The organism is Legionella jamestowniensis, assembly GCF_001467745.1.
Classification (GTDB): domain Bacteria; phylum Pseudomonadota; class Gammaproteobacteria; order Legionellales; family Legionellaceae; genus Tatlockia; species Tatlockia jamestowniensis.
In genome coordinates this window covers 1-57,671 of sequence record NZ_LNYG01000004.1, presented here as the reverse complement: position 1 = coordinate 57,671, position 57,671 = coordinate 1, and the positions used below count along the sequence as shown (strand labels likewise).

The window sequence follows — 57,671 nt, the reverse complement described above, 5'->3', positions numbered from 1 at the left end:
CCTGAGCATATTGCTCCTGTGTGGTATTTAACGCCCTTTTACGCCATGCTAAGAGCAATTCCCGATAAATTATTGGGTGTAGTAACTATGGGAGCATCCATATTGATCTTATTTTTTATTCCTTGGCTGGATAGAAGCCCTGTACGCTCGATGCGTTATAAAGGAATATATTCCAAGATTGCTTTAGCAGCTTTTATTATTAGTTTTATCATGTTGGGTTATTTAGGTACAGTTATTGTGACACCCGTAAAACAAGTTTTAACGCGTTTCTTTACTGCCGTTTATTTTGCTTATTTCTTATTCATGCCGATTTACACGCGATATGAGCATTGCAAACAAGTACCTGAGAGGATACCTGTATGAGTAGAAAGCCTCTATTAACTGGGTTGCTAGGATTGCTTATTGCTACGCTGGTGCATGCCTCGACCTCAATTGAAATGCTTCCTGTCAATATCGATGTTCATGATTCGGCGAAGTTACAACGTGGCGCAAAAATATTTATGAATTATTGCTCCGGTTGTCATGCTCTGCGCTATATGCGCTACAATCGTATGGCAGAAGATCTAGGATTGACAACATTCACTGGGGAAATAGATAAGGATCTGTTATTTAATAATTTAATCTTTACTTCTGCTAAAATTCATGACCCGATAAAAATTAGCATGGCACCTGCCGATGCAAGACAATGGTTTGGTATTGTTCCGCCAGATTTATCGCTAACCGCAAGAGAACGTAGTCCTGAATGGATTTATACATATTTAAAAAGTTTTTATGAAGACAAGAAAAAACCATTTGGGACCAATAATTTGCTAGTTCCCGATGTTGCAATGCCAAATATTTTAGAGCCTTTGATAGGGCGAGTTATTGCGGTTCGTGAAAACCAGGGTGCAGAGTCTTCCGGCCCGCATCTGGTTCTTGTTCAGCCAGGAGAAATGAATCCACGCCAATTTGATAGCATGTTAGAAGATTTGATAACTTTCCTGACTTATGTTGCTGAGCCGGTCAAATTGGTTCGCTACCGACTAGGGGTTTTTGTTATTTTGTTTTTATGTGTTTTTTTGTTGATTGCCTATCTGCTTAAACGAACTTATTGGAAAAAAATTCATTAGGTTAAGCAAAATGGATGCAAAGAGATTTCTGTGTTCTGGATGACGGTATTTTGCAGACAAGGATGGTTTGCGCAAGAGGGCAGTGTTAAATTAACTCAAAATGGTATAATCTTGCCTTGGAAAATTATCTGATTTTATCATCATAAGCTAAATTTTGTGGTAAAATAATGCCCTTTGACATACAAAAGTATGAATTAAACGTTTGATTGAGGAGTTTGCTGATGGCTATTGTGGCAAAGCGCACCATTATGTCTTTATATTCTGACAATGATGATATTTATAGTCATCAGGTCCGCATAGTTTTGGCTGAAAAAGGGGTAAATGTGGAGATTCTGCAAGCCAAACAAGGTGAAGCCCCTAATGACTTGCTCACAGTAAACCCCTATGGAACAGTTCCTACACTTTTGGATAGAGAGTTGGTTCTCTATGAAGCACGCATTATTATGGAATATTTGGATGAGCGTTTTCCTCATCCCCCGCTTTTGCCCGTATATCCAGTCGCGCGTGCAGAAGCACGCAAAATGATGCATCGCATCGAACAGGATTGGTATTGTTTGTTGCAAAATATCAGGGCTGGACATGACATCGAACAATCCCGTGCATACTTACTTGAAAGCCTGGTAAGTCTCGAGCCGATTTTTGCAGATAAGCCTTATTTTCTAAGTGACGAGTTTTCCTTATTGGATTGTGCGCTGGCCCCTTTATTATGGCGTTTACCGCAATTAGGTATAGAAATTCCAGAAAAATCCAAAGGACTGCAAGTTTACATGCAACGTCTTTTCAAACGTGATTCTTTTCAATCAAGTTTGACAGAAGCTGAGAGGCAATTAAGAGCGGCCTAATGATGAAAATGACTTCCAATAAGCCTTATTTACTACGTGCTATCTATGATTGGATTGTAGACAATGACTTGACACCTTATATTCTAGTCAACTCCAATTTTCCTGGCGTTCAAGTTCCACAAGAGTACGTTAATAATGGCCGCATTGTATTAAATATTTCCCCTAAAGCATGCCGTGGATTACATCTTGAAAATGATAGAATTATCTTTACTGCACGTTTTTCAGGGCAGAGCATGCAGATTTTTATTGTCCCTGCTGCAGTTCTTGCAATTTATGCCAAAGAGAATGGTCAGGGAATGGAGTTCCCTGAAGAAGCTCATGAACCTCCACCGACTACCATAGGTTCAGAGACCAAAGGACGCAAACCTGCCCTAACACTTGTAAAAAAAGAATAAAGTTAAGCATCAAGAACTGCTTTAAGCCACATTAGCGGATTAATGCAGGACTTGAAGGTGCATGGTGGCGTTAACTCTATCAAGGGTTATTGTTAAATGGAGCATAGAAAGGCATGGCTACTACAAAGATTTCTCTGTATCAAGTCAAGCACATTCGTTCGTGTGAACAATCAGCCACAACAGATTTAGGCTTATCTGAAGATGAATTGATGGCACGTGCAGGCTCCAGCGCCTTTTCTGCCTTAGCCAGACTTTATCCCGACATTCGCAATATTGCGGTATTTTGCGGGAGTGGAAATAATGCCGGTGATGGATATATTTTAGCGCGCTTAGCTCATGAGCAAGGTTATTCCGTAGTCATTCATCAATATAAAACGATAGAAGACTTACCACCCGCAGCTCGCCATGCAGCATTAACTGCTATTGCTGCTGGAGTTCCCTGTCAATCACTGGAAGACGTTATTGACAGCGAAGTGGAATTAATCGTGGATGCTTTATTGGGCATTGGGGTACAAGGTCATGTAAAAGATCCGTTAGTCGCAGCAATTACTCAAATTAATGATAGCGGTCTTCCGGTGTTAGCGATTGATATTCCCTCGGGTCTGGATGCTGATACTGGCGCTGTGCTCGGAACTTGCGTACGTGCAACGGCAACAATTACTTTTATTGCCCGCAAGTTAGGATTATTCACTCTCGACGGGCCTGATTATTGCGGTAAAATTATTTGTGATAGTCTCGGACTTGATCGCCTCTTATCAACCATTCAATCTGCAGTGCACGTCTTAGACGAAAGCTTGCGTAATGCGCTTTTGGCACCACGATTAAAAAATTCTCATAAAGGCCATTATGGCCATGTCCTTATAATTGGTGGTGGTCAGGGTATGCCTGGCTCTGTGTTTCTCACGGCAAGCGCTGCATTACGTGTTGGAGCAGGGGTTGTCACTATAGCAACACGCCCGGAGCATGCGGGCCATGTCTTACCTGGTTTACCTGAAGCAATGATTTATGGTATAGAAGAAGCAAACGAGCTTACTTCTTTAATAAGTCGAGCAACAATCTGTGTTATTGGCCCAGGATTAGGCGAGGATGAGTGGGCTCATGTCTTATTTACCAAAGCGCTTACTTCTCAATTACCCATGGTGATTGATGCTTCTGCTTTACGTATTTTGGCGTCTAATCATCAACATGATGACAATTGGGTTTTAACCCCACATCCCGGTGAAGCCAGCAGTTTGCTGAACTGTTCTACCGCTGAGATTCAGAAAAACCGGTTAGAGGCTGTAAATGAGATTCAAAGACAATATGGTGGTAATGTCATTCTTAAGGGTGTAGGCACTTTAATTGCTACCGATGAATCAGAAACCTATTTATGTGCTGCAGGAAATCCGGGTATGGCTAGTGCCGGAATGGGCGATGCTTTAAATGGTCTTATTGCAGGGTTGTTTGCTCAAGGATTATCACTTACTGAGGCTGCGAAATTAGGTGTGTGGCTTCATGCTACAGCGGCGGATGCTGCAACCCTTGCAAAGGGCGAGCGCGGTCTTTTAGCCAGTGATTTAATGCCCTATATACGTCAGCAAGTCAACGTTGTATCAACCTCGGTGAATGGGTGAATGAATGATAGAAACCGACATGGTTCTCCCTGATGAACACAGTAGCGAAATTCTGGCGGCAAAGTTGGCACCGACAATAACGCCGCCTTTAATTTTAAGTTTCAGTGGGGAAATTGGTGCAGGGAAAACAACCTTTATTCGAGCGCTGTTGCGGACTTTGGGGATAACCGGTGCAATTAAAAGCCCAACCTTTTCGTTGGTTGAAAGTTATCAATGTAAGCATTTTCAGCTACATCACTTTGATCTCTATCGCATTCATGATGAGTCTGAGCTAGAGTATATTGGGTTTAGAGATTATTTTCGTGAAGATTCGATATGTTGTATTGAATGGCCAGAACATGCCGGACACTTCTTGAATAAGGTAGATATGAGTTTTAGCTTTGCTGTCAAAGGTCATGGGCGTTTGCTGTCAATAAAGGCTGCAAGCCCTGTGGGAGATAAACTGCTGTCTCAATTTGCGGGTAAGGAATGATTAGACGCCTCTTCGCATTATTTTTATTAGTGACAAGTTGCTCAATGGTGATGGCTGCAGCAAAGTTACTTTCTGTCGAAGTCAAACCACAAGGAAACAATCGGACTGTACTTTTTACACTGGATAAAGCAGTTGCTCATAAAGTGTTTACGCTTACTAATCCCAATCGTGTGGTGATTGATTTTGACGATACGGATCTGGCGGTTAACTTGAATCAAATTAATTTGGGACATCAATTGATTCGATATATTCGCAGTGGTCGGCCAAATCCACGCACACTGCGTTTGGTTTTCGAAGTGAATCAGGTGGTAATGACTCAAACAAAACCATTACAACACTCCACGGATCAGCATGGGTTTTCTCTTAATTTAAGGACAAATGGTCAAATTTCTGCGGCAAATGGATCAAAACCTACTGAATATAATCCAGTCCCCCATTATTATGAGCCACCTTCCTCTATGTCTCAAAAGGTACAGAAAAAAATCACAAAAACGTCTGTACCCGTAAAGCACGTTCCTAAAAAAACATTGCGTGATGTGGTCGTGGTTTTAGATCCAGGCCATGGTGGTAAGGATCCTGGTGCGAGTGGACCAAGAAGGACAGCTGAAAAAAATGTGACGTTGGCTATAGCAAAGAGACTAAAACAAATTATCGATAGACAACCGGGCATGAGGGCTGTGCTAACCCGTAATGGTGATTATTATATTGAATTGCGCGAACGATTAAGAATTGCCAGAAAATATAATGCTGATGTTTTTATTTCAATTCATGCAGATGCTTTTATCAATCAACAATCCAGCGGCGCCTCTGTATTTGCCTTGTCCCAATCAGGTGCTACTAGTGAAGCTGCCAGATGGCTTGCAGAGAAGGAAAACTATTCTGAGTTAGGGGGAGTTAATTTATCAGAATTGGATGATCAAAGTGGTTTGGTGAGAACAGTACTCATCGATTTGTCCCAAACGGCAACGATTGGTGCTAGTCTTCATATGGGAGAACGCGTATTACGCAATTTAGACAGAATTACCCGCCTGCATAATCGCAAAGTTGAGCAGGCACGATTTATGGTTTTAAAATCACCAGATATTCCCTCCATTTTAATTGAAACCGGTTTTATTTCTAATCCGCAAGAGGAACGTAACTTAACAAGCCCGGCCTATCAACAACGATTAACTCAAGCTATTTTTGATGGACTAAAGCGCTATTTTTGGGATTACCCGCCTCATGGGACACGAATAGAGGCTTTGGCTGGAAATAGTAATATTCATTTGGTTCGAAGTGGGGAATCATTACCACAGATTGCCTCAAAATATCATATTTCGGTAGCTGCATTGCAAAGCGCTAATCATCTGTCAGAAACAAAAATAAAAGCCGGTCAACGACTTGTTATTCCTACCGTATGAGAATTCAGCAACTGCCAATAGCATTGGCCAATCAAATCGCTGCAGGAGAAGTAATTGAGCGTCCAGCTTCAATCGTTAAAGAATTATTGGAAAATTCGCTGGATGCCAAGGCAACTCTTATTAATATAGAGATTGCTTATGGAGGATTAAACCAGGTTAAAATTAGCGATAATGGTATTGGTATTGTTGCTGATGATTTACCGTTAGCCATTGCCCCGCATGCGACAAGTAAAATTAGTCAACTTAGTGACTTGTATGCAATTCTAAGTATGGGCTTTCGTGGAGAGGCTTTAGCCAGTATCGCATCTGTTTCACGCTTAACAATAAGCTCTAAACCTAAAGATCAGACTCATGCAATGAAATTGATTAATGATGGTCAGGAAATTCGCCTGGAGGCCTGTGCAAGAAGTCAGGGAACGACAGTTGAGGTGCGAGATATTTTTTTTAATACCCCTGTACGAAAAAAATTTTTAAAAAATGAGCGCATGGAGTTTCAGGCAATAGAAATGGTCGTTAAGCGTTTTGCATTAAGTGCACCAACAATAACAATCAATTTGTCCCATAATGACAAAAAAATATTGAGTTTGCCTGCCGCACACTGTGAGAAAAGCAGGTTGGCGCGAATTCGTAAAATATTAGGGAAACTGTTTGTTGAACAATCCTATTATATCGATGTTGAGCACGCAGGCATGCACCTCTCTGGTTGGATAGGAAGCGAAAATTATCAGCGAAGCCAAAATGACAAGCAATGGATTTATATCAATATGCGCATGGTAAAGGATAAATTGCTTAGCCATGCCATTAAGCAAGCTTATGAACAGTTATTGCATCCCGGGCGTTATCCATCTTGTCTTTTGTACTTATCTGTTCCTGCTGACCAGGTGGATGTTAATGTACATCCAACAAAACATGAAGTTCGCTTTCAACAACCACGACTTGTTCACGATTTTATAAGCGCACAAATTCAAGGTGTATTGAGGCGTCCAAAAACACTTGAGCAATATCAACTCAATGAAAACACGGAATCCTGGCAAGTTAGTGAGCCTTCTTCTTATCGTGCTCAAGCAATAAGGGTTGATGAATCAAAAAAAATGACTAATGAAAGCAAATGGATTGATTTAAATCAGCATTTTGCCTTAGTTTTTGTGCAAGAAGAGCCTTATTTAATTGATATAGTCTCTTTACATCGTCATTGGTTGCGAGCATTCCTAAGTAAAGAAAATTTTCCTTTAGCAAACCGGCCGTTATTAGTGCCAGTAAGTCATACTGTTGAAAAAATAAACTTACAGTACTTTACCGACATTAAAAAACATTTGGAACAGGTAGGCATGGAAATAAGCCTTCTAGGGGAGAATGTATTATGTATTAGAAGCTTACCTATAACTCTTCCCCATTTGGATTTTAAACAATTGCTAAATGCTATATTTAAAGAATACCCTTTTACAAAATCGGAATTAATGGAACTGTTGATAAAACATCAAATTTTTGCCCTAAGTAATGCCTCACAGGCAGAAAAGGACACACTAATTGCCCACATGCAGAGCTTACACCATGAGAATAGTAATGAACATAGCGCGTGGCAAAGACAATTGTCGGTAAAACTTTGCAGGGATTTATTAAATGGCTAAGACAATTGTTTGCTTAATGGGGCCGACTGCTTCAGGTAAAACTGCGCTTGCTTTTGAGCTGGTGAAAGCGTTTCCGTTTGAAATCATTAGTGTGGATTCCGCCATGATTTATCGCGAAATGAATGTTGGCACTGCCAAACCTAGTATGGAAGAGCTTAAGCATGCACCGCATCATTTAATCGACATTTTAGATCCCATTGAAAATTATTCAGCAGCGCAATTTTGTGAGGATGCTGTGGAGTTGATTGAGGCTATTTTTCAACGCGGTAAATACCCTTTGTTAGTGGGGGGAACGATGATGTATTTTAATGCACTGCAGCAGGGCCTATCCGTTTTGCCCCAGGCGGATGAAACAATACGGCTGGATTTATTGCGACAGGCAGAACATCATGGCTGGTCTTATTTACACCGGCAACTAGAGCAGGTTGACCCCCTATCGGCTGAGCGAATTCATCCTAATGATACGCAGCGTATTCAAAGAGCACTAGAAGTTTATCAGTTAACCGGTAAACCCCTCTCATTTTTTTGGTCTGAGCAGAAAGGAGCAGGAAAATACCATTTTGTGAATCTGATCTTATTTCCTGAACAAAGAACTTGGTTACACGAGCGGATTGCTCTAAGATTTGAGCAAATGTTAAATCAAGACTTTGTTGGTGAAGTCGCACAGCTTTTACAAAAATGGCAATTACCACCTACGAGCCCTTCCATGCGTTGTGTAGGTTATCGCCAAGTCATTAATTATTTGGCAGGGGATTATGATTATGAAACTTTACGGCATAAAGGTATTGTTGCTACAAGACAATTGGCTAAAAGACAGTTAACATGGTTACGCTCATGGCCTAAGGGTGTATTTTTTAATTGCCAGAATCCTGCCACAACACGACGTGAAATCATGGCACTTGTTAAGGAAATCATGGATAATAGGATTCATAATTTTAAGACCGTGTAAAAGTTTTTTTGAGGAATACGATGTCTAAAACTAAAAAAAAACCAGCAAGTACTAAAAAGCAGTATATTGTGCATCCACATGATTTGCCTTTGAGTTGCCCAACGGATGAAATGGAATTATGGAATGCCCATCCCAAAGTTTATTTACCCATTGAAAAAACCGGCTCGGAAGTTTGTCCCTATTGTAGTTCTCATTTCGTTTTAAAAGATGATTAATTCCATTTGTATTGTACGTTTGTCGGCATTAGGCGATGTACTAATGCTGGTTCCTTTAATCCGCACTTTACAAACCTACTTACCTAATGCCACTATAACTTGGGTAATTTCTCGCCCGGCTTATGATTTAGTTGAGGGTATGGATGGTGTTGAATTTATTGTTATTGATAAACCTGATGGCCTTAAGGATTATTGGCAATTCAAAAAACAGTTAAAAGGTCGTTCATTTGATGTACTTTTAGCCGCGCAGTCAAGTTTTCGTGCCAATCTTTTATACCCGCTAATTCGTGCCCCGCGAAAAATTGGCTATGATGTTTATCGAGCTAAAGATGGCCATAAATGGTTTATCAATGAAAGAATAAATGCAACTAACGGACATACTTTAGAGGGGTTTCTACAGTTTGCCACTGCTTTAGGGATAGAAAACCATGAGGTGCGTTGGGATTTACCCATTACTCAGGACGATTATGCATGGGCTCGTGAGCATTTACCGTCGAACGGTCCTGTTTTGTTAGTTAATCCTGCCGCCAGTAAATTGGAAAGAAGCTGGGTGGTCGAGCGATACGTGGCTGTTATAAAAGAAGCGCAGCGTCGTTGGCAAGCACAAATAGTTTTGACAGGAGGGCCTGGAAATTTCGATAGAGAGTTAGCCGACGCAATCCTAAAACAAGTTCAATGTATTGACTTGGTGGGTAAAACTAAGCCAAAACAATTATTAGCACTTATACAGCAAGCAGATGTTTTACTGTGTCCGGATACAGGGCCGTCTCATATGGCGGCGGCTGTAGGAACGCCCGTCGTTGCATTGCATGCAGTAACCAATTCCCAAGTGTCAGGCCCTTATACGTTTAGGCATTTGGTAGTAGACTGTTATCCGCAAGCAGTAAAAACTATCCTCAAAAAAGGTAATACCGAGAAAATTTGGGGAGAAAAGGTCCATGGGACTGAGGCAATGAAATTGATCCAGGTTGATACGGTATTGGCGAAATTAGAGCTGGCAATAGCAAAGTAAAATCACAGTTTTATTGTGCAGTACCCTGATAAATTTCTATGAAAAATGACATGATAAAATATTAGGATAATGCGTTAGCTATTGTTTTCCCAGCTATTTCGGCCGGGTCATCCCCATCAGAACAAATTTTTCTCAATAGAATAGTCATATGTGTTTGGCCGGGCATAATAATTTTGTTGACGGAATTACCGGCTTGGATAAGTTTTTTGGCATACGCTTCACTTTGACTTCTGCCTCCGTCATATTCACCACAGAGAATCGTTGTGGGCGGTAATCCAGATAAATCAGATTCCCAATAAGGGGAACACCTAGGATCTGTTCGTTGTGATTCTTTACAATAACAATCAAAACTAAATTGCGCAGCAACAGGATCAAGCATCTTATCTTGTAAAGCATAGTCATCGAACTCATGAACAGAGTTGGTATAGTCAAAGCCCCCACTTATTAGTAATTGATGAAAAATTCTAATGTTAGGATTTGATCTTGACAGATTAGTTAATACTGCTGCCAAATTAGCACCGGAGCTCCATCCTGCTAATATTAGCTTGGACAGATCTGCACGAAATTGTTCCGGATGCTTAATCACCTCATTGAAGGCATCTATGGCATCCTCTAGGGGTTTTGGATAAGGGTTTTCAGGTGCCAAACGGTAGTCAACCATTAGGGCGTGACAATTGGAGTATTTAGCGATTCTACTGATGATGGTATGGTTTTCCTCAAACAATTGATGAATAAAGCCAGTACCAGGAAAGTATATAATTAAAGGTTTCTTTTTATCGGATTCTGCATAAAATCGATAGCGAATTGATAAGCCATCACGGTTTTGGATTGTACCGTCGTGAAAAGCGATGTTGGCAGGATGACCTACAAATTGACTCAAGCTCTTGGCAGCTTGCCTTATTTGCTCAAGAGTTAATGCTTGCGGGACTTCCTGTGGCAACAGGTCAAAAAATTCCAAATCAGATTTATTCAATGGCATCATCAGCTCCTGAATCTGTATGGGTCGAAGCCCCTTTCTATGAACAATTCCGAATCATAATTTGTTATCATCGCGCAAAAGCTATCCTGTTAATTGCTGTATTTACGATAACCTTCTAAAGTTTTACCTACACATGGTAATTTTTCAAATTATTAACAATTCAAAAGTTGCCTTTATTTGCCAAGTAGATTATTTTTAAAGCATAGATAGTATGTCTTGTCCGGCTAACAGGATTTCTTTAGGGGCCAGATTAAAGATGTGGTGAGCAAGCTTATTGAGTTAAGAAGCCTAAAGCATCTTAAGAGGCGTCCATTTTGTAAAACAGAACCGAGGCAAGAATACTATCTACTCATCCTAAACCGTTCACCCCTCTTAAAAATAAATCTTGGACAGATTGCCTAAATGACCTTGCTGTGTCAGTGATAAGTAACTCAATATTATTAACCAGCGCCTTGCTGTGGAATAATTCATTGCGATTCTAAATGGAAAGAATAAAAATAAATGCAAGATTAAGAAAAGTAATCAACTTGGAATATTAATGGAGAATGAGAGTGACGGAGAGAGAGCAGTATTTTCGAGAACGCTTTTATCGTTGGCGGCAGGATAAGGCAAAAAATGAAGAAGCTGTATTGCTGACGATACTGCATATTGATGCCTATATGAGGGCAGCGTTTCATTTAAAAGGCATTAAAAGTGATTTCTATGATCATACGTCTCTCAAATATAACGAGTTGAATCGTTATGGGAAAAGGGAATTTGGTGTTTTACTCTATTGTAAATTCATCATTCAGGATTACTTTGAACATGCGAATGAAGAAGAGCAAGAATTGTTAAGCGTCATTGTAAAGAAGATTGATGGGCTTTATGAACAAGGCCGTGTTGATACCCAAGCAAAATTAAATGCACTTACCGAGAGTTGTCATTTTTGGCTCGATAACTATACTCAAAACCGAGAAGATGTTTCTCAAATTCAATCATTATGTTGTGTTTTGTACCTGCTCTTAAAAGTACTGGAGATTTTTCTTAAAAGTTTGGGTGGCTGGAGTAAACAGTTAGCTAAACCATTTATTAATCTTGATCTATTAGTCAATGAAATAGAGAGCTTGCTTGTAAAAACAGAGGAAAGATTTAACCAACTTAATACAATTCTCAATCAGGACAAACCCTGTGCCCCTCAAAATTTGGCAGAACTTTTTGATAAAAAATATTTGGAACTCGTGGCAAGCAATCCGGCTAATCATTATGATGTGCTGTTAGCAAAAATATCTCTGCTTGAGACCATGGTTATTGAGGCTAAAACAATGGGCTTACTTCTCAAGAGAAACTATGAATTTAAAAAAAATCTTCAAAATGCCCAATCATTTTTAAGTTTAATAGAAGACAATGGGAAGTATATTATAGGAAGAAAATATTTTCTGGATTTAATTAAAGAAAATGATAAATCCTTTCAAGACCTAATGAACTGTCTAAATTCAGAGCAAAGAACTGCATTTTTGGATAAAGTAGAACAATTGAAAAATCCTACTCATATCCAAAAATTTTATGCGTCATTACAATACAGTGCCAGTTGGGCCACAGCCTTGCCTGCCTCTGCATTTCGTCTTACCGTTCCTCAGGATTGGCAGAATTATGTGGTCGGTGTTATTCCGGACACCTTGGACAGTCAATGCAAGAATGACTTGAAATGTTTAATTGAGATAATTGCAAAAGATTTAAAGGAAAAGTTGGTTGCAACGGAAAATGAAATGCAACTATTGACTGAAAAATTTGCTGCAGATCAGCGGTATGAACAATTTATTAAAGACATTCCGATTGAAGTAATCGAGCAAATCGTAGCGTCTAGCCAAACAATGATGGAAAGTTTGGCAATGTACAAAAATCTACTTTTATATGCGAATAGCAGGCAGAAAACTTTACAAGAAATTCATGGACTCCATGAACAAATCGATGATTTTTTACAATTGCATGATAATTTTTGGGTAAAGCTTTCTAATTTTTTGGCAACGTTTTTTTCTTTTTTTAGGACTGAAACTGCATGTTTAGTGGCCAAAGTGCGTGACATACAAAATAAATTAAATACTTTAAAATGCGAATACAGTAGCGATTTTGATAAAGCATGTGAGGCTTATCTACAGAAGCACGAAAGATTGCATCCGCAGTTGCATAATTTACTAGTAGAAGAGGCGAAAGGTCTTGACAGTTTAATCCCTAGGCAAAATAAAACAGTCATTGCCAAAACATCGGTACGTGAATCATTTTCTCACATAAGGCAATGCTTTTTTTATGTAAAAGAAAATCCTGTACAATTAGCAGAAATGCCAGTGTCGCATTTAATAATAGTCAATTAACACAACATAAGGGATCTTTTTGGAACCTTTGTTTTTTTCAGCAGGATTGGTTGCCCTGGCTGAATTTGGGGATAAAACGCAATTGCTTGCATTTATATTGGCAACACGATTTAAGCGCCCCTTGCCCATTATATTCGCAATTCTGGTTGCCACCTTGGCTAACCACGCATTTGCCGGTGTTATAGGATTATGGATAACCGCCACGTTAAATCCGAAAGTACTTCATTGGTTATTGGGTATTTTCTTTATTTTGATGGCCATTTGGGTGTTAATTCCAGATAAGGGAGATGCCAATGAAACAAAAATAACCCCAAACCTGGGTGTTTTTACCACAACGCTGATAAGCTTCTTCTTGGCGGAAATGGGAGACAAAACCCAAATAGCAACCGTTGCATTAACTGCTCATTATCATGCCCCTCTAAGGGTGATTCTTGGAACTACCTTGGGAATGTTGTTGGCGGATGTCCCTGCAGTATTTCTTGGAGAAAAACTTGCAGAAAAGCTTCCTATCAATATCATTCGTATCAGTGCGGCGATCTTATTTCTGGTGATGGCACTTTTAATAGTCATGCAATTGGATAAATTTATTTTTTAGCTAACAGTAATTTCACGGGCATGATAGCCTTTTAAAATAGACAACGCTTCTTTGATTTGTTTTTCAGAAGTCACTGTAATCCAAAGCACAAACCCTCCTTTTCTTTCTTGTCGCCTTATTTGTTTGTTCTGACGCTGACTGATAAATTTGGCTAACAATGCCCCAGCGATAGCACCAATAATTGCACCTAAAACGCCATAGAATAAATTGTCTGAAGGGGAACGCACATCGCCTATCAAAAAAACACCAATAGTGACAAAAATAAATACAGGAATGGCAAAGGAAAATCCAATTACCCATCCAAAATCATCCCTTAAAAAATGTTCTGTTTTTGGGGGGGTGATACTTTCTTGAATTTCATCAGGTTTCACATAAGGTTTACCATATTTTTCGGCAATTTTTTCGGGTGAACCTTGCACACTGATATCATGACGAGCCACTGTTTTTTCAGTGAGTTTGGCAATAACTCTTTCTAAAACGATTTCGCTGCTGATAATTGCACTTATCTTTTTGTTAGGTAGACTGGCCATGGCAACTCTCCTTTTCACCTTAAGCTGGTTGAAAAAATTTTCATGATATTAGCCTAGCTTTTCTTCTATCATCTATCAGTTTTATTGAAAGACTTTATACTTACAGTATAGTAAATGGAGATTTAAGCTAGGGAGCTCCTCATGAGTAACTATACAATAGGTCACATGACAGAAGCTGAAGTTAATGATGCCGTAGAATGGGCAGCCAAAGAGGGGTGGAATCCAGGGCTTCATGATGCGATTTGTTTTTATCAAACGGACCCACAAGGTTTTTTTGTTGGAAAACTGGACGGTAAAATTATTGCCATAGGTTCAGCCGTCATTTATGACGAACAGTTTGCGTTTTGTGGTTTTTATATTGTTGATAAAGGATTTCGCGGAAAAGGGTACGGCTTGGCATTAACCAAAGCTCGTTTAGCTTATATTGGAAATCGCAACGCTGGGTTGGACGGTGTGATTAACATGGTAGATAAGTATGCAAATCTAGGTTATAAAATTGCACATAACAATAGTCGTTATACAGGGAGTTCTTATCCTGCTCTCGAAAAAAATAATCCTGCGATTGTTCCATTAGCAACCGTTGATTTTACTTGCTTACTTGAGTATGACCGATTGCATTTCCCAGCATTACGTCCCACTTTTTTAAAATGCTGGATAAACCAACCAGAAGGAGCAAGCCTTGGCTATATGCATTCTGGAAGACTTTTAGGTTATGGTGTTATTAGGGCATGTCGAAGCGGCTTTAAAATCGGACCTTTATTTGCCGATTCACCAGAAATTGCGGAAGAATTGTTTTTAAATTTAGTCTCTCATGCAAAGGGCCACGTCTTTTATTTAGATATCCCGGAAAATAATCCACATGCGCAGGAATTGGTAAAACGCTATCAATTAAACAAAGTGTTTGAAACAGCAAGAATGTATTTAAAAGGAGAGCCGCGTTTGCCAATGGAGCAAATTTACGGTATTACTACTTTTGAGCTGGGATAAATCATGCAACGGCAAATGGTTGGCTATGGAGCTAATCCTCCGCAGATTTTATGGCCTAATCAGGCGAAAATCGCAATTAATTTTGTTCTCAATTATGAGGAGGGTGCCGAACTTTCTCCTGTCAACGGTGACAAATTCTCAGAAGAGTATGGCGGAGAGTTTCCTCTGGCGAAAAAACCTGCTGGTATGCGTAATCGTAGCATGGAGTCATTGTTTGAATACGGAAGCAGGGCAGGTTTGTGGCGGTTAATTCGTCTATTTAATGCAGAAAATATTCCTTTAACTTTTTTCATCACCGGATTGGCGTTAACGTTAAATCCTGAATTAAGTCGTTATCTTAAAACATCCTCACACGATCTTGTAGGCCATGGATGGCGATGGATTGATTATGCGCTAATCCCCAAAGAAGAAGAAAAAGAACACATTTTAAATTGTTGCAAAACTATAAAAAAATTGACGGGGAAGCCCATTCAAGGATGGTATTCCGGTAGACGCAGTGAGAATACAAGAGATTTATTGCTTGAAATCGGTGGTTTTCTTTATGACTCAGATAGTTATGCTGATGATTTGCCCTATTTCGAAGGAAAACACCTCATTATACCTTATACACTGGATTGCAATGATTTTCGCTTTAGCACCTCACCAGGATTTAGCCACGGTGATATGTTTTTTATGCATTTAAAAAACACCTTGGATTATCTATACAGAGAACAAAGACCCGCAATAATGACAATTGGATTGCATGCCAGAATCAGTGGTCATCCAGGGCGTTGCATGGCCGTAAAACAATTTATTGATTACTTACAGCAGTTTCCTGATGTTTGGATAACGCGACGTATTGATATTGCCCATTACTGGATTAAACAATTTTCTAAGCCTATGTGATTGATGATGATAACCAGTACTAGATGTTCGAATGCCTTGTCTCGGGGCATTCGAAACCTTTCCTTCTTATGCAGATTCTATATTGGCCGTTAATTGCTCATGGACGCCACTATCAATAAGAACGCGTAGGGACATCTGCAGAATAAAAATACTAAGGGGAAGTAGCAATAAAATATCTAAAGGGAATTGTAAAAATCCCGTCCCTCCGAAAGCACCAAAATAAGAGACAACTAATAAAGAGACTAGGTAAAAAGCAAACCAATAAAGGCTTGGGCCACAGTCGCTTAATCGACGCTTTTGATAAGCCATGTTAATAATAAAGCCTACCAACAGCGCTAAACTTAATTTCCATAAAATGTCAAAACCACACCAATAAAGCATTAAATTACACACATAAAAGGCTATATGACAAAAAAACAAGCTTCCTCGGAGTTTAAAAGGGCGTTCTCGAGCCGGTTGGAGCTGGCGCATCGCTAACAAGCAAATAGGGCCAATTCCATAAGATAAAATGCTACAGGATGAAAGGAACGCTACCATTTTTTGCCAACCCGGGAAAGGGAGGAAAGATAAAATCCCCACAAGAAAGTTAGCATATAACGTAATATAGGGAATTTTATGTTTGTTTAACTTTAAAAAAAATTCAGGCAAATGTTTGTTTTGTGACATCCCATATACAATGCGTGAGGTGGCGGCCGTGTAAACTAACGTGGTGCCAAAAGGAGAAAAAGCTGCATCAAACATGAGTAGCATAGCGACAAAACCTAGGCCTAACAGTAATGTTAAGCCTACTAAAGGACCACTGTCACCAGGAAAACTCAGATTATGCCACCCTTGGGCTAAGTAGGATTTTGGAATAGCGGCGAGAAAACTAAGTTGCAACATAAAATAAAGGACAAACCCTACCAATACAGCACCCAAAATCGCAATAGGAATATTTTTTTGCGGATTTTGTACTTCGCCAGCAAGCATTAGACCATTCTGAAAACCGGTAAATGCAAACGCAATCCCACTTGCTGAAAGCGCAGTAAAAATTTGTATCCAAGCCTCTTTGGTGCTCAGTTGTATATTAATATTTCCCATGGAAGGGGCACTCGAAAGCAAAGCAACAATAGCAAGGCCAGGAACCAGAAATTTTATAATACTGGCAAATTTATTACATTCTGCCAGTAACTTAATTCCATAAGAGTTTAAAAATACTACAAATAACATAATACCAATTGCTACTGCGTAACCTATACTAGATAAGCTAAAAGACGCAGCGTCTTTAACAACCAGTGAAGGGAAAAAATGACTGGAATATTGTAAAATAGCTTGGATTTCAATAGGTGTCATCACTACATAAGAGAGCCAGGATGTCCAGGCAAACAAGAATCCCACATCCTTCCCATGAGTAAAACTAGGATAATTGGTCATGCCTCCGGAAATAGGAAACATAGCGCCTAATTCACATAAGGGCAATGCTATAAACAGCATAAACAAAGCGGCAATAATCCAACTAATCAGGGCATTGCTTCCTGCCATTTGAGCACTGATGAATGGACTAAATAACCAACCAGAACCCACCATGCCCCCAGCAGCAGCGATTAATACATTTGTTCGAGAAATATCACGTTTTAGCATTGCTTTTCCTTAGCGAATGCACTGAAAAATATTATTCGCGGTTTTAAATACACTGGTGAGACGTATTTAATGAAGAGACGAATTTTTTATTTTTTCATAAAAAGCTGCTGTTTTAAAGAAATTATTAAAAAAGAACAGGGGGGTATGTGTCTCTGCACAGGACAAAAATTTAGAATCCCGTCGTTGCGAGCGCTAGCGAAGCAAGCCATGCAATCTTTGAACAAATCTGTTCTGGATTGCTCCACTTTGTTCGCAACGGCGACATATAAAAATTTCCTGTATAAAGGGCATGTGCCACCTGTTCTTTATATTAAAATATTATTGAGCAGCATCGGAGGTAGATGTATCACCAGATGCGCGCAAGAATCCATTCATTTCCATAACCTTTGCATTTTGTAGTAGCAAGATACTGTTGGTTAACAGAATACGCTCTTCCTGTTGACGATTAAGGTACAATTGATAATTGATCTCGGCAAGCAAAACGGCAATTTCTTTTTGCACGGTTGCGGCTGAAGCCGTGTTAAGGCCAGCTAACCACTCGGTATTCCCAGGACTTCCGGTATTTCCCTGGTTATTATTAGCTTGCTTCGGATCAAAAAGTCGCCAGGTTGCCATTTGGTATTCACTTAAAGATTGGCTAGTAGGTGGAATTTCTGCTTGACCGGAAGTATTTACAACAGGTTGTTGCATTCTTTTTGATAAAATGTAATAGAGATTGCTAATGCCTACAGAATTTTGTGCGGCAAAAACTCTAAGATTTAAAAGATAGTTCGTCAGGGCATAACCTGCTTGGAATTTAGACAATACAGTGCCTTTAGGATCCGAGTATTGTTGATAGAGTTTGTCATAAAAATTACGAGCTGCCAAAGGTACTGGAGTCACGGCGGAAGTAGCATAACGAATAAAATTAATCGCTTGTTGAGCTGGGGTTTGTGCTACTAAAGGTCCTGCCGCTCGCAACGGCTGAGGTCCTGTATTTACTTCTTGCTGGGGTAAGGCGCCTGCAGCCTGTGTTGTGTACATCAATGGGGCAATGAGACTATTGCTATTGAGCTGCATGATGGCCGGCAAGTTAAAAGTGCCTTTGTAAAAATCTGCTGTTCCAGGAATTGTTCCAATGACATTTTGCATCACCTGGCCGTCATTTAACCAGGCTTGATTCGTGTCACAGCCAACCCAATTCTGCCCTTGGTTGTCCAAACAAAAACTATAATCTGGTGTCATTAATATATTTGCGAGAGCTTGGCTTACCGGATCATTTTGATATTGATACTGTGTTTGCCCAGCCCCCGTACCTGAACTCGTTGGCTGGTCAATTAAAGGGGAAATGGAAATATTGTTGGAGGGATCGGAAAAACGTGAAGTAAGGAAGGTGCTGTTACCTGAATTGTTTAATATTGAAAAAGCATTATTACCGGGAACAAAATAAGGTGGTGCAGCGTCTGTTGATGCAACAGCACTAATTCCCGTAGTATTTACTGGGAGTGCTCCATAAAAAGTTTTTACCGTGGGCAGCAATATATTTTGTAACGCCGTGCCGGTTATCTGAAGTATGGTATCATTCAGCTCAGAGGAAGGCGTATCATCGAGGTTATAACCTAAATATTGTCCAAGATTAAGCAAATACTTGGATATTTTATCCATTGTGTCATTAATGGGGTCTAAGGGATTGACACTATTGACCGAAGCAAAGCTGGATGATGTGGCAGCGGCAAACAATAGAACACCAGATAAAGCAACGCGACGACTAAGTAATTTCATTTATTCTTCCCCTTCAAGAGCACGAGCTACAAGTTTTAAACGATACTCAGAAAAAACGCGAGCAAGCAAACGCAAACGTTCAAAAACAATATTTCGCTTCAGAAAAAAACCGGCAGGATCATGGCTGCCTGTACTTGTTTCCTCTGCATGAATTAAAATTCTCGAGGCACTACCAGGATGTACAGTATCAATCGCCTGTAAAAGACGAAGACCTCTGCCTGATTTAATATTGCCTACGAGACGAATAAAAATATCTTCCTGAGCAAGCGTGCTCATGTCAATCTTTTCAATATCATCCAATTCTTTACCGAGTCGATTTATTGCTTCTTCTAAATCCGGATTTCCATCCAGAGTCCAGTCTTCTACACTTTCCATAAATGTGATAACCCGGTAAATCATGGGGTCAACATACTCAAACCAATATTTAGAAGATTCTTCAAGACTGAGATCGGGCATTTTTTACTCTTTTTTTACGGTATAACTTCGTGAATGGACTGCGCTTTATGTAACTACTATAGTATAGTATGAAGAGTAAAAGTCCATTACCGAAAAGTAAAATTTATGAAAATCAAAAAAAGCACCCGATTAGTAGGCATTATCAAACGTATTTTTAATGTCCGTGCATGGATTGATTTCGATCGAGTTAGAGCGTTTACAGCCTATTTAGCCGCTGGCTTTCAAAAGATGTTTATCCCGCAACAGACCGAAGCGGGAGAATCTTTTGAGGCTGCGGTGGCAAGAATGAATTTAAGCGAACAGGAATTGCAGGCCAAACAAATTGCATTATACCGTTTAAGTTTACTCATGTGTTTGGTTGCAGTGGGTATTTTTGCCTATTCAATTTACCATTTGTATTATGGTAGCTATCGAGCGGTAATTGTTAGCCTGGTTTTAGTGTTGGTGGCTTTGGTCTTAGCCTTTCGTTATCACTTCTGGTATTTTCAAATCAAGGAACGAAAGCTGGGATGCTCAATAAGAGAGTGGTACAGAGAAGGCCTGAAAGGTGATAAGCGATGAATAGAATGATGTTGATATTACTGGGCCTGCTAGCCCCAGCTTTGGCTCTTGCTTCTGATGGGTCTTTTAGTAATCCATATTTTAATTTTTCTCCACCACCACAAGATTACTCTGTAATCTTTTTGGGCAATATTTTTGGCATTGTTGATGGTGTTTTACACGGTACCGGTAGTCAGATTATGGGTACTATGTTCGGTGTATTTAACTCGGCGGTACTCGCTTTAGGTGGCATTATTATCATGTACACCTTATTAGTATCCACCATGAATACGGCCCATGAAGGTCAAATGCTTGGCCAAAAATGGTCATCCATATGGGTACCCATGCGTGCTACTCTTGGTTTTGCATTATTAATACCCAAAGGTTCAGGTTATTGTTTAATGCAAATCTTTGTAATGTGGATTGTTGTTCAGGGGGTAGGGGCCGCTGATAAGGTTTGGGAAGCTGCATTAAGTTATTTAAATCGCGGTGGTTTAATTATTCAAACCCAAATGGATCCCACCAAGTCAATAGAGGCTGGTAGTAGCAATGATATCGCATCAGGTGCAGGTAAGATTCTTTCTGGTCAAGTCTGTATGTTGGGCTTGCAAGCTGCTTTGGAGAATCAACGTCAAAATTACCTTAATAGCAAACAGAATGGATCAGGTCCATGCGCAGGTACACCTTCACAAACCATGCAGAATTTTTGTAATACGGCCGTTCCGGATTTTTTAAGTACTGTCAATGTTGTTTCTGTTCAAAATAGCAATACTCCTAGTCCCACCAGTCCTAACTTCACAGTTCCCATGCCTAATTTTACTGATGCGCCATATTCTGCATTAAATGGTATTTGCGGTTCCATTGCTTGGAATGTATTTTCTGGCGCGAATAACCTTACGGACCCCAATAATTCGAGTGGTGTCGTAATTTCAAAGAGTGAGTTGCAAACAACTCAATTCTCGCGAGCGATCGCTATCCAGCAGATGTACACGGATCTTGCCATGGTAGCGCAAATTATGGTTAATAATGATCCTTTATTAAATCCGCCAAATACCAACAACAATAATAATCAACCTTTAGAGCTTAATTTTTCGGCCAACGCCGTTCAACAATTTGGCGTCCCATTGAATGAAACTGGTCGGAGTGTGTGTTCATCATCGGATGTTAAATCTGGCACTTGTAAACTCTGGGGTGCTGACCCGACCAGTACGAATGATTCGTCCCCACTTTTTAATGGTACGGAATTTCAAGGTGCCGTGGCTGATTATAACGGTATCTTAGCACCCGCGTTAAATTTGGTGGCAGAAGCTAAAAAGGGAAGTGATGCAGCGTCAGAACGTAAGTTTATTACAGATGCCAACAATTATGGTTGGATTTTGGCAGGAAGTTACTTTTTTGATTTGGCAAAGTTAAATTCAGCATCGAATATGAAAAAATCAGGGGAACAGACTGATTCAGATTCAGGGCTAGGGGAATCTAAGTTTACCACTCAAAATATGCAAAATGCGTTTGGTCAATCATCTGGACAATGTGCAGGCCCTCCCTATGGTCTTCTTTGTGAATGGATGAACGGTGATGCCACGGCTGTAAATCAAGTGATTGGGTTAATTGATGGCTCCAATGTTTCGTCGACGAGTGCGAAACCTTCATTGCCTTCAGGTGGTGGCATTAGCAATATAGTGGGTGGGGATTCAACAACCAAGCCAGAAACGGGAGCCTACTCTTCTACAGTCTATGGGTTTCTCATGAATTCCTTGATGGTGAATTTGGCTAAACAACCAGGTCAAACGCCACCGCAGTTTACGATGAAGTTTAATATGAACTTTGATCTTTCAAAATTCAGCTTGCCTGATCAGAGTTTTCCCTGTGGAAGTATAATGACTTTATGTATAGGTAGACTGATGGGGAACATTTTTTATAATTTGATTATAAAAACAATATTCAACTTCTTCTTGAATATCGTTGCCCAAGTTATCAACATGGTGGTGATGGCCTTTCTTTCCGTTCCATTGCTTGGTATGGGGGCAATTTTCCAATCAGGGGTAGCTATTATTCAGCAGCCTACGGTCAACCCGGTCATTGCGCTGGCGAATATGGGGGTAAACTATATTAATTTTGCCAACGAATTATGGATAATTTTGCTGACTACAGCAATCACTACTTCTTTAATCCCATTATTTGGTATTTTCATCTTTGCACTGATATCTATGGTCTTCCCATTGTTGTTTGCATGGATGGCAGTGATGTTGAGTATTGGTTTTGTGACAGCCTACTATATTCCCTTCTTGCCTTATATGATCTTTACCTTCGGTTCCATTGCCTGGTTGATGGTTGTTATAGAAGCGATGGTTGCAGCACCTATTGTAGCGCTTGGCGTAACGCATCCAGAAGGACATGATGCTTTCGGTAAGGGTGAACAAGCCATTATGATTCTGCTTAATGTCTTCTTACGACCCACGATGATGATTATTGGTTATATCGCGGCTATCGCGTTGACCTACGTTTCGGTTTGGATAATCAATGCCGGGTTTGCGAATGCCATGTCCTTTATTCAGGGCAGTTCATCTGGATCAACCTGGCAGTTCAGCGGTTCAGCGGAAAGCCTTGTTCAACAGGCTTCACACATTAATACCACCCAAGGCTACACCGGTTGGGCGGGCATCTATGGTTTCTTCTTCTCTATCTTAATCTATACCACGATGTATTTAATTGTGGTACAGAAGGCATTTACTCTCATTGTGGTCTTGCCTGATAAAGTCTTGCGTTGGATTGGAGGGCAACCAGAAAGCGTTGGTCAAGAAGCTGCTCAGTGGGGCGAAGAAGCCAAAGGCCAAGTAGGCAAAGCTGAGGGTGCTACAACGAAAGCTGCTCAGCAGATTGATTCTGCATTGACTGGTTATGGTAAAAAAGCCTACATGAAAGCCACTGGTGCCCTCAAAGGCTCTGGTCCTCAAGTGGGTCTTTCCAGTGATGCTGGCGATTCTAAGCCGAGTAAAGGGGGCTAATGGTTAGTGGGGATCCCCTTACCCCACTTTCTTTTCTTGGTTTATTTCATGCTATAAAGCTTTACCCCCAAGGCCATAATGAATATTAGGTGTTTCCAATGCTTTGGATGCCGCCTCTTCAAATAATTCTATTGCTTTATCTTTTTCTAAAGATAAAGCCAGACTTGTAATATTAGACGGTTGTTTACCAGTCCATAAATTATAGGCTACTGAAAAATTTGGATTAAGGATAATTTTTTCGTCTAAGGTAAAGCTCCTGTCTAGTGAGGTTTTGGTCTGTTGTCTATATAGTCGCAACTCACTTTTAATTGATTATTAAGTGGTTTACGCGAACATTTAATTGCCGCTACTATTGCTGTAGCAGGAACTTGATAAGCAATTGCCTCGTAAGCATACAAAGGCCAGGCTGCATAGGTCGTTAAATTGTCGTGTTCTACTTCCTGACTAGCAAAAAAGTGATAAATATTATTTGCTTGTTTAGCTTGAAAGCTGTGTAAGTCAATAACTAGATTTTTACTATCGGTAGGTGTTCTTACTGTTCTCGCTAAAACAGGCATATTGTTTTTATGCTCACCCTCAGACGGATAATCGATTTGAGTCGACTCTGGAAGGATAACCGTAAATTAAAAACTAACAAGTCGTTATTTGAAGAATTTAAGAATGCAGGTCTGATTCCTAAAAAGAATATACCGATGAGCTACCTATCCATGTAGCGATTGAAGCTGGACGGATGGATTTAGTTCGACAAGTAATTAGCGCTGCAGGAAACCTTCAAGCAGCAGGTGATATCTGCCGGATGAGTGTTCTTAATCCAGCTATTCTAGCTGTTCTTAAAGGGAAAAAAGATTCTCTTGAAATGTTAACGTTTTTATTGAGGCAGGGTGCCAGTACTCAGACACCGGATACCTATAATTTGCCAGCGATAATGCAAGTTCTCTGTGCGGGAGTTTTATATCTCTCAAAGAGCGAGGGAAGGAAAGTTAAAGAAGGGACGGTATTTAATTTAGTACAGCTACTACTCAAACACGGTGCGACTCTTAATGTAATTAATCCTAATAGTGGTGAGATTCCTTTGATGGCAGCTATGGACAAGGGTTATAAAACACTATTTGACTTCTTTTTAGAGCATGCAGATGCAGATACATTTAATCAAAGAGCATACTTCAAACCAAATTATCTGGTGTTTCAGTTATTGGATAGACATCGCAATCGGTTAAGTCCATTAGATACTCCAGCACTTTTGCCACAACTTAAAAGGAAAGGGGTAGAGTTTGATAAGGTCATTGATTACAAGTATGCGGTGTCTCCTTTTGGCGCTACTTCTCATAGTGAAAAAGGAGAGGTATTCGCGCAAAACATCTCTTTACTGCATTTCTACATCGAAAACCTGACGCGCAGTCTAGATGATCTTTTCTACTCAATGGATACACATCTTGAAATAATTCAAGCTCTGATTACAAACGGGACTAATCCTAATTCAAAAGCAATGTTTGTCTTGACGAAAGAAAAATCAGATGGAACTAAAGAAAAAACAAGCATGGAGCTTACCGCTGCTGAGTATCTAAGAAAAATTGCAGATAAAGTAATTGACCGCTATAGCTATAGTACTGATGCTTATTTAATTAAGACGTATCAAAATGAGCATGAATTTTTAGAATATATTACTTATGAAACGAAGGAAAGACAAACAAGGTTACACCAAAGGTTTCATCAATTTAGAAATCTGGAACGCGTATTATCTGGAGAGAAGCCTCTGTCTTATTCAGGATTACCCAATGTAAGAAAAATTGAAAAATTGGCTACGAGAAAGGAAGGATCTTTTGTTAAAACAGAAGAGCTCAATCCTAATACGTTTGAGGCTCAATTAATTAGTGCAAGGATACTACAAAAACAAAACGATTGGAAAAATTTAAAAAATGCCCTCGTTGCTTATGTTAAAGAAGCCGGCTCCTTAGAAAATTTTTTAGCGCGAGTAGGGCAATTTAAAAAACCGTTACAACTTCATTTTGATGTAACAACCGATGCCACAGGAAATGTGGTTAGCTACGGTTCGAGGTTGTATCGTTTTTTCCATTATTTTGACCCCTATCACTTTCCAAATTCTTGGGAGTCACTAAGACAATTTGGACAAGATATCTATGGTGTAGACATTAATACCCAATATGCTCAAAATAATACCGTATCAATGTTAATGGGATCATGAATAAAAGATGTTTGTTGCTACAAATCGACAGACTGAAGAACCTCAATAATGGATTGGGCTCTGCTTACAGGAGATTTTGAATGCAGCTTTGCTGCATTCAAAAACGAGATGTAGGGAATTCACGAAAGCCTCTATCGACAACATATAAAAATTTTGTCCTGCACTAAGCCACGAAGGTTTCCAGCACGTCATTCTGAAGGTTAACATAGTTGCTTAAAGGGATGTATATCGGAAAATTTTCCCAAGCAGCTTGCGCTGCTTTCTAACGTGATAAGCATTGGCTTAGACCATCCTTAAAAACGTCATTCTGAGCGTAGGGAAGAATCTCCTGAATGTGCACTAGGACTTTCATTGTGAGGTTTTTTCCCATGTGTATTCAATGGAGCTAAGACGTCCAGAATCTCGTCTATAAAGAAAAATTATCGTTGATATTCTTTAGTACCAGCGATAATTATTTTATAAGTTCGCTCACTAATCAAACCTTGCTCAAATTTATTCTTGGCATCAACTGTCATCAATTGCCCGCGTTGACGCACAAGTTTACGTGTAGTAGAGGTAACTTCGTTAGGATCACCTTCTAGTAAAATATCTCGCGCTTCCTCATCAAAAACAAGATATTCACGTAAGGCAACGCGTGTGCCATCAACTGTAGGAACAAGTTTTTGCCAAATACAAAGGCGAATAGTTTCTAGAATATCGATGGTGCGCCCTAAGCGTTCCTCTCCAGCGAATGAGGTTACCAGTCGTCGCATAGTTTCTGCAACACCGGAAGTATGTAGCGTTGTATAAACGGGATGTCCTGTTAAAGCAGCTTCAAGAGCCGCACTGATGGTCTCCGCATCTCGGCACTCTCCAACCATGATCAAGCGAGGTTTTCGACGTAAGGCATTTCTAACGCCGTCAGCAAAGTCAGGTAAATGTCGCGGAATTTCAGACTGACTTACTACAGCTGAGACCGTTTCAATCTCATCATAAACGAATTCTATTGGTGCCTCATATGTTAAGACTTTTCTATTAGACTCTTCTTTTTCAATTAATTCACGAATAATTGAGGCTAATAGTGTTGATTTACCTGATCCTGTTGCCCCGGTAATAAATACAATACCTTCCTGTGGTGCAATTGCTTCTAGGATATTATCCGGGAGTCCCATTGTTTCCAGTTTCGGTGGGGTAGTAGGAATAGTTCGTAAAGTAATTTGAATGGCGTCATGACCTTCAACTAAGCAGGACGTGGCATTGACACGGTAACGGTAACGCACGCCTCGATTAGGGCGAAATTCATAATGGGTATCAATATCCTTGCCGGATAATAACTGTGTTGTCGCATTAGGACCATAAATGGAATTAATTAAATCGCCTAGCTCGGTATTAGACAAGCGGCGATTGGTAATTTTGTATAATCGACCGTATACTTCCGCAAAGATGGGCTCACCCGTTTGAATGGTAATGTCAGAGGCAGAAAGACTTTCTGCATGTTCTAACATTTTATCCATAAAGACCGGCGTAAAGCGGGTGGGCTCGTCTGGCATCAAATGAATATTAGAATTACTACTGCTCATATTTATTAACTAACAGGTTTATCATTAATGGGGGCAATGACAGGCTGCCATGCCTTACTGGTTATAGTAATTTTAGTGCTTTGTGCCAATTTTTCCATGTTTCTGAGCTGCGCGAGTGCGCCTTCATCTTTTGAAACGGCCGCTATCCACTCTTTGCTATCAATATTTAAAGCAGGTAGGGCTGTAATTCGCAGCACTCTATCGTCGATGTGAATTTCTGAGCCATCACCAGTTACACCCAAATCAGTATGCGAAACAAAAGGTGGTGATACCATGTTCATCGCTAATAATTTGCGATAGAGGATCATGCCGGCAAAGTCTTCTTTAATTCTTGCGACACTTTCTTCAAGAATAATACCTGCCTGTTCAATCCCATTTTGCCAGCCTTGTTCTATATAACGGCACCAAAGCATTCTTTCTTGTTTAGTTTTAGGTAATAAAGTTACATTAGGGCAATCAGGTTTTCGGTAGTCCATCCACAAGTACTGTCGCCAATTAGGTGGTGTGGTAATGAAGCGGGCTTGCTTGGCTATCTTGTAAGTGCGATCTGAAATACGAATGGTTTGTGTGTCGGCCAAATTTAAAGTGTTACGGCCTTCAAGTAAGACTGGAGGCAAAATATTGTGTTCAAGAACCAGTGAATTGAAATCAAAAATAGCGTCTAAATTTCGTGCCTGTTTCGTTAATTGTTCATCGATTATTTTAGCACGCCAGGCTAGTCCGGCCTGAGCTCCTAAACTTAACGCGGTTTCTTTAAGCGCCATTTCCCGAATTTTACCGATAGTCGCTTTACTGCGGGTTTTTGCACTTTTGGTGTTGGCCAATGCTTTTAAACCCGCAAGAGAACCTGTATCTGCCACGATTACTGTGCGATGACAGGCAGCTAATAAAATAGTAAATAAAACACAAAGACTAAGAATAAAGTTTCGCATAGCGCAATTCAACAACCTGACTGTTAGGGTAAACATAGATAGTAGCTTTCTTTCCTGCCTGATAATCAATATCACGCAGAATTTCAGCCAAGCTCATATCTTTAGCATTAAGACTAATTAAAACAGGAACAGCGGGTTCCTTCCCCAGCACACGTAAACGAAAATGCGCAGCTCTAGCAATACGTAAAGTTAATTCCTCAATAGGACCTGACCAATCCACGGAAGCACGTGCCTGCAGGTTATAAGCATTGGGAATGGTTAGGGTATTATCTTTATTCTTTGGAAGAATAACTTTTTCAACACGTTGCATTTCCAACATTGAATCACTGACAGACGATGCCGCTTGTGCAAGTTTAATGGTCGCATCATCGCTCGGCGCATTAAGCGGCGGTTTCATGTAAATCACGCCACCACGGCATCCAACTAACAACATGGCGGAAATAATAAACACAACGAGCTTGTTGATCATTTTTTTGACTTTATAAACGATATGCACTGCAATGATTGAAACAGGAGCATGGCGCCTTGTCAAGGAAAAGACGTCTTGAGCCAAGCTGTTAGTTCTTTTCATAAAGGCCATAGATGACTTGTCCTGCTTGTTTGGATTTTTTTTCAGTCCAATAGGTGGTATCAGGCGAAATTTTATCAGGGGATTCAAGATAAACCAAGCCTCCTGAAACAAGTAAATCAGCGTGTGCCAATATTCTAAGACACTCTGAAAGGTAATCTTTGGCAAAGGGGGGATCAAGAAAAATAATATCAAAATGTTCTGTGCTTTTTGCAAAATAGGCAAATGCATCGCATTGCACCACAGAAAGGATGGGTGAATTAAATGAAGAGGCTATTTTTTTTAGGTTAGCACAGGCATTGGGGGACGATTCAACCAGCACCACGCGGCTGGCACCCCGTGAGTAAGCTTCAAAGCCCAAGGCGCCACTGCCAGCAAAGGCATCAAGACAACGCGCGCCCTGAATATCATGCATCAACCAGTTAAAAAGTGTTTCCTTAACCCGATCTGGGGTTGGGCGCAATCCTTCTGACTCGGGGAAATAAAGTTTCTTACCGCGATATTTTCCACCAATAATCCGAACAGTTTGTTTCACAATTTCCCCACTGAAACGACAAGCATTTTATTAAGATGCACTTGTTTTTGAAAGGCTTCTTTAATTTGAGAGGCGCTTACTGCATTAATTTTGTCTATATAAGTATCTAAATAATTATCAGGCAAACGATAAAAAACAAGACGAAGAAGCATACTGGCAATACTGCTATTACTTGCCAGTGATAAGGGGAAACTGCCTGTTAAATATTGTTTAGCGGCAATTAATTCCGCTTCTTCTGGCCCTTCGGCCATAAATTTGGCCAAAGTGTCTTCTGTTAATTTCAAAGCAGTAGTTGCCTGTTTGTTTTGTGTCGCCAGGCTAATTAGGAAAGGCCCATTTCCTGGCATCGGAATAAATTGACTGCTTACGCCATACGTTAAGCCACGCTTTTCACGCACCTCATTGGCCAATCGAGAAACCAGGGCACCGCCCCCTAAGATATAATTGCCTACGGTTAGTGGAAAGTAATCCGGGGAATGGTGATTAATGCCAATTTGCCCCAACCGAATAACGGTTTGGGATGAAGGAAAATCAATGTCTTTTTTTTCACTGGTAGTCAGTTGTGGTGCTATAGGCACTTCTGGAGCCGCTTGACCTTTGGGTAACTGCTGAAGGAGTTCGTCTGCTAATTCATGGGCTTTTTTCTCATCAATGGCGCCCACCATTACAATAACCGCATTGGAACCAACAAAGTAACGCTTGTAGAAGTCGTGCACATCGCGAACTTGAATGGCATTGACACTGTCTTCTGTACCAATGACTGGATGGGCATAAGGATGGTTTTGATATAAATTTTTAAAAAAGACAAGATTAGCAACATCATCGGGGGACTCTTGATTTTGAGCGATGGCAAGCAATTGTTGGCTTTTCTCTCGGTGAAAAGCATCCTGTGGAAAATCTGGCTTGTTTAAAATTAAATGAAACGTTTCAAGCGCTTGTTGAAGGGCTTCTTGCGTGGTTAATGTTTTCAATTTTAAAACAATCATGTCACGACTACTGTCGGCGCTGTATTGAGCGCCTATATTGGCGAATTTTTCTGCAATTGTCGTGGCATCCAAACCGGCATTCCCCTGGCTTAATAAATCGCTTGTTAATGCACTTAAACCGTAATGCTTGCCGTCATAGGCTGAGCCTGCTCTAAATGCAATGTTAATATCCAGCATTGGCACTTCAAGGGCTTGATAAAATACCACTTGCGCTCCATTTGCAGTTTGCCATTTTTGTAGCTTAAAAGAGCTTGCCAGTAATGATTGCGACAAGCAAAAAATTAAGGCTGTTGTGACTAGGGTTAATCGTTTCATGCTTGTTCCTCTTGCGGTACAGGAATTAATAACGTTTCAGTTTCTGCAATATCTTTAAAATAATGTCGGGCTACTTCTTGTATTTGCTCAGGCGTAATCTCGTTAATTCTGTCGACATAGGCTTGTGCTGTTTGCCAGCCCAAACCTATCGTTTCTACCAGGCCTAATTCCATAGCTTGGCCAAAAATTGAATCCTTCTCAAAAGTTTTCTGGGCTATCAGCTGCGTCTTAATTCGTTTTAATTCTTCCGGACTGACTAATTCCTCTTTTAAACGAGTTAGTTCTTTGAGCATCGCTGTCTTAAGTTCATTGACTGTATGATTCTGGGAGGGAGTGCCAAATAGAATAAACTGGGTTTGAAATCTGGCATAGAGGTTATAATAAGTGTCCAAACCACTCGCTACATGACTACCACGAATCAAATTTTTAGAGAATCGTGCGCTATCTCCAGCATCTAAAATCCCTGTAATCAATTCAAGGGCATAAGGTTCCCAACTGTTTTTAGCGGTTTTTACACTGGGAACTGTATAACCAAACATCAGTAGAGGTAATTTTGCCGGTGCATAGACTTCCACGGATTTTTGGCCAAGTGCTGGAGGCTCTATTTGCAAACGTCGGACGTAATCAGTTCGTTTGCTTATGTTGCCAAAATACTGAATAGCCATTTGATGCACTTTTTCTGCATCAACATCACCGACTACAACCAACGTTGCATTGTTGGGGGCATAAAACCGCTGATACCAATATCTAAGATCATCAATACTCATTTGGTGTAGGTCGCTCATCCAGCCGATAACGGGATGATGATAAGGGGTAGTTAGATGGGCTGCGGCTAAATGACGTTCAAAAGCAAGTGCCTGCGGGTTATCATCGGTGCGTAAGCGTCGTTCTTCGCGAATTACTTTGATCTCCTTGCCAAATTCTTCTTTATCCAGCAAAAGGTTTTGCATGCGGTCGGCCTCTAATTCAAAGGCAATAGGTAATTTCGAAGCGGCTACTTTTTCAAAATAAGCGGTATAATCAAAGTTAGTAAAGGCATTTTCCTGCCCACCAACCGCTGCAATGGTTTTTGAAAAAATGCCCAAAGGATGGGTGGGAGTCCCTTTAAACATCATATGTTCCAAGGCGTGGGAAACCCCTGTTAATCCACCGGGCTCATCGGCTGAACCTACGTTATACCAAATCATTGAAACGGCTACAGGAGCCCGGTGATCTTCCTTTACGAGTACCTTAAGGCCATTCTCCAACATAAATTCTCGCACTTGACTCACAGCCTGACAGGAAAGCGCCGTTAAGAAAATCATTAAAGCGATGCGCATGGATTAACTCCGAAGCAAAAAAAGTGATAGAATTTCATATTTCCTTTGTTTTGTATACTTATGATTAAATGGTTTAAACGAAATCAAGAAGAAGCTGCCCCAGTTTCCAAGGCCTCTGAAGAAATATCCCTACCCGTCGAAGAACGGGAACAGGCCGATAGTCAAACAGCCATACCTTCTACAAAGGAAGGATTTTTTGCGCGTTTCAAGAAAGGATTAAGTAAGACAAGGCAGCAGTTTGGAGATAGTGTCGGTCGTTTATTGTTGGGCAAAAAAGAAATCGATACCTCTATTCTTGAAGATCTTGAAACACTCTTGCTAAGTGCTGATTTAGGGATTGAAACATCACAACTTATTTTAAAACAATTAATCGACGCTTTGGCCAGAAAACAATTAACGGACGGTAATGCTGTTTTTCAGGCATTGAAGCAGCGTTTGGAAGAGATACTGCTCCCTTGTGAAAAACCATTAAACCTCGAAACGCCTGACAAATCACCTTTTGTTATTTTGACCGTTGGCGTTAATGGGGCTGGTAAAACAACGTCCATTGGCAAAATGGCAAAACAATTCCAGCAACAAGGTAAAAAAGTAATGTTGGCCGCAGGCGATACTTTTCGTGCCGCTGCGGTAGAGCAATTGCAAGTTTGGGGTGAGCGCAATCAAATCCCTGTGATTGCGCAACATACAGGGGCTGATAGTGCCTCTGTTATTTATGATGCTTTACAAGCAGCCCGGGCGCGTGGGATTGATATTTTAATTGCTGATACGGCGGGGCGTTTACATACCCAGAGCAATTTGATGGAAGAGCTTAAAAAAGTGAAGCGTGTAATGCAAAAATTAGATCCGCATGCACCTCACGAAGTGTTACTTGTTTTGGATGCTGGCATAGGACAAAATGCACTTAATCAAGCCAGGCAGTTCCATGAAGCTGTTGGCTTAACTGGCATAATGATGACAAAACTGGATGGGACTGCAAAGGGCGGGATATTGTTTGCAATTGCTAGTGAGTTAGGCATTCCTTTTCGTTATCTAGGAATGGGGGAAGGGATAGATGATCTTCGTCCCTTTAATGCATCTCAATTTGTTAGAGCAATTTTTAATGATGATCAAATTTGACCAAGTTACCAAGCGTTATCCAGGTGGGTTTGAAGCATTAAGCCAAATTAATTTTTCGCTCCAGAGAGGTGAAATGGTTTTTCTGACAGGGCACTCTGGTGCTGGGAAAAGTACACTGCTTAAACTCGTTGCCATGCTTGAGAATCCCTCATCAGGGCAAGTTGAGGTGAATGGAATACGTTTAAATCACCTGAAAAAAAAAGATATCGCAGCTTACCGTAGTAGTTTGGGAATTACTTTCCAATCCCCTAATTTATTAAACGATCGAACTGTTTTTGATAATGTTGCCATGCCGTTACAGATTCAAGGCCTTGCTCCCCCTATGATTACCAAGCGTGTGCATGCAGCCCTGGATATGGTGAGTTTACTCAATAAAGAAAAAATGTTACCCATTCACCTGTCGGGTGGTGAGCAGCAAAGGGTAGGTATCGCTCGAGCCGTGGTGCACAAGCCTGCTCTTCTTTTAGCAGATGAACCAACAGGGAATCTAGATCCAAGTTTGTCCTCTGAAATTATGAAGTTATTTGCTCAGTTTAATCAAGTGGGTGTTAGCATCCTTATTGCTACGCATGATTTGGCATTGATTGCTGGAATGAAACATCGCATTGTTATGTTAAAAGGAGGGAGGATGTGTTAAATACTATTCGCTCGCTTGCATCCTATCATTTACAAGCTGCCAGCAACAGCTTAAATCTGCTTTGCCGAAAACCTATGGCAACCATGATGACTGTCATTGTTATCGCAATCACATTAACGTTGCCCGCCCTTTTTTGGGTTTTCAGTGATAATTTAGAAAAAATAACCAAAAATTGGCAAAAAAGTGGACATATTTCGCTTTATCTCAAACCTGCATTGTCTTCTGCGGAAGAAAAAAATACTCTTGAACAAGTACAAGCTTTGGCAGGAGTAGGTAAAGCCAGTTTGAAAACTCCTGCGGACGGTTTACAGGAGTTGCAGCAGCAAGAAGGCATGCATGACATTATGCGCTATCTCCCTGAAAACCCTTTACCTGCTACTATTGAAGTGATTCCAGCGCTTGCCGTTAATCAACCTTTTCAGATAGAACAATTATTTAATCGTTTGAAAGTCTTACCGCAGGTTGAACAAGCTAAATTAGACATGGAATGGATAACACGTCTTCATGCCATTCTTGGTTTTGCTAATAAAGCGGCCCATGCAGTAATGGCTCTCTTAGCCTCGGCGGTGGTATTGATTATTGGTAATACGCTACGGCTAGCTATTCATAATCGTCATGAGGAGATTCAGGTACTTAAATTAATTGGTGCTACTGATTCATTTATCGCGCGTCCATTTTTGTATTCAGGAATATGGTTTAGCTTGGCGGGAGCAATATTAGCAGTGCTTTTTGTAAATATTTTTATGCTCAGCTTTGCGGTGGCTATTAAACAATTGGCTTCAGCCTACCAAATGAATTACCCTATCATGGGCTTATCAGTAAGGCAGGCCTATTTACTAGTTTTAGTTTCAACCTTATTAGGCTGGTTAGGGGCTAGATTGTCAGTAAATCGTCAACTTGCTTCAATTGAGCCCTATAATTAGTTATAATAAGGGATGAATTTACCAAGCTTCTTTTAATGCACTTTCAAGTATATATGATGTTGGTAATGGAGGATGTATGAATCAGCAGTTACAGTTAGCGTCATTAAACTTTCCAATTGGTAGTCTCGATGCTTATATTCATCGAGTCAATCAAATACCAATGCTATCTGCTGAAGAAGAGTATGATTGTGCTGAACGCTTCCAGGTTGAAGGTGATTTGGAGGCCGCTCGCCGTTTAGTATTAGCTCATTTACGCTATGTCGTGCGCGTTGCGCGTGGCTATTTAGGTTATGGTTTGCCCCTTAATGATTTAATACAAGAGGGTAATATTGGCCTTATGAAGGCAGTTAAGCGCTTTGACCCCAAAATGGGTGTGCGCCTTGTGTCTTTCGCTGTCCATTGGATTAAAGCCGAAATTCATGAGTTTGTCCTTCGCAATTGGCGTATTGTTAAAATTGCTACTACCAAAGCGCAGCGTAAGTTATTTTTTAATCTTCGCCACATGAAAAATCGCTTGGGTTGGTTTAGTCGTGAAGAAGTTGATGCCGTGGCCAAGGATTTGGGTGTCAGTCGTGAAGACGTATTGCTTATGGAGCAACGCCTTAATGCGATGGATACTTCTTACGATTCACCTATTTCAGATGATGAGGATGAAGCATTTAAATCACCAGCGAATTATCTTCATGATGATAATAGTGATCCTGCTCAATTAATCGAACAGGAAACCAGTGGCGAACGCGGGAGAGAACAATTATTTTTTGCCCTGGAGCAGTTGGATGAGCGCAGTCAGGATATCTTGCAGCAACGTTGGTTAGCAGAAGACAAGGCAACTTTGCACGATTTAGCCGACAAATATGGTGTGTCTGCCGAGCGTGTTCGCCAATTGGAAAAAAATGCGATGAAAAAACTTCGTCAATATATGGAAGCTGAAGCGTAGGACAGTTCGATAACCTCCTCTTTTCTCATGCTCTGTAGCAGTAGCCCGGTTGCTTGCAACCGGGATAAATTGCCAATCTAAATGGTGAACTGCTTTAATTTGTCTTTAACTACTTTAAAAGTTTAGGAAAGTTAAATAGAAGTCTCCCCGGCTGCAAGCAACCGGGCTACGTTTACTACCTTTACTATGCATTACTGCAGATTTTCCAGCCTTTTTTTAAGCTTCAGCTTAGTTTCTTGATCAGCAAAAGAAGCATCAATAGCCATTACCGTAAAGAGCTTCATTTGCTCATCGCTATAATTATATCCTTGCTGCACGCGCTGGTATTCATTGGCCAAACTGGTACGAAAAAAGGGTGGATCATCAGAGCCAAGGCTGATGGAAATACCTGCTTTCAGCAAGTGTGGTAAAGGATGGCTGGATAAATTTGGAAAAAGACCTAAAGCGATATTACTGGAAGGACAAATTTCCAACGCAATGTTCTTATCAATAAGTTGCGAGATAGTTTCTGGTGAGTGTATAGCTTGTACCCCATGCCCGATGCGTTTAACTGGAAGGTATTGAATTGCTTCTAACATGCCGTCAGCCGGGGCAAATTCACCGGCATGCACGGTGCACTGTAATCCACCTTTAGCAGCAATATTGTAAGCTTCAGTAAATAATCGTGGCGGAAAATTAATTTCATCACCCCCTAAACCAAATCCAACTACACAGGGCATATTTTCTTTAATGGCTTGTTTGGCAACTCTAACAGCGGCGTCAGCGCCGAAATGACGCACAGCAGTTACAATAATTCGACCGATAATTGTGTATTTTTCTTCTGCGTCATCAATAGCTTGTTGAATCGCCTTTAAGTGTTCGAGCGACGGTATGTTACTTGATTTTTCAGCATGATCTGGTGAGTACATCATCTCCACATAGAGTGTATCTTCCAATGCGTTCATCTTTAAATAGTTAAAGGTAATATCATAATAATCTGCAGGACATTTAATAACTCCGGCAACAATATCATAGGTCTTTAGGAAATCCGGAAAATCTTTAAAATGATAACTTTGGCCGTCCACTGCCATAAGTGAATCGGGCAAGGAAAGTTGGTTGCGGTCGGCCAATTTCTTGGCTAATTCTGGGGTAATGGTGCCTTCCAAATGGGTATGTAGCTCCGCTTTTTTAATGGCCATAAGTGTATCCTTTCTCTGCTATACTAATTCTGGATGGCAACTTGTCGCAAAACCCGCTAAAATTACACCTTTTAGTATAATACGTAAAGCAGGATTATTCATGAGTAATGAAGATATTGATAAATTTTACGTCAGCCCCTATGACAAATTTTTGTTTGAGTTTGATGCGACTCATGAGAAATCTGCATCACAGTTAAAAGAAATTAAAAAGCATCAACGCATTGCCTATCTCCGTGATAATCCTAATCCAGCAGGTAAAGAAGATGAGCTCTGGGAAGGTTTCTAACCTTTTAAAGATTATACGTAAGACTTCAAAAAAGGCCTTTAGCAGATACTTTAAGTAGGCTTATTCGTCTTCATGCTTAAAATTGTTAATTCTTTTTCTAATTTCACCATTAAATCCAGTTGACAGCGAGGTCGAGACCTTGCTGCAACCGGGTTTCTAGCATCCCTATTGCATCAAAACACGAATTCGGAATGCAAACCGATATCAATTTTTATTTTTCCTTAAGTATTAGCGCTTCACATTATTGTTTAAATATTAAACAAATTGTGTTAAAATGAATTTCTTCGTTGAGTTAGACTTTATAGAGTTCGTAGAGGGGAAAATGAAGTTATCATCCAGTTCAGTCAAAGCCATTTTAGGAGACTCAAAAGAGGTTTTAGTGTATGGATTTAGTAACTGCCAGTATGGTTATGTTGCTCGTGCTTTAAATGCCTTACAAATCAAAGCAATGATTAAGGATAGCTTTAAAAATGAATTTGAGATGTTAGCATTTGACAGCGAATCTCATGTTCCTAATGCTAATCAAGATTTAAACAGTAATGAATATCAAGAATACATGGAGCGTGAAAAGACTATTCTTTTTGCCCGTGAGTGTAAAACGCTTATTACCAGCTTATGTGTTAATAATTTAAAACGTAAACAAAACAATGAACCCATTATTCCACTACTATTTTGTGTAGAAGCGGAATTTCCTGGTTACTCTGTGTCATTAAATATCAAAAGTGTTGCAGAAAGCCATCCTATGCTAGGAACTTATATTACGGATGAAGAATTGCGTCGTAGTTTTAAAATGTCGACTTTTGAAACGAATCCTGAATTTAAAGCGGTTATTAAGGAGACAATTAAATTCGTAAAATTACTTCCCGACTCCTTTGAGCCAGACAGCTACCACCTCCAATCTATAGCTCCTTTTTGGGAAAAACCCGAATGGCCGTCCGCTTGGGATAAACGCCAACCTATGAAAACACCAGCCGCACTAAAGACGAAACAATTCCCATGGAGAGAAGTGACATCTCAGAAAGTATCAGCTATTTTGCAAAACCAGGGGTTATTCAAAGAGTCGGGGGCAGAAGATGCGGAGGATCAGAGAGCCCCAGCAGATAACCCTGCCTCTTCAGCAGGGATGGCTTCAATTGCTTAATATATCAGTTAACCCATAAGTGCATGCAAGATTTTATAAGCCAGAATAGTGAGTATTGAGGCTGCAGGTAAGGTTAATATCCAGGAAGTGAAAATATTACGGATTACAATTAAGTTTAAAGCACCGATACCTCGCGCTAAACCCACGCCCAAAACAGCACCTACCAACGTTTGAGTAGCAGAAACAGGAATACCTGTACTGGTAGCAACGACAACCGTAGTTGCTGCAGCCAATGTTGCCGCAAAAGCGCGGCTAGGTGTTAAAGCGGTGATCGAGCTGCCTACGGTTTCAATGACTTTACGTCCATACATGAGGAAGCCAATAACAACTCCTGCACAACCGAGGAAAATAATCCAGCCCGGATAGCTGGCTGTTACCAGTGGTTGGTCGGCATGCATAATAAGACTATAAATTATCGTTAAAGGGCCCACTGCCAATGCCACGTCGTTTGAGCCATGGGCAAAAACCATCGCACATGCTGTTAAGCCCATTAACACAGCGAAATATTTTTCTACCTGAAGGAAACGTTCGCGGCGTCGGATTCGTGGCATCTCAGGGATATGTTTAATAATAATCATACCAATAATGGTAAGACTGATACTAGAAGCCAAGGTGACGGCCAAATCCTGTTTCAAATTTAAGTGAATATCGAAGTGATTTAACCCTTTAAAGACAGTAATAAATGATAAAACGGTTCCTACGAGGAAGAGGTAAACAGGGATATACCACTTCGCTTTCTCTAAAGGATCACTTTTAATAAAAATGGTTTGCTGAATACTTAGAAATAAAGCGTAGCCTGTAATTCCGGCAATGAGTGGCGACGTAACCCAGCCAATAGCAATATAATAAACTTGCTGCCAGTGAATAGCATTTGTTCCTAAGACAACGGAACCAAAACCTACCATGGAGCCTACCAGCGCATTGGTAATTGAAACTGGGACGCCGAGATAGCTTGCCAAATTCATCCACACTGTACAGGCCATTAAAACGCCTAACATCCCCTCTATAAGAATTAAAGGTTGATTGGACAATTGGCTGCTATCAATGATTCTGTCACGCATGGTTTCTGTAACATCACTGCCGCCAAGGAAAGCGCCTGCAAATTCAAATACAATGGCGATAAGCATGGCCTGACGGACGGTAATTGCTTTTGAACCCATGGTGGTACTCATGACATTGGCTAAATCATTAGCACCTACACCCCAAGTCATCAGGAAACAAAAAGCAACAGCAAGGATAAACAATAAAAAAGGATAATCCATAGGAATTTACTACCGGGCAATGAGAATCTGGAGTCGACCACCTACAGTTTGGGCGTGATCGGCCAAGTCACCAATCCATTGAACTAATTTATAAAGAAAAACGACTTCGATAGCCGGTAACTCCTTTTCCAACTCAAAAATACGATGCCTGATGTCAGCAAGTTTATCATCGCTGTCGTGTTCAATTTCATCAAGGGTAACAATCATTTCCTCAACAATTTTTACTTCACTACCACGAAAACCGCTTTCAAGTAACTCATCCAACTCATTAATTGCTTTACATGCCTGTTTGGATGCATCCAAACAACGGTCAAGAAAAGGCATAAAAACAGAAACAAGTGCTGCGGGGATAATCATCCTGCGGCTAACAATTAACCCGGCAATATCTTGGGCTTTGTTAGCAATGCGATCTTGCGCACTTAACAATTCAAGTAAATCAGTGCGTGATACAGGCAAAAATAATCCCGTGGGTAAATGAAGACGTAGGTCGCGTTTAATTAAATCTGCTTCTTTTTCAATGCTCGAGATTTTTTCTTGAACAGCTTCAGCAATTTTCCAGTCTTGTTGCAACACAGCTTCAAAAAATGGATGTAGCTGTTTAGCACATTGGTGTGCCTTTCGCATATGTTGCTCAATAGGCCGTATAGGCGAAGGCCCAAACATGTTAAATATGCTGCCCATATCCGTTAATCTTTGAAAAAGATTGGGAGATTATAAACCAAACTTAAGTTTGTACAAGTTGTATTTAATGGATAATTAAAGAAGATAAAAAGAGAGTGTTTAGAATACGCAAATAAATGCTACACTGAAAATACTAACAAGGAGTGTTAACATGAAAAAATGGGTCCTGTGTTTGCTTTTTGTAGTTACAAATGCCTTGGCTTTACCCCCTTTAATGACAAAGGTTATTCAACTGAACTATCAAAATGCTGACACAGTAGTTCAACTGGTGCAGCCGTTGTTAAAAGATGGTGAACAGATTACTGGCACAGGACAAACGCTTGTTGTTAAGGTAACTCCCCAGACACTCACTCAATTGCGGGTTTTGCTACAAAAAATTGATCAACCACCGGTTACTTTTGAAATTACCGTCTTTCAAGGTGATCCTGATTGGTTAAGTACGCAAAATGACAATACCATTGTAATAAGTACCTCTTCTCAGCAGAATCAGCAGCGCCGTCAATCCGTGCAGGTAATGAATGGTGAGTCTGCTTTTATAAGCACGGGCCAGGATCAACCTGTTATCAGTTCAGTCGGTATAGGCTGGTGGGGTCCTGGGATCACTTATGACCGTCGTTTGGTGCAAAACGGTTTATTGGTAGAACCCATGTTGCAGGGACAAAAAGTAAAATTAACGGTACGCCGCGTTCGGGAACAAGATAGTCGCGTGAGTAACCAGCAATTTGACGAGCAACAAGTCATGACGACAGTATTGGTACCTCTTAACCAGTGGGTATCATTGGCCAGTCCCCAGGGAGATGCACCAGCTGATTCTACTACTGAGGTGATCCGCGCAGGGGATCAGTTTTCTCAAAATTCTACGCTCTACATAAAAGTGAATGTCGTTAAAAAAGCAACCTCAGGTATTCCCAAGTAAAATACTTTGGGATTATCTATAGTAAAGCTGTTAATGATTTCAAAAACTTGACAACCGGTCTCTCTGGCAAAACAATAGCTGACTATAATTATTATCCTGTACTTTATTCAAGTGCGGTGAGATACCAGAGGACCATCATGCAAATTGCCAATATCAAAGGACGTGAAATTCTTGATTCACGTGGTAATCCAACTGTTGAAGCTGAAGTTATTCTTACGAATGGCGAAATGGGTAGAGCTAGTGTGCCTTCAGGGGCATCTACGGGTAGTCGAGAGGCTTGTGAGTTACGCGATAAGGGGGAAGCGCGTTATGCGGGTAAAGGGGTAAGACAGGCAGTTACTCATATTAATGAAGAAATTAATCAATCCTTAAAAGGCTTCTCGGTTATTGAACAAGATAAACTTGATGCACGCTTGTGTGAAATTGACGGTAGTGTTAATAAAGCACAACTTGGAGCCAATGCAATTTTGGCAGTTTCACTTGCTAGCGCCCGAGCTTATGCCAATGCCATTAAAAAACCTTTATTCGTCGCTTTGAATCAAGGGCAACTCATGTCGATGCCGGTCCCCATGATGAATGTGCTCAATGGTGGCGCTCATGCCGATAATAATGTGGATATTCAGGAATTTATGTTACTGCCCATAGGCGCTTTAGATTTTCCGACAGCGCTACAAATGGGAGCAGAAATTTTCCACGTTCTAAAAGCCGTGCTAAAAAAACAAAACCTAAGTACTGCGGTAGGGGACGAAGGAGGGTTTGCACCGAATTTAAACTCTAATCAACAAGCTCTGGATATACTTGTTCAAGCTGTTGAACAGGCCGGTTATACATTAGGCTCAGAGGTAGTATTTGCGCTTGATGTTGCTGCTTCTGAATTATTTCAAGATGGTGTATATCGTTTAACATCAGAAAACAAAACATTGAGTAGTGAGGAGATGATTGCTTACTATCGTGAATTATTGGCCAATTATCCAATTGTAAGCATTGAAGACGGGTTGGATGAAAATGATTGGGACGGTTGGAAGCAGTTAACCGAGGCGCTCGGCAAGCAAACACAGTTGGTCGGTGATGATTTATTTGTTACAAATTCGCATATTTTACAAGAAGGGATTGCGCATAAGATGGCTAATGCCATCTTGATTAAACCCAATCAAATAGGTACTTTAACCGAAACCAGAGAAGCAATTCGTCTTGCCCATGCCAATGGTTATCATTGTGTTATGTCTCATCGCTCCGGTGAAACAGAAGATACCTTTATTGCTGATCTTGCCGTAGCTACCGGTTGTGGGCAGATTAAGACGGGTTCTTTATGCCGCACTGACAGAGTAGCGAAATACAATCAGTTGTTGCGCATTAATGAAATGGCTTTACTGCCTTATGCAGGCAAAGATGCTTTTAAATCATTTCTGAAATAAGTCTTTTTGATATAAAAGCGGCAATGTACTCGAAACTATTACTTAATAGAGGGTGGTTTGTATCCGAATAATTACCTTCTAAGTATCAACAGGATAACCATGAATAATTTACCCAAATGTCCTCAATGTAGCTCAGAATATACCTATGCAGATGGCGACTTCTTTATCTGTCCAGAATGTGCGCATGAGTGGTCGCAACATGCAGTAGAAAGCACAGAGGGTGAAAGCCGAACCATACAAGATGCCAATGGCAATATCTTGCAAGACGGTGATACGGTGACAGTGATTAAAGATTTAAAAGTAAAGGGCTCTTCTTTAGTGATTAAAGTAGGTACTAAAGTAAAAAATATTCGCTTGATTGAGGGTGATCATGATATCGATTGCAAGATTGATGGTATCGGTGCAATGAAATTAAAATCTGAATTTGTAAAAAAAATATAGCCCCTGATTGGTGACCAAAATATCGCATTTTGAAGTTTCTTACGTATATAATGGGAGAAAAACTCACCTATTTATTTCATGCGCACCATCATTGTCATTTTGCTTTTGGCGTTAATTGGTCTCCAATACAAATTGTGGTTAGGGGATGGCAGTGTATCGCAATGGATTAACCTCGAGAAGAAACTAGAAATTCAGGCGGAAGAAAATGATAAGCTTCTCGCTCGCAATCGTGCCATGGAAGCTGATATTCTTGAATTAAAAAGTGGCGATCAGGCTTTGGAAGAACAGGCTCGCTATGAACTCGGTATGATAAAAGAGGGTGAGATTTATTATCAATTTGTTGATTAGAAGTAGCTCTTTGGAGTGATACCTAATATCCGCAATTATTTTTTTCAAATAGATTAGCCATTCATGGGTAAAGTTACCCATTTAAATTACTTTGTGTTCAAAATATAATCAATAAATTTTTTTTCGAACTGTAGGAATCACGATGCAGGCTAAATTTGAAAATCCGAGGACTTATCAACAGGCAGAAATAAATCTGAAGCAAGGTTATACAAGTTTGGGGGATGAGGTATTTGCAGAAGATAATCCGGATTATAGGAATTACCAACACCCTCTCGAAAGAATAGCGATGGATCTGTTGTCTGCAAAAAGTTACTGTGTATACCTTTCAGTAAGTAAGCAAAAACCTTCGGAAGAGGAGTTTACCAAAAGCCAAACTGTAATAGAACCTCTAAGGAATATAATAAATGATGGGATTAGTAAACTTTCAGTTGAAACACTACTAACCGTTACTTTTGATACAGGAAGAGTTAATAGAGACTCCCTTCTTTGTTTCCTAGCCGAGATAATGGAAGTCAATTTGTTTATAAACGCTTTTACAAAATTAAAGAATAAGTTATCTCAAAACGATTTACTTCATTTGTTTGGTTTACTTCAAACGTCGTATGAAGGAGGCTCAAGAATAGCTGAAAATTTAGGGTTAAGCTCTAGTTTCCTTAAGCGAGGAAACCCCCTCTATGCGGGTATGACCGCGTGGTTACTATCTCAAATAGAAAATCCTCATCAGTTTGTACACGACTATTTAAAACAGATACAAATCAATCCCGTCGATTTATTATCGCAAATTGCTAAATCTCCAGAGATGTCTTTGGATGACTATATAGCTAATGTAGGCGATTTTAGAATTCAGGATGAGAATGAAGATGGGGAAAAAGTTAAAGATTTAGCACGGCTTCACTATGCTCGATTTGTTGTTGAGCACCAAGGTAAAAATTTATTTTTAGAAGTCCTTGAAAACCATTTGAATTACCAGCCCGCTTCGGGATTATCAGCCAATTTATTTCTCGATATAGTTACTAGCGAATCATTTAAAACAGCTGCATTGATAATTTTAATGTCTGCAGGTTTAGTCGCCTTAACGATAGGGAGTTTGGGAGTTGCCGGGTTAATCACGGGATTAACTGGTGCAACTGCCATGGCCACTGCAGCAGCAGGTGGATTTACATTTGGGACGACTGTAGCGGTTGGTGTTTTTTTTGCGCCGCCTAAGGGTGAGAAACTCGATGAAGAGGTTACCTATCCTATTGGTCAACCCGTTTAATCGATGCAGTTTGAATTAATCACGGGTCCAGACATAGCTAAACTTTAATAAAGTCAATTTCTGTGGTGGGGGGCGGGTTTTCCCATAAACTCAAAACATAGCCTCCTCCTCCTGAGCCTGTAGGTTTCACTGCCAAAGCGCCAGCATCCAATAATTGCTGCATATGTTGTTGTAGATTCTCATTGACAAGCCCCCAAGCTTTAAAGCAGTCAGCTGCTTCTTTCATCGCAGTTGCTAAAAGTCTCAGAGAAACTGGAGAGTCTTGTTCCAAAGCAGCCTTCGCTTGTGTAACACTGCTTTTCATGCGATTGTCAATTTCCATTGCTTTCGCAGCATTGCTCTCCCATAGCGTTTGTACCTGATGAATGCAATGTGAAGTAATGCCAATTTGTCCGCTAGAAGAAAGAGTCCAATGAGGCGTCCACTTCTGTTGAATAGGTGTAATAACGCCTTGCTTAAAATAAATACCGGAATTCGCTGCAACTCCTGCGATATCAAGACCGCTACTTTTGCCATGAAATAAGTTTTCGAGACTTTTGGCAAAATCAGGAATAGATTGGCTGTCCAACATTTGTTGCGCTGCAAACCAGCGAGCCATTGCCACGCAAAGTGCTGCCGATGCTCCCATACCTACACCGATTGGAATGTCATTATATAAATGAAAATGGCCACTTAGGGTATTTAACGATTTACCCAGTAATTGTTGACCTTGTTCTAGAACACTCCAGAAGAGTAAATGCATGTCAGGACTGTTCTGTCCTGAATAATCAGCGCTAAGTCCGGAAGTTGTTTTTTTATAATTTAACGTTAATTTCTTCCCAAGAATCGGAAATACAAGCGCACCATGCCCTCGAAGTACCGTGTGCTCTCCCGCTAGAATCCATTTTCCATGTGTAGTAGTTTGAAATTCATAGGACATCGTAATTACCAACTAGATGGTCACGTTTAAACTGCATTGCCATTTCGACTTGTTCAGGACGATAAAGTAAGTGGATATTAGGTCCAGCATCCATGGTAGTGATAGGGCCATCACCTTCACGTTGCCATAAATCTTGAATGCTGTGTAGGGCTTTATGCGTATTTTCAGTCATATAGGAGAACGGTTCTTTGCAAGTCATGAATAATTGGTGCATATCATGAAACTCTCGCCAACAAACTTGGTAAGCGCTTTCCCAGTCTTTAGCCTCAAGGGCTGTAAGCAAAACTTTTAAATTTTCTTTGGCGCGTTGAGGACGCGTAGGGTAATGGGTACTTGTTTTTATTCGACGATGAGCCTCTTTTGAAGACACTTTTTTTTCATCATGACTAATGATAATCACCTGGTGTTCCAGCTCTTGATAAGGTAATTGAATAGAGGAAACCTCATCTTCTTGCCAAAGTGCCCAGGGCGCAAAGAAGGAGCGGCATGAAGAGCCAGAGCCTAAGCGGCTTAATTGAGCTTGTGTTTCTATTGAAGGTAAGGGTTCATTCGTCAACTCACTAAGTGCTAACACTGCACATTTTGTAAGAGCGGCAAAACTCGATGCGGAACTTGCCAATCCACTGCTATGGGGAAAATTGTTAGACGAGCGAACAATAAAAGCGCCAGAATAATGAAAATGAGCTTTAAGGCGAGCTAGATGATCTAAAAAGCGAAGCTGAGCAGCCTGGGATAAGGTAAATCCTCCTGCTCCGGGAATTTCCAGGGGTTCCCAGAAATCTTTTTTCCCCTGGGTAGTCTCAAGAACTACACTACTTAAGAGTTGATTCAGGGTATAGGATAAGGAGGGATTATCGGGTATGTTATTGGCTTCATCTTTTTTTCCCATGTACTTAATCAATGCAATATTAGATGGTGCTTGTGAGAACCACTGCATAATTATTATCTCCTCTAACCTAATATCCAAATCATATCTATAAGTGCAAAATCAAAATAGCCTCTTCATGGATACTGCGGTCAAGCCGCAGTACGCAGGAATAGGATTTATTGCTTTATATTTAAGCTATTCTGGCACCCTAAATCTCTGACAAGCGTTTTTAATCTTTATTCAAACTTTCCACTACATTTCGCAACTTGTTCGCGGCATCCAGAAGTTTCAAAGCCAAGTGCTTTAGTAGCCTGGGGCATCATTCCACAAAATCTTGTGAAGTTGCAACTGAAATCTGACAGGTAATTTGTCTTCTACGATCCAATTTGCAAGTTCTGTCGGATTTAACTGATGCCAGCTTGGAGAAAATAAGATTTGTGCTTTTTTTGATAAATTATATTCGTCTATGATTTGACATGCCCATTGATAATCGTCGTGACTACATAGCACAAATTTAATTTGATCAGTAGGTTTTAAAAAGACCAAATTGTCAAATAAATTTTTATCTGCTTCGCCTGAGTCAGGTGTTTTTAAGTCCATTACAATCATGACGCGTTTATCTACCTCACTAAGATCACGTGCGCCACTGGTTTCTAAAGAAACATTGTACCCAGCGTCACACAATTCTTTGAGTAGAGAAATGCAACCCGGTTGTGCCAATGGTTCTCCACCTGTCACACAAACATAACTGCATTGATAAGAGGCTACCTTCTCCAAAATAGTGCTTATTGGAGTTATTTTCCCCCCGCTGAAGGCATAGGTTGTGTCGCAATATTGACAACGCAAGGGACAGCCTGTTAAGCGAATAAATACCGTGGGCAAGCCCACGGTGACTGATTCGCCTTGTAAGGAATGAAAAATTTCTGTGATACGTAATTGTGTACTACTATGTTTCATGAAACGCCTAAAGTCTCCAGTTTTGTTGCCGCTAATTGAGCAGTAGGGGTATCTGGATAATTTCTCAAAACTTCTTGCAGGCGCATCCTTGCATCTTCAATTTTACCTGAGGCGGCTAATGCATAACCAATTTTCAAGGTACTGGCTGCCGCTTTACTGGAAGAAGGAAATTTCTTTAATACAATTTCAAAATGCTCAATGGCTTTTGTATAATTGTTCTTAACTAAATATAGCTCTCCCAGCCAATATTGCGCATTTGCTGTATAGCCCCCTTGAGGGTATTGGACTACAAAACGCTGCATTGCTGTTAACGCTTCATCAAAACGCTTACCTTTTACGAGATCGTAAGCAGCCATATAGCTAATTTGTTCATCTGCAGGATTACCACGAGAAGTAGAGTTTAGTGGGGCCGCAACAAGATTATCTGTTTGGGTTTTAGGTTTTGTTGGGGTTTCTGTTGAAGTTGGTGCTTGGGTTTCAGACAGACCCAGAGATAATTCGGTAGGCTTATCTTCCTTTGTTAGAGGTAAAGCCTGGGCAGATTTGCCAGGGTTTGTATTTCGTAAACGGGCATCTAAGTCTTTATAAAAAGCCAATTGCTGCTGTTGCAACAATTTTAAATCATGAGCTTGTACTTCCAGCTGCCCTCGCAGTTCCTGAAGTTCCTGTTGCAATCCGTGCAATTTATCGAGTAACCCTGCATTGGCATTGTTACTATCGCTATTATCTTGCGCAAGAGCTATCTCTTCCTCATTATCAATATCATCTAGCTGAGCTTTGGCAACAGGCTGCTCGATGGCAGCCTGTTGATCATCCAAAATCGCAAAATTTTCGCTATCATCAACTACAGGTGCTTCGGCAAAAACCTGAAAAGCAAAAATCCAGGAGAAGCATAAGCAAAGTAAAAGTCGATGGGATTTAATCATCGCGTAGCCTCATACGTTAGCTCGACACGACGATTTTGCATATGAGAAGCTTCGTCATGACCGAAGTTAGCAGGACGCTCCTTACCATAACTTACAACACGAATCTGATTTCGACCAACACCGGCCATGCGCATTAATTCAGCAACGGTATTAGCACGACGCTCGCCAAGGGCGATGTTGTACTCGCGGCTACCACGCTCGTCAGTATGACCAGCTAATAAAACGCGTGCACCAGGATGAGTTTTTAAATATTCGGATTGTGCATTAAGAGAAGCAGTGTATTTAGGATTAAAAGAACTATCATCATAAGAGAATAAGTAAATCTGATTGTGAGGAGCCTGTGTGGTATAAGATTCCCCAGGTTCCTGACCTGCAAATCGGCTTAATTGTCCCAGGCCATGAGCGGATGCTCCACCATCAGCGCCCACACCATCAGCACTGCCAGGGGTTCTTGAACAGGATGCGAGCAGCACCACGCTGGCGGCAACAAGTCCCAACTTAAAAAACGATCTGGCTTTCATCCTTTTATTCTCCTTCTTCTTATTCGAATTACTAATAGTTAAATCGCCACAATGGCGGCTCATTGTACAATTGTTTTCACTGTTTCGCTATCGTCTCGAATGCATTTAAATGAAAAGCTCACTAGCCGGCGCTCCTGACGTGATTTATTACAAAGTTGGTGAGTGCCGCAGTGAATAAATGGGTTGCCTGGTTTGCAGCCAATACTCCCCCATATGGAGTATCCGCCGGGCATGGAACAACATGGCTGAAGATGCGTGATGCAATCACATGGTTGTCTTCTACTCGAACCAACACAGATTTAACCACAAAATGAAGGGTGCTGGGTTTTGTTAAAAAATTTTGCTGCAGTTCAATTAATTGAGTATCAATACGATACTCAGTAACTCCCGCGCCAGGGCTCGAAGCGACCACATGAAAATAACCACTGCGTTGTAAACTTTGCACAATTAAAGGCAATAACATCTCTGCTGGTTGATCAATCCAAGCGCTATGAACAAACGGAGTTAACTCATAAGCCTTCACCGTATATAACATTTCTTCCCCCTGATAACCCGCCATTGCATCTGGCACATTCACAAAAATTGAATGCCTGGAGGGGTTTTTGGTAAGTTGCTTTTTACTAAAAGCACCCAGCTTGTACTGGTTGGTTACAAGAGGTTTTACTGCACAGCCTGCCAAGAGAAAAAGGATTGAAATTATTGCACTATATTTTTTCACAGTTTACTCTCCTGGCCCAGGTTTTGGGGGCTTGGTACCACGAATTAAAACAGATGGGTTTTGTCGCATTTGCATGCTAATTTTTTCAAGATTGGCTGCAATGGCATCAAGCCGCCGTAGTAATACCACTGCTGGTGGTAATGCTTGTTGCGAGATTTTATTGATAGCCAGCTTTCCGGCTTCCATCGTACTAGTTATCTCCTCGCCGGCTTCACTGACTGAGTCCGCCATGGTGTTAAATTTGCGCACCCCCGTTTTTAGATCAGCTACGACAGCGGGAAATTGGCGGCTCACTTTGGCAGCGTTTTTTAAAAAAACATCTGCACTTTGCAAGCTTTGGTGGATATGTTCACTGTCTTTCGCAAGAACATCTGTAACGGTCTTAAAATTGGCAAGTGTTTTTTTAATGTATTCCGCATTTTCCTTGTCAAATATTCTACTTACTTCAACACTGACTTTATTAACATTTTCAGATACCTCTTTAAGAACGCTGTCAAGTTGGTGAAATAGCGACGGTTTTGATGGAATAATAGGGTAACGGTGGTTAGGTGCTTTTCTTAATGGTGTTAAATCGGAAGAACTTGCCGAGAGCCCCACGTAAGTAGTTCCTGTAATCCCTTGTGAAATTAATGTGGCACTGGTGCTGGTTGTAATCGGTGTTCCTTCTTCAATACTAAGCAAAAGTCTGACTTGTTGGGGGTCTTTTTGGCTAAGCTCGATCTGTTTAACGAATCCTACCTGGACACCATTAAATTTAACGACCGCTTCATTCGTTAATCCCGACACTGCTTCGTGCATGAATACTTCGTAGGTATGGTATTTTTTTTGTTCAAAGCCAACAGATAGCCATAAACCTGCTGCAAGCAGTCCAGCTATTAAAATTAGAACAATAATACCTACGACCGTATAGTTGGTTTTTGCTTCCAAAAATCACACTCCCCAGTTTATATTGCTTCAGTTTAAAGTTTACTGAAGTATTCAGCAATTAAAGGATGTTTATTTTTTATGAGATTATCAAGTGGCCCAATATCAAGTATTTTGCCCTCACCGACGAAGGCAATTCGGTCAGTGGTCCGTTTTAATGATTCAATATCATGGCTAATCATGACAATCGTCAAGTTTAATGTATCTCTTAAAAAAAGAATAAGTTCATCAAATTGTCTTGCACTACGGGGGTCAAGCCCTGTTGTGGGCTCATCCAAAAATAATAGTTCTGGATCCATAGCAAGAGCCCTGGCTGCTGCAGCACGCCTTTGCATACCCCCACTTAATTCAGATGGAAATTTGCCAGCAGCTTCTTTAGGTAGCCCTACTAAAGAAATTTTTAACATAGCAAGCTCTTCCATAAAATTTTTATCAAGCGTGGTAAATTCTCGCATAGGGAAGGTTATATTTTCCAATACAGTCATTGCTGAAAAAAGAGCACTATGTTGGAACAACATCCCCCAACGCCTTCTTAAGGCATTTGCCTGATTACTATCAAGGGTTGATATGTCTTGACCAAAGATTTTCAAGCAGCCGGCGGTAGGTTTTAATAGCATGAGAAGACTGCGTAAAATCGTTGTTTTCCCGCTGCCGCTGCCTCCAATAATTGCTAAAATTTCTCCCTTTTCTACAGTAAGATTTACATCGGAATGTACCCATTGGCCACCCAGATAATTTTTTAACCCAGTAATTTCAATAATTGGCTCGCTCATGACTATAAATTCAACCAGCTGTAGATAATGGAATAGATTGCATCAGCGATAATAATCAAAAACAAGGCTTGCACCACGCTTTTGGTGGTCTGGCTACCTATTGTATCTGCTTCCACCCGAAATCCTTGAAAACAGCCTACCAATGAGATTAATAAGGCGAAAGCCGGTGCTTTATACAAGCCCAACATTAATTGATCAAGACCAACGGTATCTTTCAAACGTAACAAAAAGTCAGAATAGCTGACATTGAGCATCCATTTGGACATATATAAAGCACCTAAAATACTAAAGAGATCAGCCCAAAAAATGAGCAAAGGAAATACAAACAGCAGGGCAAGCACTTTAGGCATAACCAGCAGTTCTGTTGGTGATAGGCCCATGGTTTTAAGCGCATCGACTTCCTCATTTATTTTCATGCTGCCAATTTGAGCGGTAAAGGCGGAGCTCGTGCGTCCAGCAACAATAATAGCAGTAATTAGAGGACCAAATTCCCGAAAAATAGCCAGGCCAGACAAGTAGGCAATAAAAATATTGGCGCCATAAGTTTGTAACTGCAATCCCATCTGATAAGCCAAAACAATACCAATCAGAAAGGCGAGTAAGCCTACAATAGGTAAAGCCTGGATTCCGGCAGAGTCAATATTTGAAACAATACTGGGTAATTGAAAACGGCGCCAGTAACCGAAGGCTTCAAAAATTTTTGAACTCAAATCGCCGATAAGAATAATAAAGCCATCAAGCTGTTTTAATTTATGGATGGTTTCCTCACCAACACGTGCAAAAAAATTCTTTTTAGGCGGCGGCGGTGGTTTGTAATCCAGAGTATCCTGCTTCTTTTCAACAAGATTTAGCAAGGCTTGGTGTTCTTCGTGGAAGTTAGTCAGATGAATCTCTTTGCCTTTTGCTTTCAAGGTATTAATACATTGCAAGAGGCTTAGTGCTCCAGCACTATCAAAATTCACAAGTTTCTCCCCATTGAAGGCAAGTTGATTGGCGGTAGGGAGTTTTTCTTCATGAAAACGTTGTAATAAACCATTCAAATGAAGAACGGACCAGGATCCTTCGCATTGATAGGTATTTTTTTCCTCATCAAAAGTTAATTGGGCTGAAGGAGTTGCCTTAGTCATAAATTTACTATCTTCTTAAAAAATAACCTAGCATAATACGAATTTACATCTGCCGCAAAATACTTAGAGAACGTGCTGGATTTAAAACAACTAAACGCTTTTTTTTGGGAAATCGATCCTGGCTATTTTCGATTAAAGCATGCTACAAAAACAATTGTGGCCATCTTAATCACTCTTTTACTTGTGCGAAATGAATCACTAGTGACAAAAGCGATGGCGTGCATCTCTTGTGCTGTGTCCATGCAAGGTTCATTTGCTAAAAACTATCTCTGGCGAGTCGGGCAGGTTGTTTTATTCGACATTTTTTATTTTGCTTCATTTAGTTTAGGGCTTGTCATTCGTGATTCTGCCAATTTAAAGGCAGTCGCTTTAGTAGTGTTAGGATTTACTGTGAACTATAGTCGCCGTTTTGGATTACAAACCAGTGTGGCACCCTTAATGATTTGGCTTTTGTGTTTCATGGCAACCATTTTACCGTTTAATTCGTCGGCTGAAGCATGGAATCATATTCATGGTTTAATCATAGGTTTAATTGTTTCAGCGGTGATAATGCTGGGTATTTTTCCAGAAAATTATCGACGCTTGTATATCGATAATTCCAATCGGTTTTTTAATAGTTTGGCCGAGGGTTTAAATGAAATGAGGCGTTATCTTTTATTGCCCAAACATTCCTTAAATTTTTACCACTATCCTTTTGTTCGAACCAAGGAGAGCTTAAATCGTTTATTGGATAGTAATCAGAGTATTGATCAAAGTGACATATTCGATGAGCAGCAGGAGAATTTAATCAGTGAGCTAATGCTTAGTAAATACGCATTGGCTCAGGCTTATACTATAATGATAGATGCCTATCGCAATCTGATAACCCATCCCCATTTTTTATCAAAAGAAATCAGACTAAGGTTAAGTGTAATCACTAACCAGCTTTCCCAATGGTTTGCTTCGGCTAAAATGGATAAAACCTATAGAGTCAGTGCTAAACGGATTGAAATTTCTTTTGAAAAATTTCTACATACGGTCAGTAAAGAAAAAATTACCGAACCCGATTTAGTCATGACCATCTTAAATTTAAATTTAAGTTTAAGATTTATGGTTCAACAATTTGACAAGTTGTTAGGTTGTAAGCATGAAAATTAGGAATACGACTCGAATGGCATTTCAAGCGGCTATAGCCATTACCATAACAGAATTGATTAACAGACAATTTAATATGGACCATGGCTATTGGGCTACCTTAACAGCGATGGCATTAACAGCACAAACTTGGGGGGAAAGCGTAAAGCGCTCTATTGAACGTGTCCTTATGACGATTTTAGGGGGAGTCTGCGGAACTTTTTTATACTTTGTTCTCCCCCCCAGTGAAATTCTCACGATGATCATTCTGTTGTTTTTTATTTTTTTAACCGTTTATTTGATTACCATTAACAATCTGGTTGCAGTTTTTACTTTAACGGGCTTTGTTGTTTTTTTCTTTGCTTTACTAGATGATTGGAATTTCTTGTTACTGACACAACGAATTGAAGAAACTGCTTTAGGGGCTTTAATCGCAGTGTTAGTCGGCTTTTTTTTCTTACCGGTCAGAACCAATATAAAAGAAATTTTCATTGATTACCTGGAAAAAATGGATAAAAGTATAGGCTCCATTCTTGGCAAATCATCACAAGAGCAACTGGTAATCAAGCAAGACTTATTCATGGAATTTCAAAAAATACGTAAACAAGCCCTGTCAATACGTTATGAAGTGTTTTTTCATCGCATGAATATGCACGATTTTAATTTTCTTCTTACACACATCTTATTTTGCACACAATATATTGCTAATTTGATTGAAGCGTATCAGTGGTTATGTTCTACCTTAAGTAAAGAGGACAAGAAAAACATTGCTATTGCTGTCCATACCACCCAGCATAACATCCATAGTTTGATTAAACTGTTAAGCAATGTTAAATCAAATGACATGATTTCTGCGCAGAATTTGCTGGATATTCTTAATAAAGCAATTGCAATGCATCCACAACGCTTTGCCGCCTTAAACGATAGAACACTTGGCTTTTATAATTTGATGTATTTTTTTGCTCGTCTTAACACCCGTTTGCAAGAATCCCATTCGTTATTGCTGCAAATAAGTGATTAAAGGTATTGTTCCTAGAAGGTATAAAATTGTGCTAAAATATATACCATTTTTATCGTGTAATATTAGGCATGCAAGACAACTACAGCCAATTTGAAAAACGTAAACAAGATCACATCACTCTTGCGTTAATGGAAACCAACCAAGCTAGCGAATTAAACGCTTTTGATGGGCTTTCTCTCATTCATGAGGCATTACCTGATCTAAATTTTGCTGATATTACCATTTGCAGTCAGCGGTTTGGACAAACTGTTGATAAACCTTTCTTAGTCAGCTCGATGACGGCGGGACATCGAGATGCAATTAATATTAACCGTAATTTGATTGCTGCTTGTGCTGAAAGTAAATGGGCTATGGGTGTTGGATCTCAGCGTCGTGAATTGACCGATTTAGATGCAGGGAGGGAATGGAAAGAATTACGCAAACATTTTCCTGACGTTACCTTGTTGAGTAATCTGGGTGTTGCTCAAATAATCGATACGCCGATAGCTAAACTCCGACGTTTAATCGAGGCTTTGCAAGCTCAGGCATTAATTGTTCATTGTAATCCTTTACAAGAGGCAATACAGCCAGAGGGCACGCCTTCTTTTAAAGGATGCTGGAATGCTCTTGAACAATTAGTAGAAAAATTATCAATCCCAGTTGTTGTTAAGGAAACAGGTTGTGGCTTTTCATTTCCTACCCTTAGACGTTTAAATGAAATTGGTGTGAGTGCAGTTGATGTCAGTGGTTTGGGTGGAACACATTGGGGACGAATCGAAGGACACCGTGCTGCTGAAGGCAGTTTCCAGCAACGCGCTGCCATTACTTTTCGTAACTGGGGTATTGATACGGTACAAAGTGTTAGAAATGCTGTTTCATTGTCTCCATCCTTTGAGGTTTGGGGGTCAGGTGGTGTACGTCATGGGCTGGATGCTGCAAAATTATTTGCCTTAGGTGCAAGCACTGTAGGGTTTGCAAAACCAATGCTCGATGTAGCGTTGCAGAGTGTAGAGGATGTCTTTGCTCTAATGACAGCAATTGAATATGAATTAAAGGTTGCTATGTTTTGCACTGGTAGCCGAGAACTCACTGAACTTAAGGAGAAGGCATGCCCTTAAGCAATAAAGCCGATCAATTATTTCAGGGTTTTTCCAAGTTAACACGCGAAGAACGTTTTCAGCGTTTATTGGAGCTGGGTGCTTTAACTACTGATGATATTCAATATCTGCAGAAAGGCGGGGTAAAAGAGACTATTCTTGCGGATAAACTCATTGAAAATGTGATTGGTTATTTTCAACTTCCTTTAGGAGTCGCCACTAATTTTTGCATCGATGGAGACGATTACGTCATTCCTTTAGCAGTTGAGGAAACCTCCATTATTGCTGCTTTGTCTAAAACTGCCAAATGGATTAGGCAACATGGGGAAATTAAAACATGGGTCACAGGTGAATGCATTCTTGGCCAGATTCAAATGGCCAACGTCAGTGATTTTGCCAGATTATCCAGTATTTTTAGCGAAAATAAGCAGTTTTTAATTGAAAAAGCCAATGAAGAAGTCGCATCCACCATGGTGAAAAGAGGTGGGGGTGTTATGGATTTGCAATTACGCCACATTCCTCGCTACGATGGAGGCGATATGGCGGTAATTCATGTGATGATGAATACCTGCGATGCGATGGGGGCTAATATCATCAACCAGGTTCTCGAATTTTTAAAAACACCAATAGAAAATATTACCGGTGAACAAGTCACCATGTGTATTTTATCAAATCTAAATGATGAGAAATTAACTACGGCTAAAGTAACTATACGTGGTGTCGAGCCAGAATTGGGCATGCGTCTGCAAGAAGCTTCTTTGTTTGCAGAGATTGACCCCTACCGGGCTGCTACTCATAACAAAGGCGTAATGAATGGAATTGATCCGGTGTTAATTGCCACTGGTAATGATTGGCGAGCCGTAGAAGCAGGGGTTCATGCGTATGCTTCTCGTTCTGGCCACTACCAGGCAATTACACGCTGGCGCTACCAGGAAGGATTGCTGGTTGGTGAATTAACAGCACCGATTATTGTTGGCACTGTAGGTGGCGTTACCGCATTGCATCCTACGGCAAAACTTTGCTTGCGTATGATGAGTATTCAATCTGCCAATCATCTATCCCGTATATTGGCAGCAGTAGGCTTGGTACAAAATTTAGGGGCTATTCGAGCCTTATGTACAGAAGGCATTATTCAAGGCCACATGAAATTGCACATTGATAATTTGCTGTTAGTGGCCGGGGCTAAAGATCATGAAATGCCAGTTTTAAAAGAGCGTTTGCAACGATGGTTAGTGACCAATAAACGAGTAAGTGTCAATAATGCTTATGAACTTTTGACTGAAATTAGACAGGCGGGGATGCCATCATGAGATGGTGTATTCCGGCTAAAACGTTTTTGGTGGGCGAATATGCGGCAGTTGCTGGGGGTTCTGCCATCGTATTAACAACCGCTCCCTGTTTTGAATTAGCCATTGCCGATGACAGTTTAATGCATGGTATTCATCCTGAGTCGCCTGCAGGGCAATGGTGGTTACATCATCGTATCCCCCTGCAAGGATTGTTGTGGCACGACCCTTATGAAGGAAAGGGGGGATTAGGGGCTTCCAGTGCTCAATTTGTAGGAGCATATCTTGCAAGTTGCCATCTATTGCACATCAAACCAAATCTTGAAGCTTTGCTGGATGCTTATTACGAATTTGCCTGGAAAGGAGAAGGATTACGGCCAAGTGGTTATGATGTACTGGCCCAGGTACAAAATCGCTGTGTTTATATTAATCGCCAAACCCATAGTATGGAAACCTATGATTGGGTTTTTGAAGATGTGGGCTTTTTATTACTGCATAGCGGGCAAAAATTGGCAACTCATTATCATCTGCAGCAAATGACATTGCCAGATTCCATTAATGAACTCTCTGCGATTACAGAGCAGGCCAAACAAGCGTTTGAACAAGCAAACAGCCATGCCTTGGTTGAAGCAATTAATTATTACCAGCAAATGTTGATAAATTGCAATCTTGTTGCACCGCATAGTTTGCAGCATATTCAAGCCCTTAGAAAGCAGGAAGATGTTTTGGCCGTTAAAGGCTGTGGTGCCTTAGGCGCGGATGTTTTACTTCTGATTGTACCGAAGCGTGTGTTAAAGCCCAAAGTTAGCAGTTTAATTGCCGAAGGCTGGACGATTTTGGCGAGCAGTGATGATTTATACATAGGTCGAGCACTAATGAAAAATAAAAGACAGAAAACACTTGAAATTTTACCTTAATCCGGTATCATTCCAGCCTCTTTAGGGCCGTTAGCTCAGTCGGTAGAGCAGGAGGCTTTTAACCTCTGTGTCATAGGTTCGAATCCTATACGGCCCACCACTAAAGTAGTAATTTTACGTGGTGTGAACTAAAATTTTGTTTACCTGTAAGGGCCGTTAGCTCAGTCGGTAGAGCAGGAGGCTTTTAACCTCTGTGTCATAGGTTCGAATCCTATACGGCCCACCACT

At 40.5% G+C, this 57,671-nt stretch carries 58 protein-coding genes and 2 tRNA genes (1 of these 60 running past the window's edge); 36 read left to right on the top strand and 24 right to left on the bottom strand.

Features of this window, described 5'->3' with window-relative positions:
* The 11 genes from Ljam_RS01375 to Ljam_RS01325 form a co-directional block, all read left to right on the top strand.
* A protein-coding gene (locus tag Ljam_RS01375) for a cytochrome b (protein WP_058448352.1) crosses the window boundary here: on the top strand, positions 1-363 show its end. It extends 849 nt beyond the left edge of the window; 363 of the gene's 1,212 nt are visible here — the last part of the coding sequence; its start codon lies off the left edge, out of view; the stop codon is at positions 361-363.
* Entirely contained in the window at positions 360-1,109 is a 750-nt protein-coding gene (locus Ljam_RS01370) for a cytochrome c1 (protein ID WP_058448351.1), read from the top strand. The genes Ljam_RS01375 and Ljam_RS01370 overlap by 4 nt, the downstream gene beginning before the upstream one ends.
* 221 nt (positions 1,110-1,330) lie before the next feature.
* Positions 1,331-1,951: a stringent starvation protein SspA gene (sspA, locus tag Ljam_RS01365; protein WP_058448350.1), complete on the top strand. Its 621-nt coding sequence runs from the start codon at positions 1,331-1,333 to the stop codon at positions 1,949-1,951.
* A 2-nt stretch (positions 1,952-1,953) separates the two neighbouring features.
* The gene (locus Ljam_RS01360) at positions 1,954-2,346 is read left to right on the top strand and encodes a ClpXP protease specificity-enhancing factor (protein ID WP_058448388.1); all 393 of its coding nucleotides are present in this window, start codon (positions 1,954-1,956) and stop codon (positions 2,344-2,346) included.
* Positions 2,347-2,459: 113 nt separating this feature from the next.
* Positions 2,460-3,959 carry a bifunctional ADP-dependent NAD(P)H-hydrate dehydratase/NAD(P)H-hydrate epimerase gene (locus Ljam_RS01355; protein WP_058448349.1) on the top strand — a complete coding sequence of 500 codons (1,500 nt, stop codon included), beginning with the start codon at positions 2,460-2,462 and terminating at the stop codon, positions 3,957-3,959.
* Positions 3,960-3,963: 4 nt separating this feature from the next.
* Complete coding sequence (tsaE, locus tag Ljam_RS01350; RefSeq protein WP_058448348.1) at positions 3,964-4,431, top strand: tRNA (adenosine(37)-N6)-threonylcarbamoyltransferase complex ATPase subunit type 1 TsaE; 468 nt, start codon at positions 3,964-3,966, stop codon at positions 4,429-4,431.
* On the top strand, positions 4,428-5,831 hold the full coding sequence (locus Ljam_RS01345) for an N-acetylmuramoyl-L-alanine amidase (RefSeq protein WP_058448347.1): 1,404 nt from the start codon (positions 4,428-4,430) through the stop codon (positions 5,829-5,831). The genes tsaE and Ljam_RS01345 overlap by 4 nt, the downstream gene beginning before the upstream one ends.
* Positions 5,828-7,459 (top strand): DNA mismatch repair endonuclease MutL, encoded by a 1,632-nt coding sequence (gene mutL, locus Ljam_RS01340; RefSeq protein ID WP_058448346.1) that lies wholly within the window; start codon positions 5,828-5,830, stop codon positions 7,457-7,459. The genes Ljam_RS01345 and mutL overlap by 4 nt, the downstream gene beginning before the upstream one ends.
* Positions 7,452-8,408, top strand: coding sequence for a tRNA (adenosine(37)-N6)-dimethylallyltransferase MiaA (gene miaA / locus Ljam_RS01335; RefSeq protein WP_058448345.1), 957 nt, complete (start codon positions 7,452-7,454; stop codon positions 8,406-8,408). The genes mutL and miaA overlap by 8 nt, the downstream gene beginning before the upstream one ends.
* A gap of 20 nt (positions 8,409-8,428) precedes the next feature.
* Positions 8,429-8,623, top strand: coding sequence for a zinc-finger domain-containing protein (locus Ljam_RS01330; RefSeq protein WP_058448344.1), 195 nt, complete (start codon positions 8,429-8,431; stop codon positions 8,621-8,623).
* Positions 8,616-9,635, top strand: coding sequence for a glycosyltransferase family 9 protein (locus Ljam_RS01325; RefSeq protein WP_058448343.1), 1,020 nt, complete (start codon positions 8,616-8,618; stop codon positions 9,633-9,635). Before Ljam_RS01330 ends, Ljam_RS01325 begins: the two co-directional genes overlap by 8 nt.
* Before the next feature lie 61 nt (positions 9,636-9,696).
* Here the strand turns inward: Ljam_RS01325 and Ljam_RS01320 are convergent, their stop codons facing one another.
* Positions 9,697-10,617 carry an alpha/beta hydrolase gene (locus Ljam_RS01320; protein ID WP_082651547.1) on the bottom strand — a complete coding sequence of 307 codons (921 nt, stop codon included), beginning with the start codon at positions 10,615-10,617 and terminating at the stop codon, positions 9,697-9,699.
* A gap of 548 nt (positions 10,618-11,165) precedes the next feature.
* Here Ljam_RS01320 and Ljam_RS01315 point away from each other — a divergent pair.
* Positions 11,166-12,962 (top strand): hypothetical protein, encoded by a 1,797-nt coding sequence (locus Ljam_RS01315; protein WP_058448341.1) that lies wholly within the window; start codon positions 11,166-11,168, stop codon positions 12,960-12,962.
* Positions 12,963-12,981: 19 nt separating this feature from the next.
* Complete coding sequence (locus Ljam_RS01310) at positions 12,982-13,557, top strand: TMEM165/GDT1 family protein (RefSeq protein ID WP_058448340.1); 576 nt, start codon at positions 12,982-12,984, stop codon at positions 13,555-13,557.
* On the opposite strand, the gene Ljam_RS01305 is transcribed toward Ljam_RS01310, so the two are convergent.
* Positions 13,554-14,087 carry a hypothetical protein gene (locus Ljam_RS01305; RefSeq protein ID WP_058448339.1) on the bottom strand — a complete coding sequence of 178 codons (534 nt, stop codon included), beginning with the start codon at positions 14,085-14,087 and terminating at the stop codon, positions 13,554-13,556. The genes Ljam_RS01310 and Ljam_RS01305 overlap by 4 nt on opposite strands.
* 141 nt (positions 14,088-14,228) lie before the next feature.
* Here Ljam_RS01305 and Ljam_RS01300 point away from each other — a divergent pair, with 141 nt between their 5' ends.
* Together Ljam_RS01300 and Ljam_RS01295 are read left to right on the top strand one after the other, a co-directional pair.
* On the top strand, positions 14,229-15,074 hold the full coding sequence (locus Ljam_RS01300) for a GNAT family N-acetyltransferase (RefSeq protein ID WP_058448338.1): 846 nt from the start codon (positions 14,229-14,231) through the stop codon (positions 15,072-15,074).
* Positions 15,075-15,077: 3 nt separating this feature from the next.
* Positions 15,078-15,959, top strand: coding sequence for a polysaccharide deacetylase family protein (locus Ljam_RS01295; RefSeq protein ID WP_058448337.1), 882 nt, complete (start codon positions 15,078-15,080; stop codon positions 15,957-15,959).
* A 66-nt stretch (positions 15,960-16,025) separates the two neighbouring features.
* Here Ljam_RS01295 and Ljam_RS01290 read toward each other — a convergent pair whose 3' ends face one another.
* The 3 genes from Ljam_RS01290 to icmW all read right to left on the bottom strand — a co-directional run bounded on the left by Ljam_RS01290 (position 16,026) and on the right by icmW (position 19,796).
* Entirely contained in the window at positions 16,026-17,579 is a 1,554-nt protein-coding gene (locus tag Ljam_RS01290) for an APC family permease (RefSeq protein WP_058448336.1), read from the bottom strand.
* Positions 17,580-17,897: 318 nt separating this feature from the next.
* Positions 17,898-19,340: a type IVB secretion system protein IcmX gene (gene icmX / locus Ljam_RS01285; RefSeq protein ID WP_058448335.1), complete on the bottom strand. Its 1,443-nt coding sequence runs from the start codon at positions 19,338-19,340 to the stop codon at positions 17,898-17,900.
* Positions 19,341-19,796 (bottom strand): type IVB secretion system protein IcmW, encoded by a 456-nt coding sequence (gene icmW, locus Ljam_RS01280; protein ID WP_058448334.1) that lies wholly within the window; start codon positions 19,794-19,796, stop codon positions 19,341-19,343.
* A 105-nt stretch (positions 19,797-19,901) separates the two neighbouring features.
* Between icmW and icmV the strand changes: the two genes are divergently transcribed.
* Both icmV and dotA read left to right on the top strand, forming a co-directional pair.
* Positions 19,902-20,357 carry a type IVB secretion system protein IcmV gene (gene icmV, locus Ljam_RS01275; protein WP_058448333.1) on the top strand — a complete coding sequence of 152 codons (456 nt, stop codon included), beginning with the start codon at positions 19,902-19,904 and terminating at the stop codon, positions 20,355-20,357.
* The gene (gene dotA / locus Ljam_RS01270) at positions 20,354-23,341 is read left to right on the top strand and encodes a type IVB secretion system protein DotA (protein WP_058448332.1); all 2,988 of its coding nucleotides are present in this window, start codon (positions 20,354-20,356) and stop codon (positions 23,339-23,341) included. Before icmV ends, dotA begins: the two co-directional genes overlap by 4 nt.
* 260 nt (positions 23,342-23,601) lie before the next feature.
* Here dotA and Ljam_RS01265 read toward each other — a convergent pair whose 3' ends face one another.
* A complete protein-coding gene (locus tag Ljam_RS01265; RefSeq protein ID WP_058448331.1) occupies positions 23,602-23,898 on the bottom strand; it encodes a hypothetical protein in 297 nt (98 codons plus the stop codon).
* A 173-nt stretch (positions 23,899-24,071) separates the two neighbouring features.
* Here Ljam_RS01265 and Ljam_RS01260 point away from each other — a divergent pair, with 173 nt between their 5' ends.
* On the top strand, positions 24,072-25,544 hold the full coding sequence (locus Ljam_RS01260) for an ankyrin repeat domain-containing protein (RefSeq protein WP_058448330.1): 1,473 nt from the start codon (positions 24,072-24,074) through the stop codon (positions 25,542-25,544).
* Between the two features lie 419 nt (positions 25,545-25,963).
* Here Ljam_RS01260 and dotB read toward each other — a convergent pair whose 3' ends face one another.
* The 6 genes from dotB to Ljam_RS01230 are packed head-to-tail and all read right to left on the bottom strand — an operon-like array spanning position 25,964 to position 31,758.
* Positions 25,964-27,073, bottom strand: a complete 1,110-nt coding sequence (gene dotB, locus Ljam_RS01255; protein WP_058448329.1) for a Dot/Icm type IV secretion system ATPase DotB — start codon at positions 27,071-27,073, stop codon at positions 25,964-25,966.
* Positions 27,074-27,108: 35 nt separating this feature from the next.
* Positions 27,109-28,035: a type IV secretion system DotC family protein gene (locus tag Ljam_RS01250; RefSeq protein ID WP_058448328.1), complete on the bottom strand. Its 927-nt coding sequence runs from the start codon at positions 28,033-28,035 to the stop codon at positions 27,109-27,111.
* On the bottom strand, positions 28,016-28,615 hold the full coding sequence (dotD, locus tag Ljam_RS01245) for a type IVB secretion system lipoprotein DotD (protein WP_238583670.1): 600 nt from the start codon (positions 28,613-28,615) through the stop codon (positions 28,016-28,018). The genes Ljam_RS01250 and dotD overlap by 20 nt, the downstream gene beginning before the upstream one ends.
* A complete protein-coding gene (gene rsmD, locus Ljam_RS01240; RefSeq protein WP_058448327.1) occupies positions 28,593-29,138 on the bottom strand; it encodes a 16S rRNA (guanine(966)-N(2))-methyltransferase RsmD in 546 nt (181 codons plus the stop codon). Before rsmD ends, dotD begins: the two co-directional genes overlap by 23 nt.
* Positions 29,135-30,439 carry a M16 family metallopeptidase gene (locus Ljam_RS01235; RefSeq protein ID WP_058448326.1) on the bottom strand — a complete coding sequence of 435 codons (1,305 nt, stop codon included), beginning with the start codon at positions 30,437-30,439 and terminating at the stop codon, positions 29,135-29,137. The genes rsmD and Ljam_RS01235 overlap by 4 nt, the downstream gene beginning before the upstream one ends.
* Positions 30,436-31,758 carry a M16 family metallopeptidase gene (locus Ljam_RS01230; protein WP_058448325.1) on the bottom strand — a complete coding sequence of 441 codons (1,323 nt, stop codon included), beginning with the start codon at positions 31,756-31,758 and terminating at the stop codon, positions 30,436-30,438. Before Ljam_RS01230 ends, Ljam_RS01235 begins: the two co-directional genes overlap by 4 nt.
* Positions 31,759-31,818: 60 nt before the next feature.
* On the opposite strand from Ljam_RS01230, the gene ftsY reads away from it, so the two are divergent.
* The 4 genes from ftsY to rpoH all read left to right on the top strand — a co-directional run bounded on the left by ftsY (position 31,819) and on the right by rpoH (position 35,371).
* Positions 31,819-32,874: a signal recognition particle-docking protein FtsY gene (ftsY, locus tag Ljam_RS01225; protein WP_058448324.1), complete on the top strand. Its 1,056-nt coding sequence runs from the start codon at positions 31,819-31,821 to the stop codon at positions 32,872-32,874.
* On the top strand, positions 32,861-33,511 hold the full coding sequence (gene ftsE / locus Ljam_RS01220) for a cell division ATP-binding protein FtsE (protein WP_058448386.1): 651 nt from the start codon (positions 32,861-32,863) through the stop codon (positions 33,509-33,511). The genes ftsY and ftsE overlap by 14 nt, the downstream gene beginning before the upstream one ends.
* A complete protein-coding gene (gene ftsX, locus Ljam_RS01215) occupies positions 33,505-34,434 on the top strand; it encodes a permease-like cell division protein FtsX (protein ID WP_058448323.1) in 930 nt (309 codons plus the stop codon). The genes ftsE and ftsX overlap by 7 nt, the downstream gene beginning before the upstream one ends.
* Positions 34,435-34,510: 76 nt before the next feature.
* The gene (gene rpoH / locus Ljam_RS01210; RefSeq protein ID WP_058448322.1) at positions 34,511-35,371 is read left to right on the top strand and encodes an RNA polymerase sigma factor RpoH; all 861 of its coding nucleotides are present in this window, start codon (positions 34,511-34,513) and stop codon (positions 35,369-35,371) included.
* 191 nt (positions 35,372-35,562) lie between these two features.
* Here the strand turns inward: rpoH and add are convergent, their stop codons facing one another.
* Positions 35,563-36,549, bottom strand: coding sequence for an adenosine deaminase (gene add, locus Ljam_RS01205; protein ID WP_058448321.1), 987 nt, complete (start codon positions 36,547-36,549; stop codon positions 35,563-35,565).
* A 100-nt stretch (positions 36,550-36,649) separates the two neighbouring features.
* Here add and Ljam_RS01200 point away from each other — a divergent pair, with 100 nt between their 5' ends.
* Both Ljam_RS01200 and Ljam_RS01195 read left to right on the top strand, forming a co-directional pair.
* A complete protein-coding gene (locus tag Ljam_RS01200; protein ID WP_058448385.1) occupies positions 36,650-36,835 on the top strand; it encodes a CBU_0585 family protein in 186 nt (61 codons plus the stop codon).
* Between the two features lie 322 nt (positions 36,836-37,157).
* Positions 37,158-37,976: a hypothetical protein gene (locus tag Ljam_RS01195; RefSeq protein WP_058448320.1), complete on the top strand. Its 819-nt coding sequence runs from the start codon at positions 37,158-37,160 to the stop codon at positions 37,974-37,976.
* An 8-nt stretch (positions 37,977-37,984) separates the two neighbouring features.
* Here the strand turns inward: Ljam_RS01195 and Ljam_RS01190 are convergent, their stop codons facing one another.
* Both Ljam_RS01190 and Ljam_RS01185 read right to left on the bottom strand, forming a co-directional pair.
* Positions 37,985-39,238, bottom strand: coding sequence for an inorganic phosphate transporter (locus tag Ljam_RS01190; RefSeq protein ID WP_058448319.1), 1,254 nt, complete (start codon positions 39,236-39,238; stop codon positions 37,985-37,987).
* A gap of 9 nt (positions 39,239-39,247) precedes the next feature.
* Positions 39,248-39,919: a TIGR00153 family protein gene (locus Ljam_RS01185; RefSeq protein ID WP_058448318.1), complete on the bottom strand. Its 672-nt coding sequence runs from the start codon at positions 39,917-39,919 to the stop codon at positions 39,248-39,250.
* 151 nt (positions 39,920-40,070) lie between these two features.
* Between Ljam_RS01185 and Ljam_RS01180 the strand changes: the two genes are divergently transcribed.
* From Ljam_RS01180 to Ljam_RS01160, 5 genes are all read left to right on the top strand, one after another.
* On the top strand, positions 40,071-40,835 hold the full coding sequence (locus tag Ljam_RS01180) for a hypothetical protein (protein WP_058448317.1): 765 nt from the start codon (positions 40,071-40,073) through the stop codon (positions 40,833-40,835).
* A 137-nt stretch (positions 40,836-40,972) separates the two neighbouring features.
* On the top strand, positions 40,973-42,250 hold the full coding sequence (gene eno / locus Ljam_RS01175; protein ID WP_058448316.1) for a phosphopyruvate hydratase: 1,278 nt from the start codon (positions 40,973-40,975) through the stop codon (positions 42,248-42,250).
* A 99-nt stretch (positions 42,251-42,349) separates the two neighbouring features.
* Positions 42,350-42,691, top strand: a complete 342-nt coding sequence (locus Ljam_RS01170) for a zinc ribbon domain-containing protein YjdM (RefSeq protein WP_058448315.1) — start codon at positions 42,350-42,352, stop codon at positions 42,689-42,691.
* A 78-nt stretch (positions 42,692-42,769) separates the two neighbouring features.
* Positions 42,770-43,039, top strand: a complete 270-nt coding sequence (ftsB, locus tag Ljam_RS01165; protein ID WP_058448314.1) for a cell division protein FtsB — start codon at positions 42,770-42,772, stop codon at positions 43,037-43,039.
* 142 nt (positions 43,040-43,181) lie between these two features.
* Positions 43,182-44,297, top strand: coding sequence for a hypothetical protein (locus tag Ljam_RS01160; RefSeq protein WP_058448313.1), 1,116 nt, complete (start codon positions 43,182-43,184; stop codon positions 44,295-44,297).
* A 37-nt stretch (positions 44,298-44,334) separates the two neighbouring features.
* On the opposite strand, the gene Ljam_RS01155 is transcribed toward Ljam_RS01160, so the two are convergent.
* The 9 genes from Ljam_RS01155 to Ljam_RS01115 form a co-directional block, all read right to left on the bottom strand.
* Complete coding sequence (locus tag Ljam_RS01155; RefSeq protein WP_058448312.1) at positions 44,335-45,216, bottom strand: mevalonate kinase family protein; 882 nt, start codon at positions 45,214-45,216, stop codon at positions 44,335-44,337.
* Entirely contained in the window at positions 45,206-46,153 is a 948-nt protein-coding gene (locus tag Ljam_RS01150) for a diphosphomevalonate decarboxylase (protein ID WP_058448311.1), read from the bottom strand. The genes Ljam_RS01155 and Ljam_RS01150 overlap by 11 nt, the downstream gene beginning before the upstream one ends.
* A gap of 234 nt (positions 46,154-46,387) precedes the next feature.
* Positions 46,388-47,041: a 7-carboxy-7-deazaguanine synthase QueE gene (gene queE, locus Ljam_RS01145; protein WP_058448310.1), complete on the bottom strand. Its 654-nt coding sequence runs from the start codon at positions 47,039-47,041 to the stop codon at positions 46,388-46,390.
* A complete protein-coding gene (gene ybgF, locus Ljam_RS01140; RefSeq protein WP_058448309.1) occupies positions 47,038-47,967 on the bottom strand; it encodes a tol-pal system protein YbgF in 930 nt (309 codons plus the stop codon). Before ybgF ends, queE begins: the two co-directional genes overlap by 4 nt.
* Positions 47,964-48,488, bottom strand: a complete 525-nt coding sequence (gene pal, locus Ljam_RS01135; RefSeq protein ID WP_058448308.1) for a peptidoglycan-associated lipoprotein Pal — start codon at positions 48,486-48,488, stop codon at positions 47,964-47,966. Before pal ends, ybgF begins: the two co-directional genes overlap by 4 nt.
* A gap of 121 nt (positions 48,489-48,609) precedes the next feature.
* A complete protein-coding gene (locus tag Ljam_RS01130) occupies positions 48,610-49,206 on the bottom strand; it encodes an ABC-type transport auxiliary lipoprotein family protein (protein ID WP_058448307.1) in 597 nt (198 codons plus the stop codon).
* Positions 49,207-49,209: 3 nt separating this feature from the next.
* The gene (locus Ljam_RS01125; protein ID WP_058448306.1) at positions 49,210-50,133 is read right to left on the bottom strand and encodes an MlaD family protein; all 924 of its coding nucleotides are present in this window, start codon (positions 50,131-50,133) and stop codon (positions 49,210-49,212) included.
* A gap of 32 nt (positions 50,134-50,165) precedes the next feature.
* Positions 50,166-50,903: an ABC transporter ATP-binding protein gene (locus Ljam_RS01120; RefSeq protein WP_058448305.1), complete on the bottom strand. Its 738-nt coding sequence runs from the start codon at positions 50,901-50,903 to the stop codon at positions 50,166-50,168.
* A 2-nt stretch (positions 50,904-50,905) separates the two neighbouring features.
* Positions 50,906-52,030, bottom strand: coding sequence for an MlaE family ABC transporter permease (locus tag Ljam_RS01115; RefSeq protein WP_058448304.1), 1,125 nt, complete (start codon positions 52,028-52,030; stop codon positions 50,906-50,908).
* A gap of 72 nt (positions 52,031-52,102) precedes the next feature.
* Here Ljam_RS01115 and Ljam_RS01110 point away from each other — a divergent pair, with 72 nt between their 5' ends.
* The 7 genes from Ljam_RS01110 (at position 52,103) to Ljam_RS01080 (ending at position 57,669) form a co-directional block, all read left to right on the top strand.
* Positions 52,103-53,167, top strand: a complete 1,065-nt coding sequence (locus Ljam_RS01110; RefSeq protein WP_058448303.1) for an aromatic acid exporter family protein — start codon at positions 52,103-52,105, stop codon at positions 53,165-53,167.
* The gene (locus Ljam_RS01105) at positions 53,157-54,164 is read left to right on the top strand and encodes an FUSC family protein (protein ID WP_058448302.1); all 1,008 of its coding nucleotides are present in this window, start codon (positions 53,157-53,159) and stop codon (positions 54,162-54,164) included. The genes Ljam_RS01110 and Ljam_RS01105 overlap by 11 nt, the downstream gene beginning before the upstream one ends.
* A 68-nt stretch (positions 54,165-54,232) precedes the next feature.
* Positions 54,233-55,261, top strand: coding sequence for a type 2 isopentenyl-diphosphate Delta-isomerase (gene fni, locus Ljam_RS01100; protein WP_058448301.1), 1,029 nt, complete (start codon positions 54,233-54,235; stop codon positions 55,259-55,261).
* The gene (locus Ljam_RS01095) at positions 55,252-56,550 is read left to right on the top strand and encodes a hydroxymethylglutaryl-CoA reductase, degradative (RefSeq protein ID WP_058448300.1); all 1,299 of its coding nucleotides are present in this window, start codon (positions 55,252-55,254) and stop codon (positions 56,548-56,550) included. The genes fni and Ljam_RS01095 overlap by 10 nt, the downstream gene beginning before the upstream one ends.
* On the top strand, positions 56,547-57,443 hold the full coding sequence (locus tag Ljam_RS01090; RefSeq protein WP_058448299.1) for a mevalonate kinase family protein: 897 nt from the start codon (positions 56,547-56,549) through the stop codon (positions 57,441-57,443). The genes Ljam_RS01095 and Ljam_RS01090 overlap by 4 nt, the downstream gene beginning before the upstream one ends.
* Before the next feature lie 24 nt (positions 57,444-57,467).
* Positions 57,468-57,543: transfer RNA gene (locus Ljam_RS01085), tRNA-Lys, on the top strand.
* A 50-nt stretch (positions 57,544-57,593) separates the two neighbouring features.
* Positions 57,594-57,669 (top strand) — tRNA-Lys (locus Ljam_RS01080).
* Positions 57,670-57,671: the final 2 nt, after the last annotated feature.

Coding starts and splice junctions, on each gene's coding strand:
- Ljam_RS01185 (WP_058448318.1), bottom strand. CDS start 39,919: ATGGGCAGCATATTTAACATGTTTGGGCCTTCGCCTATACGGCCTATT.
- mutL (WP_058448346.1), top strand. CDS start 5,828: ATGAGAATTCAGCAACTGCCAATAGCATTGGCCAATCAAATCGCTGCA.
- sspA (WP_058448350.1), top strand. CDS start 1,331: ATGGCTATTGTGGCAAAGCGCACCATTATGTCTTTATATTCTGACAAT.
- Ljam_RS01180 (WP_058448317.1), top strand. CDS start 40,071: ATGAAAAAATGGGTCCTGTGTTTGCTTTTTGTAGTTACAAATGCCTTG.
- Ljam_RS01195 (WP_058448320.1), top strand. CDS start 37,158: ATGAAGTTATCATCCAGTTCAGTCAAAGCCATTTTAGGAGACTCAAAA.
- ftsE (WP_058448386.1), top strand. CDS start 32,861: ATGATCAAATTTGACCAAGTTACCAAGCGTTATCCAGGTGGGTTTGAA.
- dotD (WP_238583670.1), bottom strand. CDS start 28,615: ATGGCCTTTATGAAAAGAACTAACAGCTTGGCTCAAGACGTCTTTTCC.
- Ljam_RS01360 (WP_058448388.1), top strand. CDS start 1,954: ATGAAAATGACTTCCAATAAGCCTTATTTACTACGTGCTATCTATGAT.
- Ljam_RS01160 (WP_058448313.1), top strand. CDS start 43,182: ATGCAGGCTAAATTTGAAAATCCGAGGACTTATCAACAGGCAGAAATA.
- icmX (WP_058448335.1), bottom strand. CDS start 19,340: ATGAAATTACTTAGTCGTCGCGTTGCTTTATCTGGTGTTCTATTGTTT.
- dotA (WP_058448332.1), top strand. CDS start 20,354: ATGAATAGAATGATGTTGATATTACTGGGCCTGCTAGCCCCAGCTTTG.
- Ljam_RS01300 (WP_058448338.1), top strand. CDS start 14,229: ATGAGTAACTATACAATAGGTCACATGACAGAAGCTGAAGTTAATGAT.
- ybgF (WP_058448309.1), bottom strand. CDS start 47,967: ATGATTAAATCCCATCGACTTTTACTTTGCTTATGCTTCTCCTGGATT.
- Ljam_RS01200 (WP_058448385.1), top strand. CDS start 36,650: ATGAGTAATGAAGATATTGATAAATTTTACGTCAGCCCCTATGACAAA.
- Ljam_RS01250 (WP_058448328.1), bottom strand. CDS start 28,035: ATGCGAAACTTTATTCTTAGTCTTTGTGTTTTATTTACTATTTTATTA.
- Ljam_RS01090 (WP_058448299.1), top strand. CDS start 56,547: ATGAGATGGTGTATTCCGGCTAAAACGTTTTTGGTGGGCGAATATGCG.
- dotB (WP_058448329.1), bottom strand. CDS start 27,073: ATGCCAGACGAGCCCACCCGCTTTACGCCGGTCTTTATGGATAAAATG.
- Ljam_RS01370 (WP_058448351.1), top strand. CDS start 360: ATGAGTAGAAAGCCTCTATTAACTGGGTTGCTAGGATTGCTTATTGCT.
- Ljam_RS01355 (WP_058448349.1), top strand. CDS start 2,460: ATGGCTACTACAAAGATTTCTCTGTATCAAGTCAAGCACATTCGTTCG.
- Ljam_RS01120 (WP_058448305.1), bottom strand. CDS start 50,903: ATGAGCGAGCCAATTATTGAAATTACTGGGTTAAAAAATTATCTGGGT.
- Ljam_RS01115 (WP_058448304.1), bottom strand. CDS start 52,030: ATGACTAAGGCAACTCCTTCAGCCCAATTAACTTTTGATGAGGAAAAA.
- Ljam_RS01295 (WP_058448337.1), top strand. CDS start 15,078: ATGCAACGGCAAATGGTTGGCTATGGAGCTAATCCTCCGCAGATTTTA.
- Ljam_RS01325 (WP_058448343.1), top strand. CDS start 8,616: ATGATTAATTCCATTTGTATTGTACGTTTGTCGGCATTAGGCGATGTA.
- queE (WP_058448310.1), bottom strand. CDS start 47,041: ATGAAACATAGTAGTACACAATTACGTATCACAGAAATTTTTCATTCC.
- Ljam_RS01320 (WP_082651547.1), bottom strand. CDS start 10,617: ATGATGCCATTGAATAAATCTGATTTGGAATTTTTTGACCTGTTGCCA.
- Ljam_RS01170 (WP_058448315.1), top strand. CDS start 42,350: ATGAATAATTTACCCAAATGTCCTCAATGTAGCTCAGAATATACCTAT.
- add (WP_058448321.1), bottom strand. CDS start 36,549: ATGGCCATTAAAAAAGCGGAGCTACATACCCATTTGGAAGGCACCATT.
- ftsY (WP_058448324.1), top strand. CDS start 31,819: ATGATTAAATGGTTTAAACGAAATCAAGAAGAAGCTGCCCCAGTTTCC.
- Ljam_RS01330 (WP_058448344.1), top strand. CDS start 8,429: ATGTCTAAAACTAAAAAAAAACCAGCAAGTACTAAAAAGCAGTATATT.
- Ljam_RS01190 (WP_058448319.1), bottom strand. CDS start 39,238: ATGGATTATCCTTTTTTATTGTTTATCCTTGCTGTTGCTTTTTGTTTC.
- Ljam_RS01105 (WP_058448302.1), top strand. CDS start 53,157: ATGAAAATTAGGAATACGACTCGAATGGCATTTCAAGCGGCTATAGCC.
- Ljam_RS01095 (WP_058448300.1), top strand. CDS start 55,252: ATGCCCTTAAGCAATAAAGCCGATCAATTATTTCAGGGTTTTTCCAAG.
- fni (WP_058448301.1), top strand. CDS start 54,233: ATGCAAGACAACTACAGCCAATTTGAAAAACGTAAACAAGATCACATC.
- eno (WP_058448316.1), top strand. CDS start 40,973: ATGCAAATTGCCAATATCAAAGGACGTGAAATTCTTGATTCACGTGGT.
- icmW (WP_058448334.1), bottom strand. CDS start 19,796: ATGCCCGATCTCAGTCTTGAAGAATCTTCTAAATATTGGTTTGAGTAT.
- Ljam_RS01235 (WP_058448326.1), bottom strand. CDS start 30,439: ATGAAACGATTAACCCTAGTCACAACAGCCTTAATTTTTTGCTTGTCG.
- miaA (WP_058448345.1), top strand. CDS start 7,452: ATGGCTAAGACAATTGTTTGCTTAATGGGGCCGACTGCTTCAGGTAAA.
- Ljam_RS01345 (WP_058448347.1), top strand. CDS start 4,428: ATGATTAGACGCCTCTTCGCATTATTTTTATTAGTGACAAGTTGCTCA.
- Ljam_RS01265 (WP_058448331.1), bottom strand. CDS start 23,898: ATGCCTGTTTTAGCGAGAACAGTAAGAACACCTACCGATAGTAAAAAT.
- Ljam_RS01150 (WP_058448311.1), bottom strand. CDS start 46,153: ATGCAGTGGTTCTCACAAGCACCATCTAATATTGCATTGATTAAGTAC.
- rpoH (WP_058448322.1), top strand. CDS start 34,511: ATGAATCAGCAGTTACAGTTAGCGTCATTAAACTTTCCAATTGGTAGT.
- Ljam_RS01290 (WP_058448336.1), bottom strand. CDS start 17,579: ATGCTAAAACGTGATATTTCTCGAACAAATGTATTAATCGCTGCTGCT.
- tsaE (WP_058448348.1), top strand. CDS start 3,964: ATGATAGAAACCGACATGGTTCTCCCTGATGAACACAGTAGCGAAATT.
- Ljam_RS01260 (WP_058448330.1), top strand. CDS start 24,072: ATGGATTTAGTTCGACAAGTAATTAGCGCTGCAGGAAACCTTCAAGCA.
- Ljam_RS01230 (WP_058448325.1), bottom strand. CDS start 31,758: ATGCGCATCGCTTTAATGATTTTCTTAACGGCGCTTTCCTGTCAGGCT.
- ftsB (WP_058448314.1), top strand. CDS start 42,770: ATGCGCACCATCATTGTCATTTTGCTTTTGGCGTTAATTGGTCTCCAA.
- Ljam_RS01155 (WP_058448312.1), bottom strand. CDS start 45,216: ATGTCCTATGAATTTCAAACTACTACACATGGAAAATGGATTCTAGCG.
- Ljam_RS01305 (WP_058448339.1), bottom strand. CDS start 14,087: ATGGCCAGTCTACCTAACAAAAAGATAAGTGCAATTATCAGCAGCGAA.
- pal (WP_058448308.1), bottom strand. CDS start 48,488: ATGAAAGCCAGATCGTTTTTTAAGTTGGGACTTGTTGCCGCCAGCGTG.
- icmV (WP_058448333.1), top strand. CDS start 19,902: ATGAAAATCAAAAAAAGCACCCGATTAGTAGGCATTATCAAACGTATT.